The 57,671-nt window shown below is 71.6% G+C and carries 48 protein-coding genes and 2 tRNA genes (2 of these 50 running past the window's edge); 8 read left to right on the top strand and 42 right to left on the bottom strand.

Going from position 1 to position 57,671, the window contains the following annotated elements; genetic code table 11:
- Both leuS and AB0424_RS16810 read right to left on the bottom strand, forming a co-directional pair.
- Positions 1–1,478, bottom strand: the 5' portion of a protein-coding gene (gene leuS, locus AB0424_RS16815; protein ID WP_366306017.1) for a leucine--tRNA ligase. Its footprint begins 1,399 nt before the window's first position; 1,478 of the gene's 2,877 nt are visible here — the first part of the coding sequence; it begins with the start codon at positions 1,476–1,478; its stop codon lies beyond the left edge, outside the window.
- Positions 1,479–1,753: 275 nt separating this feature from the next.
- Positions 1,754–1,826: transfer RNA gene (locus AB0424_RS16810), tRNA-Ala, on the bottom strand.
- Positions 1,827–1,950: 124 nt separating this feature from the next.
- On the opposite strand from AB0424_RS16810, the gene AB0424_RS16805 reads away from it, so the two are divergent.
- Positions 1,951–3,171, top strand: coding sequence for a glycosyltransferase 87 family protein (locus AB0424_RS16805; protein WP_366306015.1), 1,221 nt, complete (start codon positions 1,951–1,953; stop codon positions 3,169–3,171).
- On the opposite strand, the gene AB0424_RS16800 is transcribed toward AB0424_RS16805, so the two are convergent.
- Both AB0424_RS16800 and AB0424_RS16795 read right to left on the bottom strand, forming a co-directional pair.
- Positions 3,150–3,383, bottom strand: coding sequence for a hypothetical protein (locus tag AB0424_RS16800; RefSeq protein WP_017239283.1), 234 nt, complete (start codon positions 3,381–3,383; stop codon positions 3,150–3,152). The genes AB0424_RS16805 and AB0424_RS16800 overlap by 22 nt on opposite strands.
- 141 nt (positions 3,384–3,524) lie before the next feature.
- Entirely contained in the window at positions 3,525–4,961 is a 1,437-nt protein-coding gene (locus AB0424_RS16795) for an MFS transporter (RefSeq protein ID WP_366306013.1), read from the bottom strand.
- A gap of 107 nt (positions 4,962–5,068) precedes the next feature.
- Here AB0424_RS16795 and AB0424_RS16790 point away from each other — a divergent pair, with 107 nt between their 5' ends.
- Complete coding sequence (locus AB0424_RS16790; RefSeq protein ID WP_366306240.1) at positions 5,069–5,929, top strand: helix-turn-helix transcriptional regulator; 861 nt, start codon at positions 5,069–5,071, stop codon at positions 5,927–5,929.
- A gap of 42 nt (positions 5,930–5,971) precedes the next feature.
- Here AB0424_RS16790 and AB0424_RS16785 read toward each other — a convergent pair.
- The 7 genes from AB0424_RS16785 to AB0424_RS16755 form a co-directional block, all read right to left on the bottom strand.
- Positions 5,972–6,044: transfer RNA gene (locus AB0424_RS16785), tRNA-Ala, on the bottom strand.
- A gap of 103 nt (positions 6,045–6,147) precedes the next feature.
- On the bottom strand, positions 6,148–6,801 hold the full coding sequence (locus tag AB0424_RS16780; RefSeq protein ID WP_366306238.1) for a histidine phosphatase family protein: 654 nt from the start codon (positions 6,799–6,801) through the stop codon (positions 6,148–6,150).
- Positions 6,798–7,265: a ribosome silencing factor gene (rsfS, locus tag AB0424_RS16775; protein WP_366306011.1), complete on the bottom strand. Its 468-nt coding sequence runs from the start codon at positions 7,263–7,265 to the stop codon at positions 6,798–6,800. Before rsfS ends, AB0424_RS16780 begins: the two co-directional genes overlap by 4 nt.
- 83 nt (positions 7,266–7,348) lie before the next feature.
- Positions 7,349–9,061 carry an LCP family protein gene (locus tag AB0424_RS16770; RefSeq protein WP_366306009.1) on the bottom strand — a complete coding sequence of 571 codons (1,713 nt, stop codon included), beginning with the start codon at positions 9,059–9,061 and terminating at the stop codon, positions 7,349–7,351.
- A gap of 19 nt (positions 9,062–9,080) precedes the next feature.
- Positions 9,081–9,701, bottom strand: a complete 621-nt coding sequence (gene nadD / locus AB0424_RS16765) for a nicotinate-nucleotide adenylyltransferase (RefSeq protein ID WP_366306007.1) — start codon at positions 9,699–9,701, stop codon at positions 9,081–9,083.
- Positions 9,702–9,753: 52 nt separating this feature from the next.
- Positions 9,754–9,915: a hypothetical protein gene (locus AB0424_RS16760; protein WP_015033566.1), complete on the bottom strand. Its 162-nt coding sequence runs from the start codon at positions 9,913–9,915 to the stop codon at positions 9,754–9,756.
- Positions 9,916–9,998: 83 nt separating this feature from the next.
- Positions 9,999–10,205 carry a hypothetical protein gene (locus AB0424_RS16755; protein ID WP_366306252.1) on the bottom strand — a complete coding sequence of 69 codons (207 nt, stop codon included), beginning with the start codon at positions 10,203–10,205 and terminating at the stop codon, positions 9,999–10,001.
- Between the two features lie 128 nt (positions 10,206–10,333).
- Between AB0424_RS16755 and AB0424_RS16750 the strand changes: the two genes are divergently transcribed.
- Entirely contained in the window at positions 10,334–11,464 is a 1,131-nt protein-coding gene (locus tag AB0424_RS16750) for a M48 family metallopeptidase (RefSeq protein ID WP_366306004.1), read from the top strand.
- Here the strand turns inward: AB0424_RS16750 and AB0424_RS16745 are convergent.
- From AB0424_RS16745 to AB0424_RS16715, 7 genes are all read right to left on the bottom strand, one after another.
- A complete protein-coding gene (locus tag AB0424_RS16745; protein WP_366306002.1) occupies positions 11,449–12,537 on the bottom strand; it encodes a hypothetical protein in 1,089 nt (362 codons plus the stop codon). The genes AB0424_RS16750 and AB0424_RS16745 overlap by 16 nt on opposite strands.
- Before the next feature lie 118 nt (positions 12,538–12,655).
- Positions 12,656–13,216: a hypothetical protein gene (locus AB0424_RS16740; RefSeq protein WP_366306000.1), complete on the bottom strand. Its 561-nt coding sequence runs from the start codon at positions 13,214–13,216 to the stop codon at positions 12,656–12,658.
- 76 nt (positions 13,217–13,292) lie between these two features.
- Positions 13,293–14,576, bottom strand: coding sequence for a glutamate-5-semialdehyde dehydrogenase (locus AB0424_RS16735; RefSeq protein ID WP_366305998.1), 1,284 nt, complete (start codon positions 14,574–14,576; stop codon positions 13,293–13,295).
- A 106-nt stretch (positions 14,577–14,682) separates the two neighbouring features.
- Positions 14,683–15,204 (bottom strand): hypothetical protein, encoded by a 522-nt coding sequence (locus AB0424_RS16730; RefSeq protein WP_366305996.1) that lies wholly within the window; start codon positions 15,202–15,204, stop codon positions 14,683–14,685.
- A gap of 168 nt (positions 15,205–15,372) precedes the next feature.
- A complete protein-coding gene (proB, locus tag AB0424_RS16725) occupies positions 15,373–16,476 on the bottom strand; it encodes a glutamate 5-kinase (protein WP_366306237.1) in 1,104 nt (367 codons plus the stop codon).
- A 125-nt stretch (positions 16,477–16,601) separates the two neighbouring features.
- On the bottom strand, positions 16,602–17,024 hold the full coding sequence (locus AB0424_RS16720; RefSeq protein WP_366306235.1) for a GtrA family protein: 423 nt from the start codon (positions 17,022–17,024) through the stop codon (positions 16,602–16,604).
- A gap of 218 nt (positions 17,025–17,242) precedes the next feature.
- A complete protein-coding gene (locus AB0424_RS16715) occupies positions 17,243–18,238 on the bottom strand; it encodes a glycosyltransferase family 2 protein (protein ID WP_366305994.1) in 996 nt (331 codons plus the stop codon).
- A gap of 251 nt (positions 18,239–18,489) precedes the next feature.
- Between AB0424_RS16715 and AB0424_RS16710 the strand changes: the two genes are divergently transcribed.
- The 3 genes from AB0424_RS16710 to AB0424_RS16700 all read left to right on the top strand — a co-directional run bounded on the left by AB0424_RS16710 (position 18,490) and on the right by AB0424_RS16700 (position 24,398).
- Positions 18,490–20,055, top strand: a complete 1,566-nt coding sequence (locus AB0424_RS16710) for a DUF6056 family protein (protein WP_366305992.1) — start codon at positions 18,490–18,492, stop codon at positions 20,053–20,055.
- Between the two features lie 285 nt (positions 20,056–20,340).
- Positions 20,341–23,193, top strand: a complete 2,853-nt coding sequence (locus AB0424_RS16705) for a CDP-glycerol glycerophosphotransferase family protein (RefSeq protein ID WP_366305990.1) — start codon at positions 20,341–20,343, stop codon at positions 23,191–23,193.
- Positions 23,193–24,398, top strand: a complete 1,206-nt coding sequence (locus AB0424_RS16700; RefSeq protein WP_366305988.1) for a glycosyltransferase — start codon at positions 23,193–23,195, stop codon at positions 24,396–24,398. The genes AB0424_RS16705 and AB0424_RS16700 overlap by 1 nt, the downstream gene beginning before the upstream one ends.
- Positions 24,399–24,480: 82 nt before the next feature.
- Here AB0424_RS16700 and galE read toward each other — a convergent pair whose 3' ends face one another.
- The 18 genes from galE to AB0424_RS16610 all read right to left on the bottom strand — a co-directional run bounded on the left by galE (position 24,481) and on the right by AB0424_RS16610 (position 47,726).
- On the bottom strand, positions 24,481–25,473 hold the full coding sequence (galE, locus tag AB0424_RS16695; protein WP_366305987.1) for a UDP-glucose 4-epimerase GalE: 993 nt from the start codon (positions 25,471–25,473) through the stop codon (positions 24,481–24,483).
- Between the two features lie 16 nt (positions 25,474–25,489).
- On the bottom strand, positions 25,490–27,133 hold the full coding sequence (locus AB0424_RS16690) for a glycosyltransferase family 2 protein (RefSeq protein ID WP_366305986.1): 1,644 nt from the start codon (positions 27,131–27,133) through the stop codon (positions 25,490–25,492).
- A 61-nt stretch (positions 27,134–27,194) separates the two neighbouring features.
- Positions 27,195–28,634, bottom strand: coding sequence for a GTPase ObgE (obgE, locus tag AB0424_RS16685; protein ID WP_366305984.1), 1,440 nt, complete (start codon positions 28,632–28,634; stop codon positions 27,195–27,197).
- A 112-nt stretch (positions 28,635–28,746) separates the two neighbouring features.
- Positions 28,747–29,001 carry a 50S ribosomal protein L27 gene (gene rpmA, locus AB0424_RS16680; protein WP_003976205.1) on the bottom strand — a complete coding sequence of 85 codons (255 nt, stop codon included), beginning with the start codon at positions 28,999–29,001 and terminating at the stop codon, positions 28,747–28,749.
- 13 nt (positions 29,002–29,014) lie between these two features.
- Positions 29,015–29,335: a 50S ribosomal protein L21 gene (gene rplU, locus AB0424_RS16675; protein ID WP_015033583.1), complete on the bottom strand. Its 321-nt coding sequence runs from the start codon at positions 29,333–29,335 to the stop codon at positions 29,015–29,017.
- A gap of 244 nt (positions 29,336–29,579) precedes the next feature.
- Positions 29,580–33,380 (bottom strand): Rne/Rng family ribonuclease, encoded by a 3,801-nt coding sequence (locus AB0424_RS16670; RefSeq protein WP_366305982.1) that lies wholly within the window; start codon positions 33,378–33,380, stop codon positions 29,580–29,582.
- 234 nt (positions 33,381–33,614) lie between these two features.
- On the bottom strand, positions 33,615–34,406 hold the full coding sequence (locus AB0424_RS16665) for a TIGR03936 family radical SAM-associated protein (protein WP_366305980.1): 792 nt from the start codon (positions 34,404–34,406) through the stop codon (positions 33,615–33,617).
- A gap of 229 nt (positions 34,407–34,635) precedes the next feature.
- A complete protein-coding gene (locus AB0424_RS16660; RefSeq protein ID WP_366305978.1) occupies positions 34,636–35,298 on the bottom strand; it encodes a hypothetical protein in 663 nt (220 codons plus the stop codon).
- Positions 35,299–35,359: 61 nt separating this feature from the next.
- Positions 35,360–37,291 carry a TIGR03960 family B12-binding radical SAM protein gene (locus AB0424_RS16655; protein ID WP_366305976.1) on the bottom strand — a complete coding sequence of 644 codons (1,932 nt, stop codon included), beginning with the start codon at positions 37,289–37,291 and terminating at the stop codon, positions 35,360–35,362.
- A gap of 52 nt (positions 37,292–37,343) precedes the next feature.
- Entirely contained in the window at positions 37,344–38,861 is a 1,518-nt protein-coding gene (locus AB0424_RS16650) for a CYTH and CHAD domain-containing protein (RefSeq protein WP_366305974.1), read from the bottom strand.
- A gap of 19 nt (positions 38,862–38,880) precedes the next feature.
- Positions 38,881–40,080 carry a rod shape-determining protein RodA gene (gene rodA, locus AB0424_RS16645; RefSeq protein ID WP_366305973.1) on the bottom strand — a complete coding sequence of 400 codons (1,200 nt, stop codon included), beginning with the start codon at positions 40,078–40,080 and terminating at the stop codon, positions 38,881–38,883.
- 4 nt (positions 40,081–40,084) lie between these two features.
- Positions 40,085–42,310 (bottom strand): penicillin-binding protein 2, encoded by a 2,226-nt coding sequence (gene mrdA / locus AB0424_RS16640; RefSeq protein WP_366305971.1) that lies wholly within the window; start codon positions 42,308–42,310, stop codon positions 40,085–40,087.
- Positions 42,311–42,329: 19 nt separating this feature from the next.
- Positions 42,330–42,998, bottom strand: coding sequence for a rod shape-determining protein MreD (gene mreD / locus AB0424_RS16635; protein ID WP_366305970.1), 669 nt, complete (start codon positions 42,996–42,998; stop codon positions 42,330–42,332).
- Entirely contained in the window at positions 42,995–43,993 is a 999-nt protein-coding gene (mreC, locus tag AB0424_RS16630; RefSeq protein ID WP_366305968.1) for a rod shape-determining protein MreC, read from the bottom strand. Before mreC ends, mreD begins: the two co-directional genes overlap by 4 nt.
- Before the next feature lie 95 nt (positions 43,994–44,088).
- Complete coding sequence (locus tag AB0424_RS16625; RefSeq protein ID WP_125753625.1) at positions 44,089–45,108, bottom strand: rod shape-determining protein; 1,020 nt, start codon at positions 45,106–45,108, stop codon at positions 44,089–44,091.
- Positions 45,109–45,339: 231 nt separating this feature from the next.
- A complete protein-coding gene (gene ndk, locus AB0424_RS16620; protein WP_121830245.1) occupies positions 45,340–45,753 on the bottom strand; it encodes a nucleoside-diphosphate kinase in 414 nt (137 codons plus the stop codon).
- A 66-nt stretch (positions 45,754–45,819) separates the two neighbouring features.
- Positions 45,820–46,185, bottom strand: coding sequence for a DUF4233 domain-containing protein (locus AB0424_RS16615; protein WP_366305966.1), 366 nt, complete (start codon positions 46,183–46,185; stop codon positions 45,820–45,822).
- Positions 46,186–46,190: 5 nt separating this feature from the next.
- Positions 46,191–47,726, bottom strand: a complete 1,536-nt coding sequence (locus AB0424_RS16610; protein WP_366305964.1) for a folylpolyglutamate synthase/dihydrofolate synthase family protein — start codon at positions 47,724–47,726, stop codon at positions 46,191–46,193.
- A 65-nt stretch (positions 47,727–47,791) separates the two neighbouring features.
- On the opposite strand from AB0424_RS16610, the gene AB0424_RS16605 reads away from it, so the two are divergent.
- Complete coding sequence (locus AB0424_RS16605) at positions 47,792–48,814, top strand: rod shape-determining protein (protein ID WP_366305963.1); 1,023 nt, start codon at positions 47,792–47,794, stop codon at positions 48,812–48,814.
- 29 nt (positions 48,815–48,843) lie between these two features.
- On the opposite strand, the gene AB0424_RS16600 is transcribed toward AB0424_RS16605, so the two are convergent.
- Together AB0424_RS16600 and AB0424_RS16595 are read right to left on the bottom strand one after the other, a co-directional pair.
- On the bottom strand, positions 48,844–49,983 hold the full coding sequence (locus AB0424_RS16600) for an ATP-binding protein (protein WP_366305961.1): 1,140 nt from the start codon (positions 49,981–49,983) through the stop codon (positions 48,844–48,846).
- 154 nt (positions 49,984–50,137) lie between these two features.
- Complete coding sequence (locus AB0424_RS16595; RefSeq protein WP_366305959.1) at positions 50,138–52,759, bottom strand: valine--tRNA ligase; 2,622 nt, start codon at positions 52,757–52,759, stop codon at positions 50,138–50,140.
- Between the two features lie 138 nt (positions 52,760–52,897).
- On the opposite strand from AB0424_RS16595, the gene AB0424_RS16590 reads away from it, so the two are divergent.
- Positions 52,898–53,851, top strand: coding sequence for a hypothetical protein (locus AB0424_RS16590; protein WP_366305957.1), 954 nt, complete (start codon positions 52,898–52,900; stop codon positions 53,849–53,851).
- Between the two features lie 67 nt (positions 53,852–53,918).
- Here AB0424_RS16590 and clpX read toward each other — a convergent pair whose 3' ends face one another.
- The 4 genes from clpX to tig all read right to left on the bottom strand — a co-directional run.
- On the bottom strand, positions 53,919–55,202 hold the full coding sequence (gene clpX, locus AB0424_RS16585; protein ID WP_015033605.1) for an ATP-dependent Clp protease ATP-binding subunit ClpX: 1,284 nt from the start codon (positions 55,200–55,202) through the stop codon (positions 53,919–53,921).
- A gap of 156 nt (positions 55,203–55,358) precedes the next feature.
- Complete coding sequence (locus AB0424_RS16580) at positions 55,359–56,021, bottom strand: ATP-dependent Clp protease proteolytic subunit (RefSeq protein WP_366305954.1); 663 nt, start codon at positions 56,019–56,021, stop codon at positions 55,359–55,361.
- Between the two features lie 65 nt (positions 56,022–56,086).
- The gene (locus AB0424_RS16575; RefSeq protein WP_366305952.1) at positions 56,087–56,704 is read right to left on the bottom strand and encodes an ATP-dependent Clp protease proteolytic subunit; all 618 of its coding nucleotides are present in this window, start codon (positions 56,702–56,704) and stop codon (positions 56,087–56,089) included.
- A gap of 238 nt (positions 56,705–56,942) precedes the next feature.
- A protein-coding gene (tig, locus tag AB0424_RS16570; protein WP_366305950.1) for a trigger factor crosses the window boundary here: on the bottom strand, positions 56,943–57,671 show its 3' portion. 657 nt of this gene lie beyond the right edge of the window; the window shows 729 of its 1,386 coding nt (coding positions 658–1,386); its start codon lies off the right edge, out of view; its stop codon occupies positions 56,943–56,945.

The following is a 57,671-nucleotide window of genomic DNA, read 5'->3' as shown; positions in this document are numbered from 1 at the left end:
GCCTTGGCGTCGACGACGCCCAGGCCGTCCAGGGAGATCTCGTCGTTGGCGGAGTTGACCAGCTTCGCCTCGTAGGAGGCGAAGGCGTCGTCCCACGCGGCCGGGTCGGTGCCGCGGTCGTCGGAGGGCTCCACGACGCAGCGCATCGGCAGCTCGAAGGCGCGCGCGAAGGCGAAGTCGCGGGTGTCGTGCGCCGGGACGGCCATGATGGCCCCGGTGCCGTAGCCCATCAGGACGTAGTCGGCGATGAAGACGGGGACCTGCTCGCCGCTGACCGGGTTGGTCGCGTAGGCGCCGGTGAAGACGCCGGTCTTGTCCTTGGCCTCGGCCTGGCGCTCGACGTCGGACTTGGAGGCGGCCTGCTTGCGGTAGGCGTCGACGGCCTCGGACGGGGTGGCGTGTCCGCCGGTCCACACGTCGTGGGTGCCCTCGGGCCAGGCGGCCGGGACGATCTTCTCGACCAGGTCGTGCTCGGGGGCCAGGACCATGTAGGTGGCGCCGAACAGGGTGTCCTGGCGGGTGGTGAAGACGGTGATCGCACCGGTCTCGCCGACCTGGAAGTCGACGCGGGCGCCCTCGGAGCGGCCGATCCAGTTCCGCTGCTGCAGCTTGATGGCCTCGGGCCAGTCCAGCCCGTCCAGGTCGTCCAGCAGGCGGTCCGCGTAGGCGGTGATCCGCATGTTCCACTGGCGCAGCTTGGACTTGAAGACGGGGAAGTTGCCGCGCTCGGAGCGTCCGTCGGCGGTGACCTCCTCGTTGGCCAGGACCGTGCCCAGGCCGGGGCACCAGTTGACGGGCGCCTCGGAGGCGTACGCCAGGCGGTACTCGCCCAGGATGTCGGAGCGCTCGGAGGCGGTCAGCTCGCTCCACGCGCGCGTGGAGCCGGGGATCTCACGCGTGCCGTTCTCGAACTGCTCGATCAGCTCGGCGATCGGACGGGCCTTGCGGGCCTCGTCGTCGTACCAGGAGTTGAAGATCTGCAGGAAGATCCACTGGGTCCACTTGTAGTACTCGGGGTCGATCGTGGCGAACGACCGGCGCTTGTCGTGGCCCAGGCCCAGCCGGCGCAGCTGGACCTTCATGTTCTCCATGTTGGCCTCGGTGGACACGCGCGGGTGCGTGCCCGTCTGCACGGCGTACTGCTCGGCCGGCAGGCCGAAGGCGTCGAAGCCCAGGGTGTGCAGCACGTTGTGGCCGGTCATGCGCGCGTGGCGGGCGAAGACGTCCGTCGCGATGTAGCCCAGCGGGTGGCCGACGTGCAGGCCCGCACCCGAGGGGTACGGGAACATGTCCATGATGAACTTCTTGGGCTGCGCGGCGACCGCGGCGTCGCCCGCCAGGTCACCGGTGGGGTTCGGCGCCTCGTAGGTGCCCTCGGCGTCCCAGAAGTCCTGCCAGCGTGCCTCGATGTCGGCGGCCATGGCTGCCGTGTAGCGATGCGGGGCCGCCGTCTCGGCGGCCGTATTGATCTCGGTCATGGTCCTTGAAGCTCCATCGATCGTCTCTGCCCACGGCCACTTACTGGCGAAATGAAAAATCCCCTCGCACAGGAGGGGATGCCGCGCCGACTCCGACAGGATGTCCGTCACCCGTCGGGACTGGTCAGCGCGGCTCGATAAGCAGGAGGCGTACGGCACGCATGGCGCCAGGGTACCGCAGGGGCCGCGGGGGCCGCACCGGCGTTCCAAGGGCGGACGCGGGAGGGTAACGAAGAAGCGGGCCACCCGATTCGGGTGGCCCGCTTTCTTTTCTGTGGAGCTAAGGAGAATTGAACTCCTGACCTCCTGCATGCCATGCAGGCGCTCTACCAACTGAGCTATAGCCCCTTGCTGTTTTCCGTCTCCGTTTCGGTTTCCCTCGCGGCGACAGACAGAACATTAACCGGCTCCCGGCCAGATCTCCAAATCCATTCATCGGACCCCTCCGACCTGCCGGGTAGGGTCGCCGACTGTGTCCGTCTCCGTGCTCTCCCGAACCCGCGCCCGGCCCTGGCCCCTGGTCACCGCCGCGGCGGTCTGTCTCCTCTCGTTCGCCGCCTTCTGGGTGGCGCAACGCCTCGCCCACGTGAACATGCTCGACGTGATGGTCTACCGGGCCGAGGGCGAGACCGTGCGGGCGGGCGGCGACCTGTACGCGATGCGCGCCACGTCCGCCAACCTGGGCATGACCTATCCGCCCTTCGCGGCGCTGGTCTTCGTGCCGCTGACCCTGGTGAGCGTCCCGCTGATGCGCACGCTGAGCACCGCGGGCAACCTTCTCCTGGTCGTCGCCCTGGTCCAGCTGTCGCTCCAGCTGGTGCGGCCGTCGCTGTCCCGTGCGGACCTGTGGCGCACGACCCTGTGGGTCGCGGCGGCCGTGGTCTGGTGCGAGCCGGTGTGGACGACGCTGCGCTACGGCCAGATCAACCTGCTGATAGCGGTGGCGGTGCTCTGGGACCTCACCCGCCGGGAGGGGAGCCGCTGGGCGGGTCTGGGCATCGGTCTGGCGACCGCGGTGAAGCTCACACCGGGTCTCTTCGTGGTCCTGCTGCTCGCCGCCGGCCTGCTGCTGTGGCGCCGGGACCGGAGCTGGAACCGGTGGCTGCGCACGGCGGTGACGGCGACCGGGGTCTTCCTGGGCACCACACTGGCCGTGGCGGTGGCCCTGCCGGCGGACTCGAAGCGGTTCTGGACGGAGACGCTGTTCGAGACGGGGCGGGTCGGCTTCGCCGAGGAGACCGCCAACCAGTCCATCCGCGGCGTCCTGGCCCGGCTGATGCACACCGACGACCCGGGTATGTGGTGGGCCGTGACGGCGGCCGTCCTGGGCGGCGCAGCCATGGTCCTCGCGGTGCGGGCCGCGGTGCGGGGCGACAAGGCGGTGGCCGTGCTCGTCTGCGCGTTCACGGCCCTGATGATCAGCCCGATCTCGTGGTCCCACCACTGGGTCTGGTGCGTGCCGTTGCTGATCCTCCTGGCGGACCGCGCCACGCGCGTGTGGCAGGTGACCGGAGGGGTCGCCCTGGTCTTCGTCTCGTTCGCGCTGTGGTGGGTCCCGCACGACCCGGGCCGTCCCGAACTGGACCAGAACGCGGGCCAGATGCTGCTCTCCGCCGTCTACCCGCTGACGGCGACGGCGCTGCTGGTGGGTTACGCGCTGACGCTGCGGCGTCAGGCGGTGGCGAAGGAGTAGAACCGCTTGAGGGTGCAGTGCTCGTCCAGGAGCCGGCCGTAGATCGGCTCGCCCTCCAGCTCGCGGTAGGTCTCGATCGGGTCGCCTTTTATGATCAGCGCCCGCGCGCACTCCTCGCACCAGTACTGGAACCCGGTGTTGACGGGGTCCATGTCCCGCACGATGGGCGTGCCGCTGCCGCACCAGTCGCACTTCCGCCTGTGTGCACCCACTCGATCAGCTCCAGACGTGGCCGCAGGCCGTGCACCCATAGGACACCCCGCCGTTGCCGCCGAGCATTTGGGTCACACCCTCCCGTCCGGAGCCTCGTCCCCCTCCGGCCGTCCCGATTCTGCCATGGCCCCGCAAGAGGGTCAGCGTGCTCGGCGAGGCAGCCCCGCGGAGGCCGCGCCGAGCACCGAGGCGGCGGCCAGGGCGAGGACGGTCACCCACAGCGCGTCGGCGGAACTCCGTGCTCCGGGACCGTCGAGCCGCCCCAGGAAGAGGGTGCCGAACGTGGCGACGCCGATGAGCTGGCCGAGCTGGGTGACGGTGGCCAGCAGTCCGCTGGCGTCGGCCGCGTCCTCGGCCCGTACGGTGGCCAGCGCGCCCGTCAGGGCCGGGCTGAAGGCCAGCGAGATCCCCGCACCGAGGGCGCCCAGGGCCGGGTAGAGGCCCCAGCCGCCCGCGGTTCCGTCGTGGAGCAGCCCGCCGACGGCGAGCGCGGACACGGCCGCGAGGAGGAATCCGCCCGGGACGAGCGCCCGCCGCAGCCGGGGCGGGCAGCGCCGCCAGGTCAGTCCGACGGCGCCGAAGACCACGGCGGCGGGCCCGAAGGTGAGTCCCGCGCGCAGGGCGCTGTGGCCGAGCCCGCCCTGCAGGTGCAGGGTGAGGGTGAACAGGAAGCCCGCGTTGACGCCCATGGCCACGGTGATCCACAGGACGGCCCGCCCCATGCCGGGGATGCGCAGGACCCGCGGGGCGATGAGCGGCGCGCCGCCCCGGCGGGCGAGGCCCGACTCGTACCCGCCGAAGACCGCGAGGAACACCAGGGACCCGCCCAGGGAGAGCCAGGACCACAGCGGCCAGTCCTGCTCCTGTCCGAGGACCAGGGGGACGGTCAGCAGGGACACGGCGGCCGCGAGCAGCAGCAGGCCCGGCAGGTCGAGGGCACGCGCCCGCGTGGGCGTGCCGTGGGCGTCGCGGGGCAGGACCCGGGCGCCGAGGACGAGCAGGACGAGCCCGATCGGGACGTTGACGAGGAAGACCGGCCGCCAGCCCGTGCCGAGGAGGTCGGCGCTCACCAGGACGCCGCCGACGACCTGGCCGGCGGCGGCGCCGGTGGCCAGGACCGCCGCGTAGGCGCTGAGGGCCCGCACCCGGCGCTCGCCGGTGAAGTTGCGCTGGATGAGGCTGAGCACCTGCGGGATCATCAGGGCGGATCCGGCGCCCTGCACGAGCCGGAAGGCGATCAACTGGCCCGTTCCGGCGGCGAGTCCGCAGGCGAGCGAGGCGGCGGTGAAGAGGGCGAGGCCGGCGAGGTACATCCGGCGGTGGCCGAGCCGGTCGCCGAGGCGGGCTCCCGTGATCAGCAACACCGCGTAGGCGATGGTGTATCCGGCGATGACCAGCTGGAGTTCGGCTCCGGAGGCGGCGAGTTCGGCGCGGATGGTGGGGGCGGCGACGTTGACGATGAAGACGTCGAGGAGTGCCATGAACTGGGCGGCGAGCACCACGCCGAGCAGTACTCCGGGGCGGTTGTCGGTGCCTCGGTCTTTACTGGGTGCGGGACGTGTCGTGGTCGAGGTCATGCGTCGAGCGTGGCGGCGATCCGATACGGGTAACGAGAGCCCGCTGATGCTGGTACTGACAGCACCTGGCAACGGCGGCAAGGGGACTCGACCATGGGGGTGTGACGATGGTGGCAGGAGTACCGACGCAGCGGCGCCGACGGCCGGAACTGGCCGCGTTCCTGCGCAGCCGCCGGGCCAGGGTGACGCCGGAGGACGTGGGCATGCCGCCGGGCCTCCGCCGCCGCACACCGGGGCTCCGCCGCGAGGAGGTCGCCCAGCTCTCCGGGGTCGGTGTCACCTGGTACACCTGGCTGGAACAGGGCCGCCCGATCAACGCCTCCGCGCAGGTGCTCGACGCGGTGGCCCGCACGCTCCGGCTCGACCGCCCCGAGCGCGAGCACCTCTACCACCTCGCCGAGGTGCCCTACGCGCCGGACCGGGCCGCCGCGGACGCCGAGGTGGTCAGCCCGGAGATCCAGGGGATCCTCGACGCCCTGGACCCCCATCCCGCGGTGCTCTACAACGCGCGGTACGACGTGCTCGCGACCAACACCATGTACGAGCGGCTGCTGATGCAGGACGGACAGGGCCTGGACACCGGCCCGTTCGGCATACGCAACGTCCTGTGGGCCCTCTTCACCGTGCCCGGCCCCAAGTGCCCCGTGGTCGACCGCAAGCGGGAGCTGCCGCTGATGGTGGCCCAGCTGCGGGGCGCGTACGGGCGCCATGTGGGCGAGCCCGCCTGGGAGGAGTTCGTACGGCGCCTCGCGGAGGCCAGCGGCGAGTTCGCCCGGCTCTGGCGGAGCGGCGACGTGGTCCCGCCGGGCACCCGGGTGAAGACCTTCCGTCACGAGCGGGTGGGCGAGGTCCGGTTGACCTCGGTCTCCCTCTCGGTCAACGGGATGCCGGAGTGCCGGATCGTGGCCTACACGCCGAACGACGAGGAGAGCCGTATCGGGATCCAGTCCCTGCGCGACGGCGCATGACGACGAATCCCGCCCTCTGATGAGGACGGGATCCTGTGATTGTGGAGCTAAGGAGAATTGAACTCCTGACCTCCTGCATGCCATGCAGGCGCTCTACCAACTGAGCTATAGCCCCTCGTGTTCTTCCGTTCCCTGCGCTCTGCGCTGCGAACAAGAAGAACTCTAGCCTGTGACCTGCCGGAAAGTGAAATCCGGGTCCGACAGGCAGGCCGTCGGCATCAGTCGTCGTCGCCGAGGACCGGCTCGGGCAGCGTGCCGGCGTTGTGCTCCATGAGACGCCAGCCGCGCGCGCCCTCGCCGAGGACCGACCAGCAGCAGTTGGAGAGGCCGCCCAGACTTTCCCAGTGCCGCGCCTCCAGACCGAGCAGCCGGCCGATGGTGGTGCGGATCGTGCCGCCGTGGCTCACCACGACGAGAGTGCCGTCCTCGGGCAGCTTGTCCGCGTGACCGAGGACCACCGGAGCGGCCCGGTCGGCCACCTCGGTCTCCAGCTCGCCGCCGCCGCGGCGCACGGGCTCGCCGCGCTTCCACGCGGCGTACTCCTCGCCGTACCGCGCGACGATCTCGTCGTGGGTCAGCCCCTGCCACTCCCCCGCGTACGTCTCGCGCAGCGCGGAGTCGTGGACGACGGTGTGGCCGGTGAGCTCGGCGAGCTCGGCGGCGGTGGCCGCCGCCCGCTTCAGGTCGGAGGCCACGATGGCGTCCGGCTTCAGCGCGGCGAGCAGCCGGGCGGCGCGGCGCGCCTGTCCGACGCCGGTCTCCGTCAGCTCGATGTCGGTCGAGCCCTGGAAGCGGCGCTCCAGGTTCCAGGAGGTCTGGCCGTGACGCCAGAGGACGATGCGGCGGCCGCTGCCGCCCTTGGTCGTGCTCAGCTCAGCTCACCGTCCACCTCGTCGGGCAGCCCGGCGGCGTGGTCGGACATGTCGACGCCGGTCAGGGCGGCGTGCTCGGCGCCCTTGCCGCGGGTCTTCTGCGCGTCCTCGGGCAGGGCCAGCTCGGGGCAGTCCTTCCAGAGGCGCTCCAGGGCGTAGAAGACGCGCTCCTCGCTGTGCTGGACGTGGACGACGATGTCGACGTAGTCCAGCAGGATCCAGCGCGCGTCGCGGTCGCCCTCACGGCGGACCGGCTTGGCGCCGAGCTCCTTGTTGAGACGCTCCTCGATCTCGTCGACGATCGACTTGACCTGGCGGTCGTTGGGCGCGGAGGCGAGCAGGAAGGCGTCGGTGATCGACAGCACGTCGCTGACGTCGTACGCGATGATGTCGTGCGCGAGCCGGTCTGCGGCCGCCTGGGCGGCAGTGTTGACGAGCTCGATGGAACGGTCCGTGGCGGTCACAAGCAGGCTTTCGTCGGCGGTCAGGTACCCCTCCAGGGTCTCACGGACCGCCGACGACCCCGCCAGCGAATTCCCGGGCGTCGCTACGAGGCTCCCGGCACCTTGTAGTCCCGGCCCAGGATCACGGTGACCGAGGCGCCTCCGACCAGCCGGCCCTTGGTGACCGAGCCGACGGGCAGGCCCAGCGTCTTGGCCACCTCGACCGCCGTGGGCTTCTGGGCGTCGTCACCGTAGACGACCTGCGACTTCTCCTGGGCGGGGGCCGTGGCGCCGCCCACGAAGGCGTAGCCGCCGTTGATCAGGACGACCCGGGCGGCCTCCGTGGCGTCCTTGCCGGAACCGTCCCGCACCGAGACCCGGGGGACGTCGCCCGCCTCGGGGGCGGTGACCTTTCCGCCGAGGATGTCCTTCACCACACTGGCGCTGGCGCTCTCGGAGAGCGATCCGTCCTGCCCGACGGGGAGCACGGCCGTCTTGTAGTCGCCGATCTTGGCGTGCTCGGCGAGCTTGGCCAGGGAGGCGGCGAGGTCCTTCTCCGGGAGGGAGGGGTCGAGGATCTGCTGGAGCGTCTCGACCGTGACCGTGGCGACCTCCGGGTCGGAGGAGATCTTGCGCAGGACCCCGTACATGACCTGGCCGAAGCGCTGGAGCTGCTTGGCCTCGGCCTCGCCGGGCGCCCGGTAGGTGGCGTAGGCGACGGCGGCGCGGCCGTTCAGGGTCTGCTTCTCGCCCTTCCTGACGAGCGGCTCGGCACCCTTCCTGGTGTCGGGCACGTCCGTGTCGGTGTCCGCCTCGATGCTGCTGACGGCCTCGACGAGGTTCTCCAGGAACGGAGTGTCCAGCCGCCAGGTGCCGGTGATCTTCGTGCCGAGGAGGTTGTCGATCGCCTCCCTGGTACCGCCGGAGCCGTCCTCCTCGACCGACTTGGCGAGGGTGGTCGCGGCTCCTTCGTCGTCGGCGACCACGAGCGCGTTGGGGATCAGGATCGTGGTGCCCTGGCGGGTGGTCGTGTTGTCCACCAGCAGCGCCGTGGAGGTGCCGCCGCTCTTGAGGTCGTGGAGGTGGACGACGATCGTGTCGCGCTTCTGCGGGCCGGTCGCGGTGCCGCCCTTCTGCTCCGGGGCGGAGGTGCCCGGCAGCTTGCCCGCGGACCAGAGGTAGCCGACTCCGCCGACGACGGCGAGCACGAGGACGACGACGAGCGCGACGATCCTGTTGCGGCCGCGGCGCCTGGCCTCCTCGCGCCGCTCCGAGCGGCTCTCGGTGAACTTGAGCCAGTCGATGACGTCCTCGGAGTCCTCGTCGGGCTCCTCGATGAACGAGAACTGCTCGGTGCGGTACTCCCGGTCACCGTCGCCCTGCCGCGGCATCGCGGGGCGCTCGGGGGCGGGGCGCTGGCCGGGGACGCCGGCCGGGGCGGCCACGGGAGCGGCAGGCGGCGCGGGGGCCGCGGGCGCGGCCTGGGCCGGCGCGGGTGCCGGGGCGGGTTCGGCCTGGGCGGCCCACTGCTGCCCGGTGTCGTAGGTCGGGTAGGCGTAGCCCTGCTGCCCGTACGGGTCGTGCTGCGGCTCGTACGGCGACTGCTGCGGCTGCTGCGCCGGTGGCTGCTGCGGCTGCCCCTGCTGGGCGTAGGGGTCGTAGCCGTACGCCTGCTGGGGCTGCTGGGGCTGCTGCCCGCCGGCGTAAGGGTCGTAGTGCTGCGCGGGCTGCTGGTACACCGGCTGCCCGTACTCGTCGTAGCCGATGATCTGCGGCTGCGGATAGTACGGGTCGTACGGGTGCTGCTGGTCGTTCACCGGTGCCCCTCCCCGAGGCTCACTCGCCGCGGTACAACTGGCGCTTGTCGATGTAGCGCACCACGCCGTCCGGCACCAGGTACCAGACGGGATCGCCCTGCGCGACCCTCGCCCGACAGTCAGTGGACGAGATGGCGAGCGCGGGAACCTCGACCAGCGAGACCCCGCCCTTGGGCAGTCCGTCGTCGGTGAGGTCGTGGCCCGGCCGGGTGACGCCGATGAAGTGGGCGAGCGAGAAGAGCTCCTCGGCGTCGCGCCAGGTGAGGATCTGTGCCAGCGCGTCGGCGCCGGTGATGAAGAAGAGGTCCGAGTCGCTGTTGAGGGAGCGCAGGTCCCGCAGGGTGTCGATGGTGTACGTCGCGCCGCCGCGGTCGATGTCGATGCGGCTGACCGAGAACTGCGGGTTGGACGCGGTGGCGATGACCGTCATCAGGTAGCGGTCCTCGGCGGCCGAGACGACCTTGTGGCTCTTCTGCCACGGCTCCCCGGTCGGCACGAACACCACCTCGTCCAGGTGGAACAGGGCGGCCACCTCGCTCGCCGCCACCAGGTGTCCGTGGTGGATCGGGTCGAAGGTTCCGCCCATCACGCCGACTCGGCGCTTCGCGCGCGTGCCAGTAGGCACTTCCTGCTCTCCCATGCGTGCAGAGCCTACTGGCACGTCGGCGGACGCCGGATCGGTGGTCGCCGGATCAGCGGTCGCGGTTGAAGCGGGTGGTGATCCACAGCAGCAGGAGCAGGGCACCGAAGGCGCCGAAGCCGGTGAGGTAGGGGCTGAGGCTGTCGTGGTTGCCGCCGTGCTCGGCGCCCTCGGCGAGAGTGACCAGGTTGGCGGCGGTGCTGTGGAGGCTCATCTTCAGCAGACCTATCGATCGGGGATGGGAGCGGAGACTTCGCGCACATCGTATGCGGGCCGTCCGGACCGTCTCACGCCGACTCAGGCGTTGGCGTCACGGTCCGTGTCGCCGCTCGTACCCCGACCGGCGCCGTCGGCGGTGTCGCCGTCGTCGGTGCGGTAGCCGCGCAGCAGGAACCAGGCGAGCAGCGCGCCGCCCACGATCGACACGAGCAGCACGATCCGGAGCGTGTCGCCCGGCCCTTCGGCGGCGGCTGCGGCGAGCAGGGCGTCTGCGGTGTCCGGCATGTCGGTCGTGCTCCTAGGTCGTCCTCGGTGCCCGAGTTATCCACAGGCCCCGGCACACGGTAACGCCAGCGCCTAGGGTGGGTGCGGTCAGGGGGACGAGCACCGACTCGTACGAACAGGGGGCATCCATGACCGAGAACGACCAGGGGAACGTGCCGAGCAGGCAGCGCAAGCGGTTCCCCGGCATCTCCTCGCGGGCCTACGAACATCCGGCGGACCGCTCGGCCCTGGTGGCCCTGCGGAAGCTCAGCGGTTTCGACACCGTCTTCAAGGCGCTCAGCGCGCTGCTGCCCGAGCGCAGTCTCAGGCTCCTCTTCCTCTCGGACTCCGTCCGGGTGAGCGACGCGCAGTTCAGCCACCTCAACGACATGCTGCGGGACGCCTGTTACGTCCTGGACCTGGAGAAGGTCCCGCCGATGTACGTGGCGCAGGACCCGAAGCCGAACGCGATGTGCATCGGCCTCGACGAGCCGATCATCGTGCTCACCACCGGCCTGGTGGAGCTCCTCGACGAGGAGGAGATGCGGGCGGTCATCGGCCACGAGGTCGGACACGCCCTCTCGGGGCACTCGGTGTACCGCACGATCCTGCTCTTCCTCACCGGGCTGGCGCTGAAGGTCGCCTGGATCCCGCTGGGCAACGTCGCGATCATGGCGATCGTGACGGCGCTGCGCGAGTGGTTCCGCAAGTCCGAGCTGTCCGCCGACCGGGCCGGCCTGCTCGCCGGGCAGGACGTGCAGGCGTCGATGCGCGGTCTGATGAAGATCGCCGGCGGCAACCACCTGCACGAGATGAACGTGGACGCGTTCCTCGCCCAGGCCGACGAGTACGAGAAGGCCGGGGACCTGCGGGACTCGGTCCTGAAGATCCTCAACGTGCTGCCGCGCACGCACCCCTTCACCACCGTCCGGGCGGCGGAGCTGAAGAAGTGGTCGGAGAGCCGCGACTTCCAGCGGATCATGGACGGCCACTACCCGAAGCGCTCGGAGGACAAGGACACCTCGGTCACGGACTCCTTCCGGGAGTCGGCCGGGCACTACGCCGAGACGGTGCGGACCAGCAAGGATCCGCTGATGAAGCTCGTCGGGGACATAGCCGGCGGCGCCGGGGACCTGGCGGGCGACCTGGGCGGCCGGCTGCGCAACCGCTTCGGGGCGGGCGGCCAGGGGGCGGGGAAGCCGGATGCGGGCCCGGACGCCGGACCGGACGCCGGTGACGGCGGCAAGCACGGCGCCGGGGGCGGTCAGAGCGAGGGCTGAGCGCTCGGCGCGAGCGCTCCGCAGAGCGCCGGAGCGGCGGGCCGGGCCGTGGCGTACGGGTCGGTGACCGCCGGCCCGCCGTCCGCGGCGGGGACCCGCGCCCCGGCCAGGAGCGGCCTCAGGGAGCCGGTGGTGTCGGCGCCGCATGCCTGCGGGCCGGCCTCCACCGTGCTGGTCAGCAGCTCGGTCCGGTGCATGCGCAGGTCGTCGCGGTCGAAGCGGAAGTGCACCTGTCGGTGGACGGTGAAGAGCGAGGCCGCGGCGACCGGTCCCGCGCCGTGGGCGGCCGGGCGCAGGGCGTAGGTGTACGTGTGGTCCGCGGTGACCTCCAGCGTGTCGGGGTCCGTCTCCTCGAAGCGGAGGGTGCCCTGCACGCGGGTGCCGGGGTCGGCGAGGACGACCTGCCGGGGATCGAAGCGGACGAGCCAGCCCGTGAGGGCGTGCCGGCCGTCGTCGGCGGGTGACTCGACGCTCCGGTCGAACTGCTCCAGCTGGTCCGGGTCGAGCAGCAGCCGCGCGGGCCGGACGGTCGCCCCGGCCAGCACGTCGGGCTCCAGCGAGGAGGCCACCAGGTACTCCTTGGCGATGCCGAGGGCGGTGACGACCTGGCTCTCGGCGAAGTGGGAGGTGCGCCCGGTGACGGGCAGGTTGATACCGGCGGCCCCGGTCCGGTACTGCGCGGCCGGGCTGTGGGCGAAGAGCCGGGCGGGCGTCCCGCCGGGGACGGTGCCACGGGGGGCGAGCGGGACCACCGTGGTCCGCAGCGGCTCGGCCCGCTGGTCGACGGGCGGCTGGTAGGGGTTGCGGACGCCCAGGTAGATGGCGGTTCCGAAGGCGAGGAGGATCAGCAGGACCAGCAGGACCGCCTGGCGGGAGCCGCCGCGGCTCTCCCAGGGCGAGGGGCGGCTCCGGACGGCACGGGCGTGCTCGCCCATCCGCTCCTGGGCCGAGAACTCCTGGAGGCGGGCAGCACGGATGAACGCCTCGTCGAAGACGACGGATCGGTACTCGTCCTCACCACCGCCGGGGAACCCCTCGGGCGTCCCCTCAGGCGGGTCGCCACGGCCTGCCATACCTTCAGGGTAGGTCCGCGGGACCTTCGGTAAACGCCCGGGGAAACGACAAGTTCGCAAGAATTCCGCCGTCGGGGCGTACGGGGCCGGCGGAGCGGTCCGCGGCGGGGCCTCGGCCCTATTCGGCGGCGGCCGAACGGGCCACGGGCGTGAGGGCCGCGGGAGGGGCCGGGAGGGGTTTCGGCGTGTCGACGCCGGTGGTGGCCGGCGGCGGGATCTGGTCGTCGCGGTTGGCCGCGGCGCCCCGGTAGACCGCGCTGAAGGCGAGGGCGACCATGCCGATGCCCATCACGAGGGCGAGGATCCAGGCCACCGGCCGGTGCCAGCGGGCGCTGCCCCGGTAGGGCCGCAGGGCGCCTCCGTGGCGCCCGTAGGGGCTGGCGTCGTCGCCGACGTCGTCGGGCTCGTAGGTGAGGCCGACGGGGTCGTGGCCGTCCTCGTAGGGGTCGTCGTCGCCCGCTCCGACACCGGCGCGTGCGCGGGCCGCCTCGGCCTCGGCACGGGCCTGCGCGGCGGCCAGGAGCCGCTCCACGGCCGTGGGCTCGTGGATGGTCGCGGCCCGCACGAAGTCCTCGTCGAACACCACGTCGGCGTAGACCTCGTCGGCGCCTCCGCGGTCGACACGGTCCTCGGGGTCCCCGCCGTCCTGGAACGGCTGGCCCCCCACGTCGTCCGGCACGGATTCAGAGTAGACCCGCGAGGGGGTTTTGGGCAGGGAGAGTGCGAAGCCTCCCCGCCCGTACCGAAAGGAGGTGTTAGCGCACGTGGCCGTCGCCGGTGACGATGTACTTCGTCGAGGTCAGCTCGGGAAGGCCCATGGGGCCACGGGCGTGGAGCTTCTGCGTGGAGATGCCGATCTCGGCGCCGAAGCCGAACTGTCCCCCGTCCGTGAAGCGGGTGGAGGCGTTCACGGCGACGGTGGTCGAGTCGACCAGCTGGGTGAAGCGGCGGGCCGCGGCCTGCGAGGTGGTGACGATCGCCTCGGTGTGGCCGGAGGACCACATGCGGATGTGCTCCACGGCCTTGTCGAGGGAGTCGACGACGGCGGCGGCGATGTCGTACGAGAGGTACTCGGTCTCCCAGTCCTCGGGGGTGGCCGGTACGACGGTGGCCTTGGAGCCCTCGGAGAGGGCGAGGACGCGCTCGTCGGCGTGGACGGTGACGCCGGCCTCGGCGAGGGCGGCGAGCGCCTTGGGCAGGAAGGCGGCGGCGACGTCCTGGTGGACCAGGAGGGTCTCGGCGGCGTTGCAGACGCTGACCCGGGACGCCTTGGAGTTGATCAGGATGTCGACGGCCATGTCGAGGTCGGTGTGGGCGTCGACGTAGACGTGGCAGTTGCCGGTGCCGGTCTCGATGACCGGGACGGTCGACTCCTCGACGACCGTCCGGATGAGGGAGGCGCCGCCGCGCGGGATGAGCACGTCGACGAGGCCGCGGGCGCGCATCAGCTCGCGGACCGATTCGCGGGACTCGCCGGGGACGAGCTGGATGGCGTCGGCGGGCAGGCCGGCGCCGCCGACGGCGTCGCGCAGGACGGTGACCAGGGCCGTGTTGGAGGCGTAGGCGGAGGAGGAGCCGCGGAGCAGGACGGCGTTGCCGGACTTGAGGCAGAGGGCGGCGGCGTCGACCGTGACGTTGGGGCGGGCCTCGTAGATGATGCCGACGACGCCCAGCGGCACGCGGACCTGGCGCAGGTCGATGCCGTTGGGGAGGGTCGAGCCGCGGACGACCTCGCCGACGGGGTCCGGCAGCGCCGCGACGTCGCGGACGTCGGCGGCGATGGCGCGGACGCGCTCGGGGGTGAGGGTGAGCCGGTCGACGATGGCCTCGCTGGTCCCGGCCGCGCGGGCCTTGGCGATGTCCTCGGCGTTGGCCTCGACGATCTCGGCGGTGCGGACTTCGAGGGCGTCCGCGATCGCCAGCAGGGCGTCGTCCTTGGCCGCGCGCGGGAGTGGCGCGATTTCGGCGGCGGCACCACGGGCACGGTAGGCCGCCCGGGCGACCGGCGAGAGGTTGTCGAGGGGCGTGAGCGAGGTCATGTCCGCAGGGTACTGGCACCCCTGCGGACATCCCTCACGTATCCCGCACTCCGAGACGTACCCCGCCGCGGTTCCACGCCGGCTCCCCGGGCTCTCCCGGCGTCGCTCAGTAGGGGTGGACGCCGACGGGGGCGGCCGGCGGCGGGCCGTAGCCCTCCGCGATCCGCTGGTGGTAGGTCTCGCGGTCGATGACCTCGAGTCCGACGATCTCCCAGGGCGGCAGCTTGGCGGTCTGCCGGTGCTCGCCCCAGAGGCGCAGGGCGACGGCCGCGGCGTCGTGCAGGTCGCGGGCCTCCTCCCAGTACCGGATCTCGGCGTGGTCGTTGGCGTAGCGGCTGGTCAGCAGGAAGGGGTGGTCGTGGGCCAGCTGTTCGAGCCCGCGCCGGACCTCCTTCAGCGGCGACTCCACCCCCGACACGCTGAGGGTGATGTGCCAGAGCTTGGACTCGGGCTGTTCCTTGCCGCGTGCCTCACGCGTCTCGCGTGCCTCACGTGTCTCGGCGGTGGTCTCGGTCTTCCTGTCCGTTGACCTGTCCTGTGCCTCGTCGAAGTCGGCTCCGGCCTCGACACTGGTCAGGGCGCGTTCGGCAGTCCCGCGGGGCGGTGCCCCTGGGCGCGCTCGTCTCACCGGCGGCCTCCTGTGTGATGCGTGTGGTGCTGTACCCCGCCCTGTCATAACCCCGAGACAAAGTTGACCAGTCCGAGGCCGTACATGGGGCGGTTTTGGTAAACGTCCCTTCCGGATGGCCAGACTTTCAGCCGTTTCGGCGGGGGCGGTCACCCGGTCGTGGAGCGGTCAGCCGATGACGACCAGATCGTCGCGGTGGACGACCTCGCGCTCGTACTCGGGTCCGAGCTCCCCGGCCAGTTCGTGGGTGGAGCGGCCGAGCATCCGGGGCAGTTCCTTGGCGTCGAAGTTGACGAGGCCGCGGGCGACGGCCCGGCCGGCGGTGTCGCGCAGCTCGACGGGGTCCCCGGCGACGAAGTCGCCCTCGACGCCGGCGACACCGGCGGCGAGCAGGGACTTCTTGCCCTCGACCACGGCGCGTACGGCTCCGTCGTCCAGGGTCAGGGAGCCCTGCGGGGTGGAGGCGTGGGCCAGCCAGAGGAGCCGGTCGGCCGAGCGGCGGCCGGTGCGGTGGAAGTAGGTGCCGGTGTCGCGGCCGGAGAGGGCGTCGGCGGCGCGGCTCGCGGAGGTGAGGACGACGGGGATGCCGGCGGCGGCGGCGATGCGGGCGGCCTCGACCTTGGTGACCATGCCGCCGGTCCCGACGCCCGCCTTGCCCGCCGAGCCGATCTCGACGTGGGCGATCGACTCGGGGCCGGTGACCTCGGCGATCCTCGACGTGCCGGGCTTGGACGGGTCCCCGTCGTAGAGCCCGTCGACGTCGGAGAGGAGGACGAGCAGGTCGGCGCGGACGAGGTGGGCGACGAGCGCGGCGAGCCGGTCGTTGTCGCCGAAGCGGATCTCGTCCGTGGCGACGGTGTCGTTCTCGTTGACGACGGGCAGCGCGCCCATCGCGAGGAGCTGGTCGAGGGTCCGGTAGGCGTTGCGGTAGTGGGCGCGGCGGCTGGTGTCGTCGGTGGTGAGGAGGACCTGGCCGACACGGACGCCGTAGCGGGCGAAGGAGGCGGTGTAGCGGGCGACGAGGAGACCCTGGCCGACGCTGGCGGCGGCCTGCTGGCGGGCGAGGTCCTTGGGGCGGCGGGTGAGGCCGAGGGGGGCGAGGCCCGCGGCGATGGCCCCGGAGGAGACGAGGACGATCTCCTTCTCACCGCCGCTGCGGACCTTGGCGAGCACGTCGACGAGGGCGTCGACGCGATCGGCGTCGAGTCCTCCGGAGGCGGTGGTGAGCGAGGAGGAGCCGACCTTGACGACGATCCTGCGGGCCTCCGTCACGTACTGCCTCGACACGTCCGTCTGTCCCGTCACCTGCGTCGCCACTGCGTCGTCCTCACTCGGCCTCGCGGCCTCACCCGGCTGTCCCTCCGCCGCGCGCTCCCCGCCCGCGGCTGCCAGGCAATCTACGCGAGCCGGGAGGGCTGCCGCTCGTCCGTTTCGCTCCCTGGACCGGCCGCCGAGGGGCCCTGTCCGGCGCCGCGGGGCACCAGGATCCGCCGGGAGACGAGGTAGGTGAAGGGGATCGCGACGACGGCGGCGACGAGTGGCGCGATCCGGTCGTCCATCCCGGCCCAGCTGACGAGCGCGTAGAGCCCGACGCTCTGCACCAGGTAGTTGGTGACGTTGGTGAGGGGGAAGAGGGCGAACTTCTTCCAGGTGGGGCGGGTGCGGTAGGTGAAGTAGGTGTTGAGGAAGAAGGAGCCGACCATGCTGAGGAGGAAGGCCAGGGAGTACGCGGCGAAGTACGGCATCCACGGGTGGAGCAGGAGGTAGCACCCGAAGAACGTGCCGGTGTTGACGCCGCCGACCAGGGCGAAGCGGAGTATCTGCGCGAGCCGGTCCCGCCGCGAGGGCCCGGAGCCGGGCCCGTCGACCCCGGAGCCGGGCCCGTCTGCCGCCGTCGGGGGCGCTCCCGCGGCGGACGCGTCGGAGGCCGCCGGGTGGGCCCCGGAGCCGCCCGCGGCGGCCGGTGCCGGGCGTGGCCCTCCGCCGTCGCCCCCGGTCCCCGCCGGGTGGGATCCCGCGCCGCCCCCCTCGCGCGCCATCAGCGCTCCCGGTCGGCGGTGACGACGCGGATGCGCTCGGCGGCGGCGCGCTCGGCGGCCGCCCGGCCGAAGGAGCGGTGGGTCTCCTTGACGAGGAAGTGCGGCCGGCGCTTGGTCTCGTAGTAGATGCGGCCGATGTACTCGCCGATCAGACCCAGCATCACCATCTGCACGCCGCCGAGGCCGACGATGATCGCGACCAGGGTGACGTAGCCGGGCGCGGTGACGCCCTGGGTGAGGGCGGCCGCGGTCACCCAGACCGCGTAGAGGACGGCGAGGCCGCTGAGCGTCATCCCGAGCCAGAGGGCGATGCGCAGGGGGCGGTTGTTGAAGGAGATCAGCCCGTCCATGCCGTAGTTGAGCAGGGAGCTGAACTTCCACTTCGTCTCGCCGCCCTCGCGTGCGGCGTTCTGGTAGTCGAAGGTGACGGTGTCGAAGCCGATCCAGGAGAAGAGACCCTTGGAGAAGCGGTTGTACTCGGGCAGCGAGAGCAGCGCGTCGACGGCGGGGCGGGAGAGCAGCCGGAAGTCGCCGACGCCGTCGGTGAGCTCCACGTCGACCCAGCGGTTGACCGCCCGGTAGTACACGCGGCTGAGCGCCGATCGAAGCTTCTTGTCGCCCTCGCGGGTGCGCCGTGCCATGACCTGGTCGTGGCCCTGGTGGTAGAGGTCGAGCATGCGGGCGAGCAGCTCGGGCGGGTGCTGGAGGTCGGCGTCCATGATGACCACCGCGTCGCCGGTGGACTTGCGGAGGCCCGCGAGCATGGCCGCCTCCTTGCCGAAGTTGCGGCTGAAGGAGGCGTACTGGGTGCGGTTGGGGTGCCGCGCGGCGATCTCGCGCAGCTTGCCGAGCGTTCCGTCGGAGCTGCCGTCGTCCACGTAACAGATCTCGTAGCCGACCGGGAGGCCGTCGAGGACCTGACGCATGCGCGCGTCGAAGCGCTCGACGACGTCCTCCTCGTTGAAGCAGGGGACGACGACGGAAAGCCTGGTCATGGAACGGTCACTCCAGAGGGATGGTCGAGAGTACGTCCTGAAGGACCGCCACCGGACTCTCCTCCGGGCGGCTCGGCCACGGTACGGAGCGGTGGTGGCCGCCGGGCGTCGCCCGAGTGACCGGGCCCGGTCGGCATGTCGTCCATGCAGCAAAGCATGCGGGGAGGGTAGTGATATACGTGGCATTTTTACCCATTCGTCACCCATTGGGACGACATGCCACGGACCCTGGCCAGCTGGAGCGATGACCGGTGAGTAGGACGACCATCTCGGAGCACGGTGACGCACGGATGCGGGACGGCGGAGAGGGCGGCGACCCCGGCGGAGGCAGGAGCGCGGACGGCCGCCGCGACGGGACGGGCGCGCTCCGGCGGGCCCTGTCGTGGACGGGGCTCGCCGTCGGCGCGGGCGCCGCGGCCCTGCTCTCCGTCGGCGCCTTCCTCGGCGTCTACGTCCGCCCCACGTCGGACGACTGGTGCGCCCTGTGGAAGACGCGGGACATGGGGGCCCTGGGGATCGCCTCGGACTTCTACCGGACGCAGAACGGGCGGGTCACCAACGCCCTGGCGACCGGCGTCCTCTATACGGACGACATGCGGGGCCCGAAGCTGCTGCCGGCCGCCCTGGTGGTCGCGCTCGGCGCCGCGCTCTTCCTGCTCGGCCGCGCGGCCCTGCGCGCGCTGCGGCTGCCCCGGCCACCGGTCGCCCTGCTCGGGGCGGTGGCCGCGGTCCTGGCCGCGCTGCTGTTCTTCGCGGGCACCCGCCCCTATCAGGTACTGCTCTGGGCGCCGGCGACCATCTCGCACACGCTGCCGAGCCTGATCGGGCTCTGGGTGGTGCTCGGCGCCGTCCGGGCCGCGCGCAGCACGCGGCGGTGGGCCAGGACGGCCGCGTTGGCGGGCGCGCTCCTGGCCGGCGTGGCGCTCGGCATGCTCAGCGAACCCTTCACCCTGGTCGCCGGCGTGTTCGCGGTCGCCGTCGGCCTCCTCTGCCTCCCCCGGTTCGGCTGGGCGAGGGACCGGTTCGTGTCGACGTGGTGCGCGGCGGCCTGCCTGGGGCTCGCCGTCGGCCTCACCCTGCTGTACACGTCGCCCGGCGCCCGGTGGCGGCGCGCCCAGCACCCGCAGGCCCCGCTGACGGCGGACGAGGTCGGCGAGACGTTCCACGACTGGTGGCGCGTCTGGCAGACCGTCGGCGGCCAGTGGGCGTACGCGGGTGCCCTCGCCGTCGGCGTCCTGCTGGGGCTCGGCCTGGCGGCCGCCCGCACCCGGACGCCCGTCCGCGGCCCCGGACCGCTCCCCCGCCCCCGCTCCCGGACGGCCGTGGTCGCGGCCTGCCTGCCGGTGCCGCTGATCGCCCTCGCGAGCCTGGCCGTGGTCTACGGCCTGCGCAGCGGGTACGGCGTGACCGGCTGGACCTACGCCCGCACCTGGATGAGCTTCCTCGTCCCGCTGCTGGCGGCGCTCTGCGCGTACGGCACCTGGCTCGGCCTGCTGGCCGGCCGCCGCCTCGCCGGTCCGACCGCCGCCCGGATCGGGGCGGTGGCCGTCGCGGGCGCGGTGGCCGTCGCCGCCACCGCCGCCCTGGTGCCCGCCGTGCGCTCCCTGACGACCACGACCGTGGCGCGGAGCCTCGCCTGGGACGCGCAGAACGCCCGCATCCGCTCCGAGGTCGCGGCCGGCGGCCGGAAGGTGACGTACGAGCCCCTGCACATCGGCTACCTGGCCGAGCCGTTCTTCACCCCCGCGTACTCCCGGGACTGGGTGGCCCAGTGCGTCTCCCGTTACTACGACGTGGAGCGGATCGAACGTCCGTAGGCCGCGTCCGGAGGAGTCCCCCGCTCGGGTGTGTTCCTGATCACCCCGCACGAAGGAGTTTGTGAGGGTCTGCGGTAAATTCTGGGCGGATGTCCCGCCATCCGTGCCATCACGCCCGCATGGGCGACTTCTCACCCGCACCGTGGGTTGCAGGGAATTCCCTTCCGAACCAGTAACGATAGGGAAACAGGGCCCTCCGGGGCGGCCGGAGGCTCGGCCGAACGAGTTGCGAACACCAGGTAGCTTGGGTGTGTCTGAAGGAATGAAAAGTGGATCGAGGTGCCAGTGCCTGACGTCTCAGTGATCGTCATCGCCTACAACGACGCGGAGCGTCTTCCGGCGGCAGTCCAGTCCGTACTGGACCAAACCCTGAAGAGCGTCGAAGTGGTGATCGTCGACGACTGCAGCAGCGACGACACCTTCGCGGTCGCACAGGCTCTGGCAGCTGCGCAGCCCGACCTGATCCGTGCGTACCAGCTGCCCGAGAACAGCGGCGCGGGCGGCGAGCCCCGCAACGTCGGCATCGGCCACGCGCGGGGCCGCTACGTCATGTTCCTCGACAGCGACGACGTCCTGGAGCTCAACGCCTGCCTCAACATGGTCTCGGCCGCGGACGAGACCCAGGCCGACATGGTCTCCGGGCTCTGCGTGCGCCTCCACAAGGACACCGCCAACCAGAAGCGCGACGAGTGGTACTCCTGGATCTACCGCCAGACGCGCACCCTCGACTCGGTCGCCGAGCTGCCCGACCTCTTCGTCTGGGACACGCTCTCGACCAACAAGTGCTACCGGCGTGAGTTCCTCGTCGAGAACGACCTCCGCTTCCCGAAGGGCATGTTCTACGAGGACCTGATGTTCATCGCCGAGGCGTACCTCGCGGCGAAGAAGATCACCCTCATCCCGAACCAGGTGTACTTCTGGCACGTCCACCAGAACGCCCAGGTCAAGTCGGTGACCAACCGCCGGCACGAGATGACGAACTACATCCACCGGCTGGAGATCCACCGCCGGATCGACGCCCTGCTCGACGAGCACGGCCTGACCGAGCTCCGGCAGGCGAAGGACGTCAAGTTCCTCAAGCACGACCTCGTCCTCCACCTGCGCGACCTGCCCTTCCGCGACCAGTCCTTCCGTGAGGAGTTCGCCGAGCTCTCCCGCGACTACCTCCAGGGCCTGGACCGCGACGCGTACGCGAAGGCGCAGAAGATCCAGTCGATCTGCGCCTACCTGCTGGAGAAGGGCGACTGGGACAACCTGCTGCCCGCCGTCGACACCCTGCTCCACCGCGACAAGGTCTCCACGCCGCTCTTCGAGCGCGACGGCCGGGTCTACTGGTGCGAGGAGCACCTCGACGACGAGTTCGGCCGCGAGGTCCTCGACGTCACGGACCTCGGCTACCAGGACAAGCCGATCAACAAGCTCTTCCTGCGCAACGAGCTGACCGCGTACGAGGAGTCCGGCGGCACCGTCCGGCTCGCCGGCCGGATCACCAACCCGCTCGGCGTGATCACGCCCGGGGCGAAGCTCGGCGCCAAGCTGGAGTTCCGCGCCCGCCGGCGCAGCCTGCAGACCTTCGTCTTCCCCGTCCAGACGGTCCGCCACGACGGGGACACCGTCCACTGGGAGGCCCAGGTCGACCTGAGCGCCAAGCTGCGCCCCCTCGGCATCATCGACTCCGTCTGGGACGTCCGGCTCGACCTCGACGTCGACGGCAAGCGCACCCGGACCCGGCTGACCACCGGGGAGCCCGACCTCGAGGGCGGGGCCTTCCCGATCAAGCCGCGGCTGACCCGGCTGGTGGCCGACCGCATAGAGCCCCACGCCACCGCCAAGGGCCACCTGGCGTTCCGTCTGCTGTCCACCCGGCAGAACAGCGAGCGCATCGAGGAGCTGATCCAGCGCGGTGTGCGCGGCACGCCCGGCAAGCTGGCCAAGTCCGGCTACCGCAAGGCCAAGGCGCTGCGCAAGACGCTCAAGTCCGACGACACCAAGCTGCGCCTGTACCACGAGGTGTACAGCCGGCTGCCCGTGAAGAAGCGCACCGTCGTCTTCGAGAGCCACCTGGGCAAGCAGTACAGCGACAGCCCCCGCGCGATCTACGAGGAGATGGTCCGCCAGGGCCTCGACTTCGAGGCGATCTGGTCGTACACGGGCACGCCGACCGGCTTCCCCAAGGGTGTCGAGCTGGTCCGCCGCTGGTCGCTGCCGTACCTGAAGGCGCTGGCCCGGGCCGAGTTCTGGGTGGACAACCAGAGCTACCCGCTCCGTCTCGACAAGCGTGCCGAGACGACGTACATCCAGACCTGGCACGGCTCCGCGCTGAAGAAGATGGGCTTCGACCAGCCCTCCCTGAAGGCCAAGACCCGCCAGCAGCAGGCGGCGGACCAGAAGTACCTGGACCGCTTCGACCACTTCCTGGTCCGCACCGAGCACGACGTGCGGACGCTGGCCAAGGCGTTCAACCTGCAGGACCGGGTGCTGCTGCGCTCCGGCTACCCGCGCAACGACTCGCTCGTCCAGGCGCGCCTGCGCGAGGAGGAGACCGGCGAGCGCGCACGCGGCCCGCTCGCCGCGGAGCTGGGCATCCCCGCGGACAAGAAGGTCCTGCTGTACGCCCCCACGTTCCGCACGTCGGGCGCCAAGGCGAGCCACTTCGAGCTGCCGTTCGACGTGGAGGCGTTCGCCGAGGAGTTCGGCGACCGCTACGTCCTCCTGGTGCGCGCGCACTACCTCAACCACGTGGTGCTGCCGCCGAGCGTCGAGGGCAAGGTCATCGACGTCTCCAAGCACCACGACGTCATGCCGTTCATGGAGCTCGCCGACGCCCTCGTCACGGACTACTCCTCCGTGATGTTCGACTACGCGCTGCTCGACAGGCCGATGCTGTTCTTCACGTACGACTACGAGAACTACGTCCACGAGGGCCGCGGCACCTACTTCGACCTGCTGGAGAAGGCCCCCGGCCCCGTCTTCCGCACGGAGGACGAGTTCCGCGAGGAGCTGCGGAACCTGGACGCGCAGGACCGGCAGTACGCCGACGTCCGCAAGTGCTTCGTCGCCGAGTTCGGCGAGTACGACCAGGGCACCGCCGCCAAGAGCATCGTCGATCAGTTCTTCTCGTCCCGGTGGAGCCGTTGATGACCAAGCCGACCAGCACCCTGACGACCGAGCCCGGGACCGAACGGAACACCACCGTCGCGCGGGACGTCTTCCTCGTCTCCAACAGCGTCGACGAACTGGGCGGCATCACCAGCTGGTCCCACCAGGTCGCCCGGCTGTTCGCGGAGCGCGGTCACACCGTGCACGTCGTCGGTGTCGTCCCGGCCCCCGAGGGCCGGCGCGCCGACCTCGGCGACGACCTGCCGTACACGACGACCACGCTGTACGACGTCCACCCGCCGAGCCTGAAGGCGCTGCGCGGCCTCAAGGGCAAGCTCGACCTGGCCGAGCGCCGGCGCCGGGCCGCCCGTGAGTCCGGCATGGCCGAGCAGGCGGCGAAGCTCACCCGGATGTTCCGGGCCGCCCGGCCCGGCGCCGTCGTCATCGTGACGCAGGTCTGGGCCATGGAGTGGGTCGCGCTCGCGGACACCTCCGGGCTGCGGGTCGTCGGCATGAGCCACGAGTCCTTCCAGACCTGCCGCGCGTCCTCGCGCTTCCAGCGGGTCAAGAAGTACTACAAGGACGTCGACCGGATGCTCGCGCTGACCCGCGAGGACGCCGACCTGTGGATCCGGCAGCGCTTCGACAACGTGGCGTCCATGCCGAACCCGCTCCCCTTCTTCCCCGAGGAGCCGTCGCGCCGGACCGCCAAGCAGGTGGTCAGCATCGGACGACTGCACGAGGAGAAGGGCGTCGACATGCTGCTCGACGCCTGGTCCGAGGTCGCCCCCCGGCACCCCGACTGGACGCTGCGCGTCTACGGCTCCGGCGAGGAGGAGCAGGCGCTCAAGCGGCAGGCCGAGGAGCTGGGCCTCAGCGGCTCGGTCGAGTGGATGGGCCGCACCAACGACGTGCCCGGAGTGCTGCGGGAGAGCTCGCTCTTCGCGCTCTCCTCGCGCGGCGAGGGCTTCCCGCTCGCGCTCATGGAGGCCATGGCCACGGCCGTGCCGTGTGTCGCCTTCGACGTCGCTCCCGGTGTCCGCGAGATCATCACGGACGGCGAGAACGGCATGGTCGTGGCCCCGGGCAACACCACCGAGTTCGCCCGCCGGCTCGACGAGCTCATCTCCGACAAGGAGCTGCGCGACCGCATGGGCGAGCGCGCCCGCGTCGACATCCAGCGCTACTCGACCGACGAGATCATGAACCGCTGGGAGAACCTCTTCACCCTGCTCAACCGCTGACCCGGGGTCAGCGGAAGCACGGACGCGAACGCTCGGCCGGGAGGACCCGGCCGAGCGTTCGCGTCCGTGTGTGCGGTGCCGGTCAGCGGCCGGCGGCGACGCCCCGGTGGGCGACCCAGCCCTCCCAGGCCGAGGAGATCATCGAGCGGACGTCGTGGCGGGCCTTCCAGCCCAGCTCCGACTCGATGCGGTCGGCCGCGGCGACGACCCGGGCGGGGTCGCCGGGGCGGCGCGGGGTGACCAGGGGTTCGGCGGAGTGGCCGGTGATCTCGTTGATCAGCCCGACCATCTCCGTCACGGAGACGCCCTCGCCGCGGCCGATGTTGACCGTCAGATCACGCGGCTCGCCCGCCTCGGCCCACTCCGCGAGCTTCCGGGCCGCGACGAGGTGCGCCTCGGCGAGGTCCTCGACGTGGATGTAGTCGCGGATGCAGGTGCCGTCGGGCGTGTCGTAGTCGTCGCCGAAGATGCGCGGGGACTCGCCCGCGTCGAGGCGCTCGAAGACCATCGGGACCAGGTTGTAGACACCGGTGTCGGCGAGCTCGGGGGTCGCCGCGCCCGCCACGTTGAAGTAGCGCAGGCAGGCCGTCGAGATGCCGTGCGCCCGGCCGGCGGCGCGCACCAGCCACTCGCCCGCGAGCTTCGTCTCGCCGTACGGGCTGAGGGGCAGGCACGGGGTCTCCTCGGTGACGAGGACGACGTCCGGCATGCCGTAGACGGCGGCCGAGGAGGAGAAGAGGAAGTTGCGCACGCCCGCGGCGGCGACCGCCTCCAGGAGGACCGTGAGGCCGGTGACGTTCTCGCGGTAGTAGTGCATCGGCAGCTCGACGGACTCGCCGACCTGCTTCTTCGCGGCGAGGTGGACGACACCGGTCACGCCGTGCTCGGCGATCGTCCGGTCCAGTACCTCGCGGTCGAGGGTGGAGCCGACCACCAGGGGCACGCCTTCGGGCACCCGCTTCACGTCACCCGTGGACAGGTCGTCGAGGACGACGACCCGCTCGCCGGCCTGCGTCATCGCGCGGACCACGTGAGAGCCGATGTATCCGGCGCCGCCGGTGATCAGATAAGTCATAGTGCCCCAAACCCTTTCACTGAGAACTGCGGGCAAGCCGACGGAGCCGGGCTCCGACCGCCCGGAACCCGTCGCGGGCACCGGGTGCGATCCGCACCGCGAGCGAGCCGTTCGCCGTGGCGTACTGCTGCACCAGGAGTACACCGTACCGGCTGCTCGGAAGCACCGAGCGCCGCTGGGAGCCGTCCGGCGGGCGCAGCGAGGTGGTGAACGACTCACCGTCCGCGCACGTGACCGTGGCGACGACGTCCCACAGCTGGACGCCCTGACGGCCGCGCCGGCGGCCGGTGTCGGCGAGTCCGGTGAACCGGACGGGGGCCCGGCCCGACCAGCCGGCGACGGCCCCGTCGGTGTCCGTCTCGGCCCGCAGTTCGACCCGTTCGGTACGGGCCGGCTCGTCGTCGCCGCGCGGCAGGAACGACAGTTCGGCGCTGCGGGGGGCCGCGTCGGCGAGCCGTCCGTACAGGTCGCGGACCGTGAGGTGCAGCTCGCCGCCACCGGTGCGCAGGACGGCGTCCACGACGAGCGGGAGCTCGTCGAGCGGCAGCGTGTCCATTCCGTCGAGACGCGCCTGCGGCAGGTCGTCGGCCCAGACGGCGGCGGTACGGGTGCCCGCGTACGGCGGCAGCAGCCGCGCCGGGTTGGCGGCGAGCCGGGACAGCCTCAGCAGGTCGCGCGGCTCCTCGGCGGCCAGCAGGAACCGGGCGATCCAGCGGGCCGGGGCGACCGCCGCGGCGATCTCCGCCTCCCCGAAGCCGGCCAGGTGGTCGCGGGTGGCCGCCCACCAGTCGGCACGGTGGCCGGCGTCGCGCAGCCGCACGTCACGGGCGTACATCCGCAGGTCGTGTTCGAGGAACTTGGTGCGGCAGGCGGCGGCGAGCTCCGCGCGTCCCGCCTCCGCGAAGGTCTCGACGGCCGCGCGGTGGGCGGCGATCCGGGCCTGCCAGTTGGAGACGCCACCGCGGTCGAGCGAGATCGACAGCTGGGCGGCGGCCCGGCGCACGTGCCACACGTAGACGGTGTCCGGGATCACCGCGATGCGGGGGGCGGCGGCGTACACCCGGGCGGTGAAGAGGAAGTCCTCGTAGACGAACCGGCCGTCGGGGAAGCGGATGCCGTGCTCGTCGAGGAAGGCGCGGGCGTAGACCTTGTTGACGCAGAGCGTGTCGTGGAGCAGCGGACGCAGCTCCTCCGGAGTCTCCAGCAGGGCCGGCTCGCGGTAGAGCCCGGGCTGCCAGCGGACGTCCCTGCCCTCGGGCAGCTCGCGTCGTACGCAGACGCCGACCGCGACCGGTGTGCGGTGCCGCTCCGCGGCGGCCACCAGGGCCTCGGCGGCGCCCTCGGGCAGCACGTCGTCGCTGTCCAGGAACATCACGTACGGGGCGGTGGCGGCCTCGATGCCGTCGTTGCGGGGAGTGCCGCAGCCGCCGCTGTTCTCGGTGCGGTGCACCACGCGCACCCGGGGGTGCCGGGCCGCCAGCTCGTCGAGTACCCGCGCCGTGCCGTCGCTCGAGCGGTCGTCGACCGCGACGACCTCCGCCACCACGGGGCCCTGGTCGAGCGCCGACCTGATGGCCTCACCCACCAACGCCTCGTCGTTGTAGGCGATGACGACGACACTGAGCTTGCCGACGGTCTTCGGCAGCGAAACGGTACTCACCCCAGGATCCTACGGGAGCTCCCCGACCCCCCTGACGAGGGCCGAGGAGCTCCCGGACCCGCTAGAACGCGTCGAACTCGTCGAACTCGCGCTGGGCGTCGTCGCGCTCCGCGTCGCGGTCGCGACGACGCTGGGCGGCGGGACGCGGGGCCTCCAGGCGGTGGTCCTCACCGCGGCGGCCGAGCATCTCGGCGCCGGCCATCATGGTCGGCTCCCAGTCGAAGACGACGGCGTTGTCCTCGGCGCCGATGGCGACACCGTCGCCGGCGCGGGCACCGGCCTTCATCAGCCGGTCCTCGACGCCGAGGCGGTTGAGGCGGTCGGCGAGGTAGCCGACGGCCTCGTCGTTGTTGAAGTCGGTCTGGCGGACCCAGCGCTCGGGCTTCTCGCCGCGCACCCGGTAGACGTCCTCGGCCTCGTCGTAGGTGACGGTGAAGCCCGCGTCGTCGACGGCCTTCGGGCGGATGACGATCCGGGTCGCCTCCTCCACGGGCTTGGCCGCGCGCGCCTCGCCGACGATGCCGGCGAGGGCGAAGGAGAGCTCCTTGAGGCCCGTACGGGCGACGGCGGAGACCTCGTACACCTGGTAGCCGCGCTCTTCGAGCTCCGGGCGGATCATGTCCGCCAGGTCCTGGCCGTCCGGGATGTCGATCTTGTTGAGGACGACGATCCGGGGACGGTCCTCGAGGCCGCCGTACTGCTTCAGCTCCTCCTCGATGATGTCGAGGTCGGAGACCGGGTCGCGGTCCGACTCCAGCGTCGCCGTGTCCAGGACGTGCACGAGGACCGAGCAGCGCTCCACGTGACGCAGGAACTCCAGGCCCAGGCCGCGGCCCTGGCTGGCGCCGGGGATGAGGCCGGGGACGTCGGCGATCGTGTAGACGGTCGAGCCGGCGGTGACCACGCCCAGGTTGGGGACGAGGGTCGTGAAGGGGTAGTCGGCGATCTTCGGCTTGGCGGCCGAGAGGACCGAGATGAGCGAGGACTTGCCCGCGCTCGGGTAGCCGACGAGCGCCACGTCGGCGACGGTCTTGAGCTCCAGGACGACGTCGCCGGCCTCGCCGGGCTCGCCGAGGAGCGCGAAGCCGGGGGCCTTGCGGCGGGCCGACGCGAGCGCGGCGTTGCCGAGGCCGCCGCGGCCGCCCTGGCCCGCGACGAAGGTGGTGCCCTGTCCGACGAGGTCGGCCAGGACGTTGCCCTGCTTGTCGAGGACGACGGTGCCGTCCGGCACGGGCAGGACGAGGTCCTGGCCGTCCTTGCCGGAGCGGTTGTCGCCGGCGCCGGGCTGGCCGTTGGTGGCCTTGCGGTGCGGCGAGTGGTGGTACTCGAGCAGGGTGGTGACCGCCTGGTCGACGACCAGGATCACGTCGCCGCCACGGCCGCCGTTGCCGCCGTCGGGGCCGCCGAGGGGCTTGAACTTCTCCCGGTGGACGGAGGCACAGCCGTGGCCTCCGTTACCCGCGGCGACGTGCAGCTCGACGCGGTCCACGAAGGTGGTCATGGTTGGTGCCTCCAGAGAGTTACTTACGTGCGGAATGTCTATCTAGTAACACGCGAAAGGCGGACCCGCTTCCCGATCCGGGAAGTGAGGTCCGCCTCCGCAAATGAACCGATCAGGCGACCGGAACGATGTTCACGACCTTGCGGCCACGGTGGGTGCCGAACTGCACCGCGCCGGCCTGCAGGGCGAACAGCGTGTCGTCGCCGCCACGGCCGACGCCCGCGCCCGGGTGGAAGTGGGTGCCGCGCTGGCGGACCAGGATCTCACCCGCGTTGACGGCCTGACCGCCGAAGCGCTTCACGCCGAGCCGCTGGGCATTCGAGTCGCGCCCGTTCCGGGTGGACGATGCGCCCTTCTTGTGTGCCATGTCTCAGTCCCTCTTACTTCGCAGCCGCGGGGATACCGGTGACCTTGATCGCCGTGTACTGCTGGCGGTGACCCTGGCGACGGCGGTAGCCGGTCTTGTTCTTGTAGCGCAGGATGTCGATCTTGGCGCCCTTGTGGTGGTCCACGACCTCGGCCGTGACCTTGATGCCGGCCAGGACCCACGGGTCGCTGGTCACGGCGTCGCCGTCGACCACGAGCAGGGTCGAGAGCTCGACCGTGTCGCCGACCTTGGCAGTGGAAATCTTGTCAACCTCAACGATGTCGCCGACAGCAACCTTGTGCTGGCGACCACCGCTGCGCACGATGGCGTACACGCGGATCTCTCTCTCACTCGGGATGGAACCTCTGAAGCCAGCCGCTCACACGGGCCCGGGGGCCCGCGGCGTTCCGGAATCGGACGAGCGGCCTCTCCCGGCGAGCGGGAGGGAGGTGCTCAGAGGCGCGACGTGCCGATTAGACACGCCGACGGTCTAGGTTACGGGCGGCTGCCACAAGGGGTCAAATTCGCCCGAGCGGGTGCGGGCCGCCCCGTGGAGGGACGGCCCGCACCCGGTGGAGTCAGTCCTGGGCCGGAGCCGCGGTCTTCTCCGCCGCCTTCTTGGCCGGGGCCTTCTTGGCGGTGGTCTTCTTCGCCACGGTCTTCTTGGTCGCCGCCGTCTTCTTGGTGGCGGCCTTCTTGGCCGTGGCCTTCTTCGCGGTCTTGCGCGCCGCCGTCTTCTTGGCCGGCGCGGCCTCCGCCCCGGCCTCGGCCGGGGCGTCCTCGGCGGGAGCCGCGGCGACCACGACCACGGCCGCCTCCTCGGCGCCCGCGGGGGCGCCGGCCGGAGCGGTGGCCTTGCGGACCACCCGGCGGCGGGCGCGCGGCGCGGCGGCCACGGGGGCCTCCTCGACGACGGGCTCGGCCACCGGCTCGGCGACGGGCTCCGGAGTCGACTCGACGACCGGCTCGGCGACGACGACCGGCTCGACGACCTCGGCGACCGTCTCCGTGGTGGAGACGACCGGGGAGGTCACCCGGCGGGTCGCACGGCGACGGGCGCGCGGGGCCGGGGCGGCCTCCTCGGCCGGCGGCTCGACGACGGGAGCGGGCTCGACGACGGCCGGCGCCTCGGCGACGGGCGCGGGCTCCGCGACCGGCTCCGGCGCGGCGGCGGGCGCCGGCTCGTACACGACGGTGTCGGTCTCCACGACCGGCGCCGGGGCGGTCGGGGCGGAGACCCGGCGGGTCGCCCGACGACGACCGCGACCGCGCGTGGCGGCGGCCTCGGCCTCGGCGGCGGAGCCGTACAGCTCCTCGTCCGCGGCGATCGGCTCCGGCAGCGCGACCGGTGCGGCGAGCTCCGCCGCGACCTCGGCCTCGGTCTCGGTCTCGGCCTCCGCGGTCTCCACCTGGTCGTGGTCGTGCTCGTGGACGTGCTCGGCGCCGCCGCGGCCGCGCTTCTTCGAGCGCTTGCCGCCGCCACCGCCGCCGGCGGTCGCCGGCTGCTCCATGTGCACGATGACACCGCGGCCGTTGCAGTGGACGCAGGTCTCGGAGAAGGACTCCAGGAGGCCCTGGCCGACCCGCTTGCGGGTCATCTGCACCAGGCCGAGCGAGGTGACCTCGGCCACCTGGTGCTTGGTCCGGTCCCGGCCCAGGCACTCCAGGAGGCGCCGCAGCACCAGGTCGCGGTTGGACTCCAGGACCATGTCGATGAAGTCGATGACGACGATGCCGCCGAGGTCGCGCAGGCGCAGCTGCCGGACGATCTCCTCGGCCGCTTCGAGGTTGTTCCTCGTCACGGTCTCCTCGAGGTTGCCGCCCTGACCGGTGAACTTGCCGGTGTTGACGTCGACGACGATCATCGCCTCGGTCTTGTCGATCACCAGCGAGCCGCCGGACGGCAGCCAGACCTTGCGGTCCAGCGCCTTCATGAGCTGCTCGTCGATCCGGTAGGTCGCGAAGACGTCGACCTCGCTCGTCCACTTGGACAGGCGGTCGGCCAGGTCGGGCGCGACGTGCGAGACGTAGCCGTGGATGGTCTCCCACGCGTCGTCGCCGCTGACGATGACCTTGGAGAAGTCCTCGTTGAAGATGTCGCGGACGACCCGGACGGTCATGTCCGGCTCGCCGTAGAGCAGGCTCGGCGCGGACGTCGAGATCTGGGCGGCCTTCTTCTGGATGTCGGCCCACTGCGCCTGCAGGCGCTCGACGTCGCGGCGCAGCTCGTCCTCGCTCGCGCCCTCGGCGGCGGTGCGCACGATGACGCCCGCGTCCTCGGGGACGATCTTCTTGAGGATGGTCTTCAGGCGGCTGCGCTCGGTGTCCGGGAGCTTGCGGCTGATGCCGGTCATCGAGCCCTCGGGCACGTACACGAGGTAGCGGCCGGGCAGGGAGACCTGGCTGGTCAGACGGGCGCCCTTGTGGCCGATCGGGTCCTTGGTGACCTGCACGAGGACCGACTGGCCGGACTTGAGGGCGGTCTCGATGCGGCGCGGGCCGTGGCCCATGCCGAGCGCCTCGAAGTTGACCTCACCGGCGTACAGGACGGCGTTGCGGCCCTTGCCGATGTCGACGAACGCGGCCTCCATGGACGGCAGCACGTTCTGGACCTTGCCCAGGTAGACGTTGCCGACGTACGAGGTGGCCTGCTCCTTGTTGACGTAGTGCTCGACGAGCACGTTGTCTTCCAGGACGCCGATCTGGGTGCGCTCGCCGTTCTGGCGGACGACCATGACGCGCTCGACGGCCTCGCGGCGGGCGAGGAACTCGGCCTCGGTGATGATCGGGACGCGGCGGCGGCCCTGCTCGCGGCCTTCGCGGCGGCGCTGCTTCTTGGCCTCCAGGCGGGTCGAGCCCTTGATGGACTGGACCTCGTCGCTGCCGGTGCCGGGCTCGGCCTTCTCACGGGCCGGACGGGGCTCGCGGACCTTGACGACCGTGCGGACGCCCTCGTCGTCGGCGCCCTCGGCGTCGGCGGAGGCGTCCCCGCTGCGGCGGCGACGGCGACGGCGGCGACGGGAGCTGCTGGAGCCGCCGGAGTAGCCCTCGGCCTCGTCCGACTCCTCCTCGCCGTCCTCGTCCTCGTCCTCGGCGTGCGGCTCCTCGCCCTCCTCGGTCTCCTCGACCTCGGTGAGCTCACCGCGGCGGCGGCGGCGGCCACCGCGACGACGACGGCGGGACGGGCGGTCCTCGTACTCGTCGCCGTCCTCGGACTCGTCGGCCTCGTCGGCGGCGGCCTCGACCTCGGGCTCGTCGGCGACGGTGGCCGGGACGGGCTCGACGGCGACGGGCTCGCCGCGGCGACGGCGGCGACGGCGGGAGCCGGCCTCGGCGCGCTCGGCGGGCTCGGCGGCCTCCACGGTCTCGGGCGCCTCGACGGTCTCGACCGTCTCTTCCTCCTCCTCGGGCTCCACCGCGACGGCGGCGGCGGCCGCGGCGGCGGACTCCGGGGTCTGGAACATCGGCTCGGTGAAGACCGGGGCCTGGAAGACGGCGACGGAGGGGCGCGCGGCGCGGCGCGACTCCCGGGTCGGGGCCGGCTCGGAGGTGAACTGCGGCGAGGTGGCGCGGCGGCGGCCGCGGCCGCGGGTGGCGGCGGTCTCGGCGGCGGTGACCTCGGCGTCGTCGGCGGTGATCTGCTCGACGGCGGCCTGGGGCAGCGACTCGCCGGTGACGGTCGGCTCGGCGGCGGCCTCGGGCGAGGTGGCCTTGCGGGTGGCGCGGCGGCGGGTACGGGCCGGCGGCGCGGCCTCCTCGACGGCCGGGGTGGCGGTCTCGACGGCCGGGGCGGTCTCCACGACCGGCTCGGTGGCGGACGCCTCGGCTGCGGGCTCCTCGGCGACGGCGGGAGCGCCGGCCGGGGCGGTGGCCTTGCGGGTCGCGCGGCGGCGGGTACGGGCCGGCGGCGCGGCCTCCTCGGCGACCGGGGCGGCCTCGACGGCGGGGGCCTCGGCGACCGGGGCGGTCTCGGCGGGCTCCTCGACGGCGGCCGTGGAGGTCACGGGCGAGGTGGCCTTGCGGGTGGCGCGGCGGCGCGCGGGGCGCGCCGGAGCGGCCTCGGGCGCCTCTTCGGCGGCCGGGGCGGGGGTCTCGGCGGGCGCCTCGACCACGGCTTCGACGGCCGGAGCGGCGGTCTCGGCCGCGGTGTCGGCGGCCGGGGCGGTGGCCTTGCGGGTCGCGCGGCGGCGGGTACGGGCCGGCGGCGCGGCCTCCTCGACGGCCGGGGCGGCCTCGACGGCCGGGGCCTCGGCGACCGGGGCGGTCTCGGCGGTCGCGCCCGTCACCGGCGGGCCGGCGGGGCGGGAAGCGGCGCGGCGCCTGCGGCGCGGCGGCAGCTTGTCACCGGGGGCGTTGGTGTCTTCGTTGGACTCGAGCATGCGGGGTTTCTCCCGTCACGCTCCCGGGCGCCGCGCCTTGTTCCGGTGCGGCGGCACGGTCGCGCCTGTGGCGCGGTGCCGCCGCCCGGGGCGCGGGCGCCGCACGGGAGCTCTGTGTCTGGCTCGCCGGTTCCGTACGCCCTGTGCGGACGGCCTGGCGAAAGTCTCCTGGTCAGTGCGCTGCCCGACCCAGGTGGCTCCCGAGTGCCAGGGCGGCGCTACGACGACCGCTCCCTACGCGGTACCTGCACCCGGCGCCGTCGCAGAGGCGGTCGCGGCGGCCGTGGTAGGAGCGGCCGTGACTGCCTCGCGGTCGGGCGCGAGCGGGTCGGTCACCGTGCCGGACTCCTCGTCGAAGAGCCCCTGCGCCAGCCTGGTCACCGCAGCGGGGACCGGCGGCGCCAGGTCGGCCACAGCTCGGAGACCGGACAGGACGTCGTCGGGTCGTACGGCAGGTGTCACGTGCCGAACAACCAGGCGCAGTATCGCACAGGCGCTGTCGAGCGGCCTATCACCCTGGGGATCACCCTGGGGGCGGGCCGCCGTCAGCTCGGTGACCGCGGAGCGTGCGTCGAAGGTGCGGACGCCGTTCTTGGTCTTGCGCTGTACTTCCACCGTCTCGGCCGCGAGAAACGCCGCGACGGCCTTCTCCGCGTCCTCGACCGTGACGCCTTCGAGCCGCAGCTCCCACACGGAGGCGGTGAGCCGGTCGGCGAGCCCGGAGGTCCGGGCCTCGACGGCGTCGGTGATGTCGAGTCCGGCCGGCAGGGACTCGTCGAGCAGCGCCCGCAGCGTCTCGGGGTCGCGCGTCCGGGTCAGCGCGATCTCCAGGTACTCGGCCTCGGAGCCGGTGCCCGTCGGCGCGGCGTTGGCGTACGAGACCTTGGGGTGCGGGGTGAAACCGGCCGAGTACGCCATCGGCACCTCGGCGCGGCGGAGCGCACGCTCGAAAGCGCGCTGGAAGTCACGGTGGCTGGTGAACCGGAGGCGGCCGCGCTTGGTGTAGCGCAGTCGGATGCGCTGCACCGCCGGTGCGGGCGGCGGGCCTTCGGGCTGTCGCTTGCCCAGTGGTTCTTCTCCTCGGTGCGGGGCGGCGCGGGTGGCGCCGTCCACGAGATGTACGGGTTGCCCCGGGGGTCCCGCCCGGTTCACCCCCGCTGTCGCGGGGAGATCTCGGGGGCGGGCGCCGCGCCGGGGACGTTCGTTGTACTACCCAGAGTACGCGCCCGGGCCACCTCCGGTTCCCCGGGCCGGGTCAGCGGGGTCCGCCGAAGAGCGCGACGCGCACCTCCCGGGCGGCGGCGCGGACGGCCCGGGTGACGGCGGCGACGGGGGCCCACACCCAGGTGCGGAGCCAGTGGCCGACGGGGGTGAGGATCACCCGGTACACCCAGGCGAGGGGGCGTCCGACCGTGTTCCACAGCAGCCAGGCGACGGCCCGCCCGAGCGCCCCGGAGATCAGGCCGCCGATGTGCCAGGCCCAGGCGACCGCGGCGCCGGCCGCCCGGCCGACGGGGGCGAGCACATGGCGCCAGAGCCAGGTCAGCGGAGTGACGAGCAGGAGGTCGACCAGCCACCAGACGGCCTTGGCCACGGGAAGGAGGACCCATCGCCCCAGCCACCTCAGGGGGGTGACGACCAGCAGGTCGACCAGCCACCAGAGGGCTCGGCCGACCGGGGCGATCACCCACTCCCAGAGGAACCGCAGGGGGATCACGAGCAGGTGGTGGATCAGCCAGGCGAGGACGCGTCCGATCGGGGCGAGGACCCAGCGCCACAGCTGCTTCAGGCAGTAGGCGAGGGCGTCCCAGACCAGCCGCACGGGCAGCACGATCACCAGCGCGATGGCCCGCGCCACCCCGGTGAGGCAGCCCGCGGGCTCGCTCGACGTCTGTGACCTGGCGTTCTCCGTGTTCATGCCGGGAATGACGCGACGGCCCGGCGAAGGGTTTCCCCTCCGCCGGGCCGTCATCCAAGCGTTACCGATTGACGACCGTCAGCGGCAGCAGCGTCTTGCCGGTGGGGCCGATCTGGATGTGGGTGTCCATCTGCGGACAGACGCCGCAGTCGAAGCACGGGGTCCAGCGGCAGTCCTCGACCTCGGTCTCGTCGAGGGAGTCCTGCCAGTCCTCCCACAGCCAGTCCTTGTCGAGACCCGAGTCGAGGTGGTCCCAGGGCAGGACCTCCTCGTAGGTGCGCTCGCGGGTCGTGTACCAGGCGACGTCCACGCCGACGTCGGGCAGCGTCTTCTCGGCGCAGGCCATCCAGCGGTCGTACGAGAAGTGCTCGCGCCAGCCGTCGAAGCGGCCGCCGTCCTCGTAGACCGCGCGGATGACGGCGCCGATGCGGCGGTCGCCGCGCGAGAGGAGGCCCTCGACGATGCCGGGCTTGCCGTCGTGGTAGCGGAAGCCGATGGAGCGGCCGTACTTCTTGTCGCCGCGGATCTTGTCGCGGAGCTTGCGCAGACGCTCGTCGGTCTCCTCGGCGGAGAGCTGCGGGGCCCACTGGAAGGGGGTGTGCGGCTTGGGGACGAAGCCGCCGATCGAGACGGTGCAGCGGATGTCGTTCTGGCCGGAGACCTTGCGGCCCTCGGCGATCACGTTCATCGCCATGTCGGCGATCTGGAGGACGTCCTCGTCGGTCTCCGTCGGCAGGCCGCACATGAAGTACAGCTTCACCTGGCGCCAGCCGTTGCCGTACGCGGTGGAGACGGTCCGGATGAGGTCCTCCTCCGAGACCATCTTGTTGATGACCTTGCGCATGCGCTCGGAGCCGCCCTCGGGGGCGAAGGTGAGACCGGAGCGGCGGCCGTTCCGGGTCAACTCGTTGGCGAGGTCGACGTTGAAGGCGTCCACGCGGGTCGACGGCAGGGAGAGGCCCACCTTGTCGTCCGTGTAGCGGTCGGCCAGGCCCTTGGCGATCTCGCCGATCTCGGTGTGGTCGGCGGAGGAGAGGGAGAGGAGGCCGACCTCCTCGAAGCCGGTCGCCTTGAGGCCCTTCTCGACCATCTCGCCGATGCCGGTGATGCTTCGCTCCCGCACGGGGCGCGTGATCATGCCGGCCTGGCAGAAGCGGCAGCCGCGGGTGCACCCGCGGAAGATCTCGACGGACATGCGCTCGTGGACGGTCTCCGCAAGCGGCACGAGGGGCTGCTTCGGGTACGGCCACTCGTCGAGGTCCATGACGGTGTGCTTGGAGACGCGCCACGGCACGCCGGACTTGTTCGGCACGACACGGCCGATGCGGCCGTCCGGCAGGTACTCGACGTCGTAGAAGCCCGGGATGTAGACCGAGCCCGTCTTCGCGAGGCGGAAGAGGACCTCCTCGCGGCCGCCCGGCCGGCCCTCCGCCTTCCACGCGCGGATGATCTCGGTCATGTCGAGGACGGCCTGCTCGCCGTCGCCGATGATCGCCGCGTCGATGAAGTCCGCGATCGGCTCGGGGTTGAAGGCGGCGTGGCCGCCGGCGAGCACGATCGGGTGGTCGACCGTCCGGTCCTTCGCCTCCAGCGGGATGCCGGCGAGGTCGAGGGCGGTGAGCATGTTCGTGTAGCCCAGCTCCGTGGAGAAGCTGAGGCCGAAGACGTCGAAGGCGCTCACGGGGCGGTGCGAGTCGACGGTGAACTGCGGGACCTTGTGCTCCCGCATCAGCTCCTCGAGGTCCGGCCACACGCTGTACGTGCGCTCGGCGAGGACGCCCTCGCGCTCGTTGAGCACCTCGTAGAGGATCATGACGCCCTGGTTGGGCAGGCCGACCTCGTACGCGTCCGGGTACATCAGCGCCCAGCGGACGTCGGCGGACTCCCACGGCTTGACCGTGGAGTTCAGCTCTCCACCGACGTACTGAATCGGCTTCTGCACGTGCGGGAGCAGAGCTTCGAGCTGCGGGAAGACAGACTCGGCAGCAGACATCTCGAACCTTCGTGAGCTGGCAGGGGGGCGACTCTCAAGCGTACCCCGGTGCTCAGCGCGTCAGCGCCGCCCTGAGATCCGGGGCGGACGCGCGGGCCCAGACCCGGGGCAGCTCCCGCTCGGCCGCGGCGGCCGCGGCTTCCTCGCGGCCGTAGAGAAGTCCCCAGGTGAAAGCCGATTCGCCGACCCCGTGGGCCATGATCCCGAACTCGCGGAGGGCGGCGCGGGCGACGACGGCGTCCTGGTGTTCGCCGAGGAGCGTCTGCACGGCCTTGACGCGCTTCGCGAGCCGCTTGGCGGGTCTGCCGAGCGCGGGGCGGGCCGCGTCGGCGGCGTAGCGGGCGCGCTTGGCGGCCTTGCGGGCCTCGTGGAGGGCGAGGTCGCGTTCGTGGCCCGGGGCGAGGGCGAGGGCGTGGCCGATCCGGCGGCCGAGGCGGTCGTGGTCCTCGCGGACGGCGCGGGCGAGGACCTTGCGGGCGTCGCGGCGGGCGTCCTTGCGCAGCGGCGGGTCGGCGAGGAGCACCGCGAGGCTGTCGAGGAGGGCGAGGTAGCGGTCGGAGTCGAGGGCGGTGAGGGCCTGCTGACGGGCGTTCCTGGCGAGGGCGGCGTCCCGCCGCCGCAGCCGGGCCTGGACGGGGCCGAGGGTGAGGGCGGGCGTCAGTTCCTCGACGCGGGCGCTCAGCCGCGCGTCGAGGACCTCCTGGTCGCGGGCGACGCCGAGTTCGCCGGCGAGCCACTTCAGCTCGACGCCGACGGGGTCGGTGGCCGCGCGGTCCAGGACCCGGCGGTAGGTCCTGAAGGCGCCGCGCAGCCGGCGGCAGGCGACCCGCATCCGGTGGACGGCGTCGGGCAGGTCGCGCCGGACGGCGGGGTCGAGCGCGACGATGGCGTCGGCCTGTTCGCGTACGTAGGCGAGGACGGCCGCCCCGGCGGTGCCGGGCTTCCCTGGAGCGGGGGCCGGTTCGGGTCCCGGGCCCGTCTCGGCGAGGGCGCGGGCGAGCTTGGACGGGGAGGCGGAGGGGCGGATGCCGGCCTTGCCGAGGCGCCTGCCGACGGCGTCGAGGAGGGCCGGGTCGTCGATGCCGTCGGCGAGTTCCACCTCGATCTCGGTCCAGGTGGCGACGGTGCCGCCGGGGAGCCGTTCGGCGTGGACGGTGTCGACGGAGAGTTCGGCGAGGAGGGTGCCGTCCGCGGTGCGCAGGTGGCGGACGTCGCGCGCGGAGCGGAGGCGGACGACGGGGACGACGGTGCCGCCGCGGACCCGGGAACGCAGGAGCCCCGCCAGCTCACCCGGAAGGGTGTCGGTCAGCGGGGCCCTGATCTCGTCGCGCACTCCCGCGGCGACGGGGAACTTCACGTGCCATCCGGCGTCGCTGCCGCCGGTGCGGCGGCGGAGGGTCAGCGCGTCGGCGGCCAGCCGGAGGTCGGGGGTGTCGTAGTAGACGGCGTCCAGTTCCATGACGCCCCGGTCCGCGACCTCGGCGACTCCGCGGACCTTGGTGAGGTCCGGCAGCGGAGTCTCCCCGGTGGCTTCGTACTTCCGCTCGATCTCGCGCTTCGTCTCGGCCATACCTCGAATCTAACCGCCGTCACGCCGTCATCGGGCGTTGTACGCGAATCGACTGGAGGAGGCCGATCGCGACCCACACGGCGAACATGGACGAGCCGCCGTAGGAGACGAACGGCAGCGGCAGGCCGGCGACGGGCATGATGCCGAGCGTCATGCCGATGTTCTCGAAGGACTGGAAGGCGAACCAGGCGATGATGCCGGCGGCGACGACCGTGCCGTAGAGCTCGGTGGTCTCGCGGGCGATCCGGCAGGCGCGCCAGAGGATGACGCCGAGGAGGACGAGGATCAGTCCGGCGCCGACGAAGCCGAGCTCCTCCCCCGCGACCGTGAAGACGAAGTCGGTCTGCTGTTCGGGGACGAACTGGCCGGTGGTCTGGGAGCCCTTGAAGAGTCCGGCGCCGAGCAGGCCGCCGGAGCCGATCGCGATGCGGGCCTGGTTGGTGTTGTAGCCGACGCCGGCCGGGTCGAGGTCGGGGTTGGCGAAGGCCGCGAAGCGGTTGATCTGGTACTCGTCGAGCATGCCGAGCGCGGTGACGAGGACCGCGCCGAGGACGCCCGCGCCGATGAGGCCGAGGACCCACCGGTTGGACGCGCCGGACGCGAGCAGGACGCCGAGCACGATGACGGCCATGACCATGACCGAGCCGAGGTCCGGCATCAGCATGACGATGCCCATGGGGAGGGCGGCCAGGGCGAGGGCCTTGGCGACGGTGCGGTGGTCGGGGTGGAGCTGGTCGCCGGCGTCGACCTTGGCGGCCAGCAGCATCGCCATGACCAGGATGATCGTGATCTTGACGAACTCGCTGGGCTGCAGCGAGAAGCCGCCGCCGACCACGATCCACGCGTGGGCGCCGTTGATGGTGGCGCCGAGCGGGGTGAGGACGGCGAGGATCAGGACGATCGAGAGGCCGTAGAGGATCGGCACCGCGCCGCGCAGGGTGCGGTGCCCGAGCCAGATCGTGCCGACCATCAGGGCGACGCCGATGCCGGTGTTGAGCAGGTGGCGCAGGAGGAAGTAGTACGGGTCGCCGTTGTTGAGCTCGGTGCGGCCTCGGGTGGCGGACCAGACGAGCAGGGCGCCGACGCCGGAGAGCGCGAGCGCCGACAGCAGGATCGGCCAGTCGAGCCGGCGGACCACGGAGTCGCGGGCGGCCAGTTTGGCGAGGGTGCCGCGTTCGGGGGCGTACCGGGAGACGGAGAAGCCGTGGGGTGCGGTCATGGGCTCAGTCCCTCGTCCGGCCGGCGGGCGGGCCCGCGAGTGCCTGGTCGTCGTCGTCCGGCTTGCCGGCCGGGGTGGCGCCGTCCTGCTTCGCGGGCGCGTCGGGGTCGACCTTCTGGGCCTCGGGGTCGTACGCCCCGATCTTCGGGGCGTCGATGGAGCCGTCGGCCTCGATCTTCGGCAGGGTCTTCTGCGGCTGCGGCAGCAGGGCCCTCTTGAGGTCCTGGTTGCCGGCGTCGTCGAGTCCGTAGAGCGCGTCGTAGATGTTGCGCACGGCGGGGCCGGAGGCGCCGGAGCCGGTACCACCCTGGGAGATCGTCATGACGATCGCGTATTCCTTGGTGTACGTGGCGAACCACGAGGTCGTCTGCTTGCCGTAGACCTCGGCCGTACCCGTCTTGGCGTGCATCGGGATCTTGTCCTGCGGCCAGCCGCCGAAGCGCCAGGCGGCGGTACCGCGGGTGGCGACACCCGCGAGCGCCTCCTCTATCAACGCCTGCGTCTTGGTGTCCATGGGCAGCTTGCCGTGGGACTTGGGCTTGATCTCGGTGACCTTCTTGCCGTCGGGGCTGACGACGGCCTTGCCGACGGTCGGGTTCCAGAGGGTGCCGCCGTTGGCGATGGCGGCGTAGATGGTGGCCATCTGGATGGGGGTGACGAGGGTGTCGCCCTGCCCGATGGAGTAGTTGACGGAGTCACCGGCGCGCATGAGGTTGCCTTCGAGGCAGTTCTCGTAGGAGAGCTGCTGCACGTAGGTTCCGCCGCGCTTGCCGATCTTGCACCAGTAGTCCTTGTTGGCCGCCCAGAAGTCCTGCTTCCACTTCCGGTCGGGGACGCGGCCGGTGACCTCGTTGGGGAGGTCGATGCCGGTCTCGGCGCCGAGGCCGAACTGGTGGGCGGTCTTGTAGAACCAGTCCTTGGCGTCCTTCTTCGGCTTCATGCCGCCGTCGTTCAGCCACTGCTGGTGGGAGAGCGCGTAGTAGACGGTGTCGCAGGAGACCTCGAGGGCCTGGCCGAGGGTGATGGAGCCGTGGCCCTGGGACTCGAAGTTCTTGAAGACCTGCCCGCCGATGGCGTACGAGGAGGGGCAGGGGTAGCGCCCGTTGAACTCGTACCCGGCGTTGACGGCGGCGGTCGTCGGGATGACCTTGAAGATCGAGCCGGGGGCCGCCTGTCCCTGGATGGCCCGGTTGAGCAGCGGGAAGTTGGAGTCCTTGCCGGTGAGGGCCGCGTAGTCCTTGGCGGAGATGCCGCCGACCCAGGCGTTGGGGTCGTAGTCGGGCTGCGAGGCCATGGCGACGATCCGGCCGGTCTTCGTCTCCATGACGACGACGGCTCCGGCGTCGGCCTTGTAGTTCTCGCTGGTGTTCTTGTCGTACGTCTTGCGGGCCTCGACCATCGCGTTGTGCAGCTCCCACTCGGCGACCGCCTGGACGCGGGCGTCGATGGAGGTGACGACGTTGGAGCCGGGGACCGCGGGGTCGCTCTTGGCCTGGCCGATGACGCGGCCGAGGTTGTCGACCTCGTAGCGGGTCACGCCGGCCTTGCCCCGGAGCTCCTTGTCGTAGGTGCGCTCCAGGCCGGAGCGGCCGACCTGGTCGGAGCGGAGGAACGGCGAGTCGCTGTCCTTGGCCTTCTCGATCTCGGCGTCGGTGACGGGCGAGAGGTAGCCGAGGACCTGCGAGGTGCGGGACTTGCCGGGGGCCGGGTAGCGCCGGACGGCGGTGGGCTCCGCGGTGATGCCGGGGAAGTCCTCGGCACGCTCGCGGATCTGCAGGGCCTGCTGGGTGGTGGCCTCGTCGGTGACCGGGATCGGCTGGTAGGGCGAACCGTTCCAGCAGGGCTTGGGGGTCTCGGAGTCGCAGAGCCGGATCTTGTTGATGACCTCGTCGGGCTTCATGTCGAGGACGCCGGCGAGCCGGGTCAGGACGGCCTTGCCCCGGTCCTTCATCTTCATCAGCTCGGTGCGGGACGCGGAGACCACGAGCCGGGTCTCGTTGTCGGCGAGCGGGACGCCGCGGGCGTCGAGGAGCGAGCCGCGGACGGCCGGCTGGACGACCTGCTGGACGTGGTTGTTCTTCGCCTCGTCGGTGTACTCCTTGCCGTTGCGGATCTGGAGGTACCAGAGACGGCCCCCCAGGGTCAGCAGCAGCGAGAAGACGAGGATCTGGATGACGACGAGCCGGATCTGGACCCGCGGGGTCCGCCCGGTCTCGGGGATGTTGCTCATACCGCCGGTGCCCCCTCGGTCACAGTCGCTTGACTCCCTTGATGCGTCCGGCCCGTGAGGCGCGGCTCCGGGCGGCCTTCACGCGCAGGCCGCCGCGCTGGTTGCCGATCCGCAGGCCGGTGCCGGAGGAGAGCCAGCCCGACGCGACGTCGGAGCCGCTGCCCCCGCCGGCGTCGGCCAGGGGATCGTTCTCGGCCCGCCGGGCCAGGGCCATGATGAGCGGCACGGTGAACGGTGCGAGGAGCAGGTCGTACACGGCCGCGGTGAACAGCAGGAAGCCGAGGCCGACATGGCGGGCGGCGGTGTCTCCGACGAGCGCGCCGACGCCCGCGTAGAGCAGGGTGGAGCCGACGGCCGCGGCGACGACGACGGCCATCGGGCCGGTCGCCGAGGTCAGCCGGCCGTTGTCGGGGCGGGCGAGGCCGACCAGGTAGCCGATGACGCAGAGCACCAGGGCGTAGCGGCCGGCGGCGTGGTCGGCGGGCGGCGCCAGGTCGGCGAGCAGGCCCGCGGTGAAGCCGATGAGGGAGCCGCTGACCGGGCCGTAGACCAGGGCGAGGCCGACGACGGTGAGCAGGACGAGGTCGGGGACCGCGCCGGGGAGTTGCAGGCGGGCCAGGACGGAGACCTGGACGACGAGGGCGACCACGATCAGGGTCGCGGAGAGGAGGATGCGGTTGAACTTCACGGTGTCGCGTCCCCCTGGTCCTGCGGTGCCTGCTGGTTCGTGTCCGGCTTGGTGCCCTGCCGGGTGCCGTCGGCGGCCTGCTGTCCGTCCGGTGGCGGCGGTGTGACCGTGACGGTGACGGTCGGCGCCGGCTTCGGCTTCTGCGGCAGGACCATGTCGCGCGGGTCCGAGCGGGGTGCCTGGACGACGACGCCGACGATGTCGAGCTTGGTGAAGCCGACGTACGGGCGGACGTAGATGTTGCGGGTCAGGCCGCCGCCGGCCGGGTCGACGCGGACGACCTCGCCCACCGGCACGCCGGGCACGAAGGGCTTGTCGGCGCGCGAGCCGAAGGTGACGAGCCGGTCGCCGGGCTTGACCTTGGCCTTGCCGTTGAGGAGCTGGACGAGAAGCGGGCTGTCGCCCTGGCCGGTGGCGAAGCCGAGTTCGTCGGACTTCTCCATGCGGGTGCCGACGGTGAAGTCGGGGTCGTTGGCGAGGAGGACCGTGGAGGTGGAGGGGCCGACGGTGGTGACGCGGCCGACGAGTCCGGAGCCGTTGAGCACGGTCATGTCGCGCGTGATGCCGTCGCGGGCGCCCACGTCGATGGTGACGGTCCAGGAGAATCCCTGGGCCGCTCCTATGGCGATGACCTGGGCGCCCTTGATGCCGTACTGGCCGGCGCCGGCGGTCTTGAGCATGGTGTCGAGCTCGCGCAGCCGGTTGCGGTTGCGGTCGTCGCTGCCGAGCTCCGCCTTGAGTTCGGCGTTCTCCTTCTCCAGGGCGGCGATCCGGGTGTGCCGCTCCCCGGAGTCCCGGACCGCGCCTATGGCGTTGCCGATCGGATCGACGGCGGCCGCCACGCCGTTCTCGACGGGCCCGAAGACCGCCGCTGCGGCCTGCCGGGCACCGTCGACGGGTGACTCCTGGCCGCCGCGGATGTCCACCGTGATCAGTGCGAACGCGATGGCGATCAGCAGCACCAGGAGCAGCCGGCTCTCTCGTGTGTCCCTCACGTGCGGCGGCCGTGCCTTTCCTCGTGGTTCGGTTGTTCGGCTGTGCGGTCGTGCTCTTGTGGGCGGGTACGGGTGCCCGGGGCGGCGCGTGGTGCCTAGCGGCGCGGCTGGGCGTCCAGGACCTGCTGGAGGGCCTCGAACTCCTCGACGCACTTGCCGGCACCGAGCGCCACCGAGTCCAGCGGGTCCTCGGCGATGTGGATCGGCATGCCGGTCTCGCGGCGGAGCCGCTCGTCGAGGCCGCGCAGGAGGGCGCCTCCACCGGTGAGAACGATGCCGCGGTCCATGACGTCACCGGAGAGCTCGGGCGGGCACTTGTCGAGGGTGGTCTTCACCGCGTCGACGATGGCGTTGACCGGCTCCTCGATGGCCTTGCGGACCTCGGCGGCGGAGATGACGACGGTCTTGGGCAGGCCGGAGACGAGGTCGCGGCCGCGGATCTCGGTGTGCTCGTCCTTGTCGAGGTCGTAGGCGGAACCGATGGTGATCTTGATCTGCTCGGCGGTCCGCTCACCGAGGAGGAGCGAGTACTCCTTCTTGATGTGCTGGATGATCGCGTTGTCCAGCTCGTCGCCGGCGACCCGGATCGACTGTGCCGTGACGATTCCGCCGAGGGAGATGACGGCCACCTCGGTGGTGCCGCCGCCGATGTCGACGACCATGTTGCCGGTGGCCTCGTGGACGGGGAGGCCGGAACCGATGGCGGCGGCCATGGGCTCCTCGATGATGTGCACCTGGCGGGCACCGGCCTGCGTCGACGCCTCGATGACGGCGCGGCGCTCCACTCCGGTGATGCCGGAGGGCACGCAGACCACGACGCGGGGGCGGGCCAGGTAGCGACGCTTGTGGATCTTGAGGATGAAGTAGCGGAGCATCCGCTCGGTGATCTCGAAGTCGGCGATCACGCCGTCCTTGAGCGGGCGGACCGCGACGATGTTGCCGGGCGTCCGCCCGATCATCTTCTTCGCCTCGGCGCCGACCGCGAGGATGCCGCCGGTGTTGGTGTTGATCGCGACGACGGACGGCTCGTTCAGAACGATGCCTCGACCCCTGACGTACACCAGCGTGTTGGCGGTCCCGAGGTCGACAGCCATGTCACGGCCGATGAACGACATTGAGTTCCCCTTGATTTCCCATGGCTGAGAGTGGTGCGGCGATGGAGTTTTCCATCGTAGTGCCGCCCGCGTGAATAGCGCGCGGTGGCCCATCTCTGTACAGGTGACGGCAGGACGCGGCGATCCGTTCCCGGGATTGGTGTTCATATGCCTGGGGGCGGCCGAATTCCTTCGGTCGCCCCACAGAGTTGTGCCGATCGGCTGACAGGCAGTCAGCGTCGGGCCGTCGGATCAGACGAGGCCCGGGAAGAAGATCTTCAGCTCGCGGAGGGCCGACTCCTCCGAGTCCGAGGCGTGGATCAGGTTCTCGCGGACGATCGTGCCGAAGTCGCCGCGGATGGAGCCGGGCGCGGCGGCGATCGGGTCGGTCGGGCCGGCGAGCTGCCGGACGCCCTCGATAACCCGCTCGCCCTCGACGACGAGCGCGACGACGGGGCCGGAGGACATGAAGCCCATCAGCGGCTCGTAGAAGGGCTTGCCCTTGTGCTCGCCGTAGTGCTGCTCCAGCGTCTCCTGGTCCAGCTCGCGCAGTTCCAGGGCCGCCAGGGTCCAGCCGGCCTTGCGCTCGATACGGCCGATGATCTCGCCGACCAGGCCACGGCGGACGGCGTCGGGCTTGAGCAGGACGAGCGTGCGCTGGCTCACGGGGGAACTCCTTCGGAAAAGCGGTGTGCGGGACCTCCGAGGCTACAGGTCCCGCACGTGCCCCGATTACGCAGCGTCAGGCCCTGCCGAGCCCTGGGCGGCCTCCGCGGCGGCCCAGCGGGCCTTCACCTCGTCGATCCGCCGTCCGTAGTGCACCGAGGCCCACCACAGGCCGGCGAAGACCGCGCCGAGGAAGAACATGGTCGGGACGACGAAGCCGCTGAGGACCAGGCCGATCTGCAGGGCCCAGCCGAGCTGCACCCCGCCGGGCCGGGTGACCATCCCGCACAGCAGCACGGAGAAGAGCATCGCGACGCCGCAGACCCACCACACGGTGGACAGGGCGAGGCTGTCGTCCTTCATCGCGACGAGACCGGCGAAGCCGATGACGAAGAACTCGCCGATGAGCGTCGAGGAACAGAGCGTGCGCATCGGACTCAGCCCCTCCGCAGCAGCAGCCGGGCGTCGCCGACCGTGAAGATCGAACCGGTGACGAGGACGCCCGCACCGCCGTACTCGGCCTCTTCCTCCGCCAGGGTGATGGCGGCCTCGATGGCGTCGTCGAGCCGCGGCTCGACGACCACCCGGTCCTCGCCGAAGACCTCGACGGCGACCGCGGCGAGCGCGTCCACGTCGGTGGCCCGCGGGGTGGAGTTGGCCGTGATCACGACCTCCGCGAAGATCGGCTCGAACGCCTCCAGGAGGCCCCTGGCGTCCTTGTCGCCGCTCGTGGAGACCACGCCGATGAGCCGCGAGAAGCCGAACGCCTCGCTGATGCCCTCCGCCGTCGCGCGGGCGCCGTGCGGGTTGTGCGCGGCGTCCAGGATCACCGTCGGGGAGGAGCGGACGATCTCCAGGCGACCGGGCGAGGACACCTGGGCGAAGGCGCGGCGGACGGTGTCCACGTCCAGCGTCCGGGCGTGCTCGGCGCCGATCCCGAAGAACGCCTCGACCGCGGCGAGCGCCACGGCGGCGTTGTGCGCCTGGTAGGCGCCGTGCAGCGGCAGGAAGAGGTTGTCGTACTCGCCGCCCAGGCCGCGCAGGGTGAGGAGCTGGCCGCCGACCGCGACCTCGCGGGAGACGATGCCGAACTCCATGCCCTCGCGGGCCACGGTGGCGTCGGCCTCGACGGCCTTCTTCAGCAGGACCTGGGCCGCGTCGACCGGCTGCTGGGCCAGGATCACGGTCGCGTCCTGCTTGATGATCCCGGACTTCTCCCCGGCGATCTCGCCGGTCGTCCCGCCGAGCCGGTCGGTGTGGTCCAGGTCGATCGGGGTGACGACGGCGACCGAGCCGTCCAGGACGTTCGTCGCGTCCCAGGTGCCGCCCATGCCGACCTCGACGACGGCCACGTCGACCGGGGCGTCCGCGAAGGCCGCGTACGCCATCGCGGTGAGGACCTCGAAGAAGGAGAGCCGGTACTCCTCGCGGGCGTCGACCAGCTCCACGTACGGCTTGATGTCCTGGTACGTCTCGATGAACCGCTCGGCGGAGATCGGGGCGCCGTCCAGGCTGATCCGCTCGGTGATGGTCTGCACGTGCGGCGAGGTGTACCGACCGGTGCGCAGCTCGAAGGCGCCGAGCAGGGCCTCGATCATGCGGGCCGTCGACGTCTTGCCGTTGGTGCCGGTGATGTGGATCGAGGGGTACGCGCGCTGCGGCTCGCCGAGGACGTCCATCAGGGCCGCGATCCGCTTGACCGAGGGCTCCAGCTTCGTCTCGCCCCAGCGGGTGGACAGCTCCGTCTCGACCTCGCGGAGCGCCTTGTCCAGCTCCGGGTCCTCGGGACGCGCGGGCACGGGGTCGCCCTGGGGCGGGCCTCCCTGCGTGCGCAGCGTACGGCTGCCGGCCTCGATCACCGCCAGGTCGGGGTCGCGGTCTGTCTCGTTGTCGACGATGTCGTCGAACCGGTCATTCGGGTCCCTCGGCTCACTCACGGGCCCCAGTCTACGGAGCGGTGCCGACAGGACCATGGACCCACCCCTTTCGGGACTTTCGGTCCGCCGTCCGCCGGGGCCGCGGGGCAAACTTGGCGATCATGGACATAGGGATCGACCTCGGCACGGCCAACACGCTCCTGTACGCACGCGGCCAGGGCATCGTGCTCGACGAGCCGTCCGTGGTGGCGGTCCGGGAGGGCTCCAGGACCGCCCTCGCGGTGGGCACGGAGGCGAAGGAGACCATCGGCCGCACACCCGGCTCGATCACCGCGATCCGGCCCCTGCGCTCGGGTGTGATCGGCGACTACGAGGCCGCCGAGGAGATGATCCGGCACTTCGTCCGCAAGGCGGTGCCGGGGCGCCGTCGGCCCCGGACCCGGATGGTGGTCTGCGTGCCCAGCGGCGTGACCCCGGTCGAGCGGCGGGCGATCGTGCACGCCTCGCTGTCGGCGGGTGCCCGCGCGGTGCACCTGATCGAGGAGCCGATGGCGGCGGCGATCGGCGCCGGGCTGCCGGTCGCCGACGCGCGCGGCTCGATGGTGGTCGACATCGGCGGCGGGACGACGGAGGTGGCGGTGATCTCGCTCGGCGGGATCGTCACCGCCCGCTCGCTGCGGGTGGGCGGCGACCGCCTGGACGCGGCGATCACCGACCATGTGCGCAAGGAGCACTCGCTGCTCATCGGCGAGCGGACCGCCGAGGACGTCAAGGTCGCGATCGGCTCGGCGTGGCCGGTGCCCGGGGGCGAGGAGCAGGAGCGGCGGACGTTCACCGCGCGCGGCAGGGAGCGAGTCGGCGGACTCCCCCGGACGGTGGAGCTGACGGTGCCCGAGGTGCGGGCGGCGCTGGACGAACCGGTCGAGGCCGTCATCGCGGCCGTGCGGGGAACCCTGGAGGAGTGCCCGCCGGAGCTGTCCGGCGACGTGATGGAGCACGGCATCGTCCTCACCGGAGGCGGGGCGCTGCTGCCGGGGCTCGACCTCCGGATGACCTCCGCGACCGGCATCCCGGTCTTCGTCGCCGACCGGCCGCTGCACTGCGTGGCACTGGGCTCGGGACGGTGCGTGGAGGACTTCGACGGCCTCCACAGGCTGCTGGGGAAGGCGGAGACGGTCCGCTGAGCGGGGGGGGTGGAGGCCCGGGGGCTCCGTCAGCGGTCCAGGCCGGTCGGGAGCAGGGCCGTCACCACGTAGGCCCCGCGTTCCCGGCGGGCGGTGAGCGTGCCGCCCATGCTGGTGACCCGCTCCTCCATGGAGAGCAGTCCGGTGCCGGTGGAGACGGGGGCGGGGTCGGGCGGGGTCGCGGGCAGCGTGTTGCGCACCTCGATGCGCAGGTCGCGGCCCTCGACCGTGATGGAGACGGTCACGGGCAGGCCGGGCGCGTGCTTGGCGGCGTTGGTCAGGCACTCCCGGACGACGCGGTGGACGGCCGCCTGGCGGAGCGGCGACAGCGCCTTGGCCTCCTCGGCGACCGTGAGGGTGACGGTACTGCCCATCCGTCCGCTCTCCACGGCGAGCGCGGAGAGCCCTTCGAGGCCGGGGGTGGCGGCGTCCCGGTCGGCGCGGCGCACGATCGTCTCGTTGAGCATGAGGTGGGCGCGCCGGGCGGTGTCCGCGAGCTCCTCGAAGTCCTTCCGGTACGCCTCGCCCCGGGAGCGCACGGAGAGGACCTCGGCCCGGACGGCGAGGACGGTGAGCTCGCGGCCGACGAGGTCGTGGACGTCCCGGCCGACGGAGATCCGCTCCTCCTGGACGGCCTGCCGGGCGGCGGCGTCGCGGCGCTGGACCTCCAGGGCGCGGACGAGGTCCTGCCGGTAGGCGGCGATGCCGACGCCGGCCGCGAGGACTCCGATGGGGACGACCAGGCTGAGGAAGTCGCTCAGGGTGTCGCCGTGCCGGGCGGGCCAGCCGGGGGTGAGGAAGAGGGCGTACGCCACGCCGACGTAGAGCAGGGTCGCGGCGGTCGCGGCGCGGCGGCCGCGGAAGCGGCCGATCGAGTACAGCGCGAACTGGATCATCGTCAGCTCGTGCAGCCATCCCATGAGGGCGAGCGCCACGACGTACGGCACCCAGGGCAGCCGCCGGCGGAGCACGAGCGTGGCCGCGCCTGCGGCGAGGACCAGGGTCGCGGTGACGCCGGTGAGGGAGTTGTCCTCGCGGGCCAGCCCCGGGACGTCCAGGACCATCAGGCCGAAGGCGCTGAGCGCGGCCACGACGTCGAGGGCGCGGGGCGAGACGGCCCACCGGTCCACGCAACGGCGCAAGGCGGGGACGGTGGGGAGGCGGAGCATGCCCTCCATCATCCAGGGTCTTTCGTCCCGGTGCCGCGGACCTGAAGTCCCGTCCGCTGTGAGTTCGGGCACTTCGCCCCTATCGGGGCAGTCCCGGCATACGGGGAGGGGCCCGGAACCGTCGACCGGTTCCGGGCCCCTCACGCCGTGCGGATCAGCCCTGCGGCAGGTTCGCCAGCTGGTTCTGGATCCGGGCGATGTCCTCGTCCGCCTTGGCGAGGCGGGTGCGGATCTTGTCGACCACGTTGTCCGGGGCCTTCGCCAGGAACGCCTCGTTGCCGAGCTTGCCGTTCGCCTGGGCCTTCTCCTTCTCGGCGGCGGCGAGGTCCTTCGCGAGGCGCTTGCGCTCCGCGGCGACGTCGATCGTGCCCGACAGGTCGAGCGCGACGGTCGCGCCGCCGATCGGCAGGGAGGCGGTGGCGGAGAAGCCCTCGCCCTCCGGCTGGAGGCGCAGCAGCTGACGGATCGCGGCCTCGTGCGCGGCGAGCGCGGTGTCGCCGAGCTCCAGACGGGCCGGGACCTTCTGGCCGGGCTGGAGGCCCTGGTCGGCGCGGAAGCGGCGGACCTCGGTGACGACCTGCTGGAGGTTCTCGATCTCCGCCTCGGCGGCCTGGTCCCGGAAGCCCGAGTCCTTCGGCCAGTCGGCGATGACGAGGGACTCGCGCCCGGTCAGCGTGGTCCACAGGGTCTCGGTGACGAACGGGACGATCGGGTGCAGCAGCCGCAGCATGACGTCCAGGACCTCGCCGAGGACCCGGCCGGAGACCTTGGCCTGCTCCCCGCCGGCGAAGAACGTCGTCTTCGACAGCTCGACGTACCAGTCGAAGACCTCGTCCCACGCGAAGTGGTAGAGCGCGTCGCTGAGCTTCGCGAACTGGTAGTCCTCGTAGTACGCGTCGACCTGGGCGACCGTCGCGTTGAGGCGGGAGAGGATCCAGCGGTCGGTGGCCGACAGCTGCTCGACCGGGGGCAGTTCGCCCTCGATGGTCGCGCCGTTCATGAGCGCGAAGCGGGTCGCGTTCCAGATCTTGTTGGCGAAGTTGCGGGACGCCTTGACCCAGTCCTCGCCGATCGGGACGTCGACGCCCGGGTTGGCGCCGTTGGCCAGGGTGAAGCGGACGGCGTCGGAGCCGTACTCGTCCATCCAGTCCAGCGGGTTGACCACGTTGCCGAAGGACTTCGACATCTTCTTGCCGTTCTGGTCACGGACCATGCCGTGCAGGGCGATGGTGTGGAACGGCGGGGTGCCGTCCATCGCGTACAGACCGAACATCATCATCCGGGCGACCCAGAAGAAGAGGATGTCGTAGCCGGTGACCAGGACGGAGTTCGGGTAGAACTTCGCGAGGCTGTCGGTCCGCTCGGGCCAGCCGAGGGTGGAGAAGGGCCACAGGCCGGAGGAGAACCAGGTGTCCAGGACGTCCGTGTCCTGGTGCCAGCCCTCGCCCGTCGGCGGCTGCTCGTCCGGTCCGACGCAGACGACCTCGCCGTTCGGGCCGTACCAGACGGGGATGCGGTGGCCCCACCACAGCTGGCGCGAGATGCACCAGTCGTGCAGGTTGTCGACCCAGTCGAAGTACCGCTTCTCCATCTCCTGCGGGTGGATCTTGACCTTGCCGTCGCGGACCGCGTCACCGGCGGCCTGCGCGAGCGGGCCGACCTTGACCCACCACTGCATCGACAGGCGCGGCTCGATGGTGGTCTTGCAGCGCGAGCAGTGGCCGACGGAGTGGACGTACGGACGCTTCTCGGCGACGATCCGGCCCTCGGCGCGCAGCGCGGCGACGATGGCGGAACGGGCCTCGAGGCGGTCCAGGCCCTGGAAGGGGCCGTGGACGGTGATGACCGCGCGCTCGTCCATGACGGCGAGGTTCGGCAGGTTGTGGCGCTGGCCGATCTCGAAGTCGTTCGGGTCGTGCGCCGGGGTCACCTTGACGGCGCCGGTGCCGAACTCGGGGTCGACGTGGGTGTCGGCGACGACCGGGATCGTGCGGTCGGTCAGCGGGAGCTTGATCTGCTTGCCGACCAGGTGCCTGTACCGCTCGTCGTCGGGGTGGACGGCGACGGCCGTGTCGCCGAGCATCGTCTCGGCGCGGGTGGTGGCGACGACCAGCGAGTCGTCCCCCTCGCCGTACCGGATGGAGACGAGCTCGCCCTCGTCGTCCTGGTACTCGACCTCGATGTCGGAGATGGCGGTCAGACAGCGCGGGCACCAGTTGATGATGCGCTCGGCGCGGTAGATCAGTTCGTCGTCGTAGAGCTTCTTGAAGATGGTCTGGACGGCCTGGGACAGGCCCTCGTCCATGGTGAAGCGCTCGCGGGACCAGGCGACGCCGTCGCCCAGGCGCTTCATCTGGCCCGAGATCTGGCCGCCGGACTCGGCCTTCCACTGCCAGACGCGCTCGACGAACGCCTCGCGGCCCAGGTCGTGGCGGGACTTGCCCTCCTTGGCGAGCTCGCGCTCGACGACGTTCTGGGTGGCGATGCCGGCGTGGTCCATGCCGGGCTGCCACAGCGTCTCGAAGCCCTGCATGCGCTTGCGGCGGGTGAGGGCGTCGATCAGCGTGTGCTCGAAGGCGTGGCCCAGGTGGAGCGAACCGGTGACGTTCGGCGGCGGGATGACGATCGTGTACGGCGGCTTGTCGCTGTTCTCGTCCGCCTCGAAGTACCCACGCTCTACCCAGCGCTCGTACAGCGGCCCCTCTACCTCGGCCGGCGCGTACTGGGTCGGCAGTTCGGTCGTGGGCGCTGTCTGCTGCTGAGTGTTCTCGGTCACGGGCCCAGTTTAGGGGTGCGGCCGTCGTGTCCTGAAACTCGATTGTTCGGTAACGGTGTGGCCCCCGCCGCACTTCCCCCTCGCCGGTTCCGCCAGGATGTTCGGTAGGCATAAACATCCTGTGAGGGGAACCTGTCGATGAGCTACAACCAGCCGGGCCCGTACGGCGGCCAGCCGCCCCAGCAGCCCGGGCCCTACGGCCAGCCTGGCCCCTACGGCCAGCAGCCGCAGCAGCCCGGCCCGTACGGCCAGCCGCAGGCTCCCCAGCCGGGTTACGGGTACCCCCAGCAGGCCCCGCAGGGCGTCCCGCCGCAGCAGCCGCCGTACGGCTACCCGCAGCAGCCCGGCCCCTACGGCCAGCAGCCGCCCTACGGCGCCCCCCAGGGCCCCGGCGGCTACGTCCCCCACCCCCCGGCCCCCAAGAAGTCCAAGGCCGGCTGGATCATCGGCGCGGTCGCGGTCGTCGCGGCCATCGGCGTCGGCGTCTACTTCGTGATCGGCGGGGGCGGCGGCGCCTCGGTCGCCGACGACGGCCCGCACAAGCTGATCACGCCCGACACGGTGCTGACCGAGTACAAGAAGGCTCCGGACAAGGGCGGTTCCTCCGAGAAGGACTCCCTGAAGAAGGCCGAGGAGCAGGGCGTCAAGAACGCCAAGGAGGTCAAGGCCAGCTACCAGGTGGAGAACAAGGCCAACCCGCTGGCGAGCAAGATGATCTCGTTCAACGGCCTCTACGGCGAGATCGACGACCCGGAGAAGGTCGTCGACCTCATCTTCGCCACCGCCAAGACCGAGGCCGAGAAGGACGCCGGCTCGGGCGAGGAGCCGCAGCTCGTCGGCAGCCCGCAGGCGTACGAGCCGGCCGACCTCGACGGCGCCGTGCTGAAGTGCCAGCAGGCCAAGACGAAGGCCGACCCGTCCAACGGCGCGCCCGCGTTCACCATCAACATGTGCGTGTGGGCCGACCACAGCACGGTGGGCTTCGTGGTCCCGGCCGACATGGCCGCCCTGATGACGGGCAAGGCCGCCTCGGCCGAGGAGGCCGCCGCGCTGACCGCCAAGCTCCGCAAGGAGGTCCGCGTCAAGTCCTGATCCAGGGCCCGCACGCGGAAGGGGCGCCCCACCGGTCGGTGGGGCGCCCCTTCGTCGTCCGTACGGCTCAGGCGGACTTCTCGTGCCTGCCGTCGTTCTTCACGATCCGCGGGACCAGCGTCGGGTTGACGTTGTTGCGGACGACGTCGGCCGTGATGACCACACGGGCCACGTCCTTGCGGGACGGGACCTCGTACATCACCGACTGGAGGACCTCCTCCATGATGGCGCGCAGGCCGCGCGCGCCGGTGCCGCGGAGGATCGCCTGGTCGGCGATGGCCTCCAGGGCCGGACGGTCGAAGTCCAGCTCCACACCGTCGAGTTCGAAGAGGCGCTGGTACTGCTTGACCAGTGCGTTGCGCGGCTCGACGAGGATCTGCAGGAGCGCCTCGCGGTCCAGGTTGTGGACCGAGGTGAGGACGGGGAGACGGCCGATGAACTCCGGGATCATCCCGAACTTCACCAGGTCCTCCGGCATGACCTCCTGGAACTGGTCGCTCGCCTCGATCTCGCGCTTGGAGCGGATGGTCGCCCCGAAGCCGATGCCCTTGGCGCCCGCCCGCGACTCGATGATCTTCTCCAGGCCGGCGAAGGCGCCGCCCACGATGAAGAGCACGTTCGTCGTGTCGATCTGGATGAACTCCTGGTGCGGGTGCTTCCGGCCGCCCTGCGGCGGCACGGAGGCGGTGGTGCCCTCCAGGATCTTCAGCAGGGCCTGCTGCACGCCCTCGCCGGAGACGTCACGCGTGATCGACGGGTTTTCGCTCTTACGGGCGACCTTGTCGATCTCGTCGATGTAGATGATCCCGGTCTCGGCCTTCTTGACGTCGTAGTCCGCGGCCTGGATCAGCTTGAGCAGGATGTTCTCGACGTCCTCGCCGACGTAGCCGGCCTCCGTCAGCGCCGTCGCGTCGGCGATGGCGAACGGGACGTTGAGCATCCGGGCCAGGGTCTGCGCCAGCAGCGTCTTCCCGGAGCCCGTGGGGCCGAGCAGCAGAATGTTGGACTTCGCCAGCTCGATGGCGTCGTCCCGGCCCTGCGCGCCGCCGTTCTCGCCGGCCTGGACGCGCTTGTAGTGGTTGTACACCGCGACCGAGAGGGCCTTCTTCGCGGGCTCCTGCCCGACGACGTACCCCTCGAGGAACTCGTAGATCTCGCGGGGCTTGGGGAGTTCCTCCCACCGCACCTCGCTGGTCTCCGCGAGTTCTTCCTCGATGATCTCGTTGCAGAGGTCGATGCACTCGTCGCAGATGTACACACCGGGTCCCGCGATGAGCTTCTTCACCTGCTTCTGGCTCTTTCCGCAGAACGAGCACTTGAGCAGATCGCCGCCATCACCGATGCGTGCCACGAGGTGCTTCCCCTTCGCCTGGGAGTGCTTGGTTCAGCGACTCCTGGTGCCTCATATTCGACGGTACCTTGCCGGGCCCCTCGTTCGGGCCCCCCTTGGCACGGTTCACATGGTCGCGATTCGGCCACGTGCACCGTGCCAGGGGAAGGTCGGGCGTCAGTGTGCCGCGGAGGCGGTGCTCTTGCGGGTCGAGACGATCTGGTCCACCAGGCCGTACGCGAGGGCGTCCTCGGCGGTCAGGATCTTGTCACGCTCGATGTCGTCGCGGATCTTCTCGATCGGCGTCGAGGAGTGCTTGGCCAGCATCTCCTCCAGCTGGCTGCGCATGCGCAGGATCTCCTTGGCCGCGATCTCCAGGTCGGAGAGCTGCTCACGGCCGGTGCCGCCGGAGGGCTGGTGGATCAGCACACGGGCGTTCGGCAGGGCCATCCGCTTGCCGGGGGTGCCGGCGGCGAGCAGCACGGCCGCGGCGGAGGCCGCCTGGCCCATGCAGACCGTCTGGATGTCGGGCTTCACGAACTGCATCGTGTCGTAGATCGCCGTCAGCGCGGTGAAGGAGCCACCGGGGCTGTTGATGTAGATCGAGATGTCGCGGTCCGGGTCCATCGACTCCAGGCACAGCAGCTGCGCCATGACGTCGTTGGCGGAGGCGTCGTCGATCTGCACGCCGAGGAAGATCACGCGCTCCTCGAAGAGCTTCGCGTACGGGTCGTACTCGCGGATGCCCTGCGAGGTGCGCTCGACGAAGCGCGGCACGACGTAGCGGTTGTCCATGGGCGCGCCGGTGTGGAGGCCGCTCGCGGAGAGGTTGTTAAGCATCGGGGTGTTCACCGTCCTGGTGGCGTTCGGCGGGGGGCTGGGGCTCGTGGGCGGGCTGCCGGGGCTCAGGCGCCCGTGCCGCCGCCGCCCGGAACACCCGCGGCGTGCGTGATGATGTCGTCGATGAGGCCGTACTCCTTGGCCTCCTCCGCGGTGAACCAGCGGTCGCGGTCGCCGTCGCGGATGATCGCCTCGACGGTCTGGCCGGAGTGCTGCGCGGTGATCTCGGCCATGCGCTTCTTCGTGCGGAGAAGGTACTCGGCCTGGATCTTGATGTCGGAGGCCGTGCCGCCGATGCCGGCGGAGCCCTGGTGCATCAGGATGTCGGTGTTCGGCAGCGCGAAGCGCTTGCCCGGGGCACCGGCGGTGAGCAGGAACTGGCCCATGGAGGCCGCCATGCCCATACCGATGGTGACGACGTCGTTCGGGATGAACTGCATGGTGTCGTAGACGGCCATGCCGGCCGTCACCGAGCCGCCGGGGCTGTTGATGTACAGGAAGATGTCCTTCTCCGGCTCGGCGGCCAGGAGGAGCATCTGGGCGGTGATCTTGTTGGCGATCTCGTCGTCGACCTGCTGGCCGAGGAAGACGATGCGCTCACCGAGGAGCCGGTTGTAGACATGGTCGCCGAGGCCGCCACCGATGGACGGCTCACCCGCGGCGTAAGGCTTCAGATTCGTCACGTATCCACCTGCTCGTCTCCGACGGCCCGGGCCGTCTCAGCGTCTCGTTCAGAGGGCACTGCCCTCGTATTCATGGACCCTAACGCGCAGGTAGGACAACGCCATCCCGGTTCCCGAACTGTTCGCTGGGAGCGCAAGGTAGTTGGGGACGTGTAACGGCTCCGCGTACGTCCACGGGCCCGTACGCACAGAGGTGCGTACGGGCCCGTGGAGCAGGGTCCGCGTGAGGCGGGGGCCCTTACTTGTCCTCGGAGACCTCGGCCTCGCCGGTGACGGCCTCGACGGCCTCGGCGGCGGTCTCGACCTCGTCCTCGTCGTCGGAGAGGTCGACGACCTCGCCGTTGGTGTCGACGACCTTGGCGGCCTCGACGACGACCGCGAGGGCCTTGCCGCGGGCGACCTCGCCGACGAGCATCGGAACCTGGCCGCCCTCGGCCACGGCCTGGGCGAACTGGTCGGGGCTCATGCCGGAGGAGGCGGCACGGCGGAACAGGTGCTCGGTGAGCTCCTCGCGGGAGACGTCGAGCTTCTCCTTGTTGACGAGCTCGTCGAGGATGAACTGCGTCTTGATGCCCTTCTCGGCCTGCTCCTGGGTCTCGGCCAGGAACTCCTCCTCGGTCTTGCCCTGGATCTCCAGGTACTTCGCGAGGTCGAGGCCCATCTGGCCGAGCTGGTGGTGCTCCAGGTTGTGCTTGCGGGTGTTGATCTCGTCCTCGAGAAGCTTCTCGGGCATCGGGACCTCGACCAGCTTGAGGAGCTCGTCGAGGACGCGCTCCTGGGCCTGGGTGGCCTGGTCGAACTGCTTCATGTTCTCGAGGCGCTTGCGGCTGTCGGCCTTGAGCTCGTCGAGGGTGTCGAACTCCGACGCCAGCTGGGCGAACTCGTCGTCCAGCTCGGGGAGCTCGCGGGCGGCGACGGTGGTGACCTTGACGGTGACCTCCGCGTCCTTGCCCTCGGCGGAGCCGCC

Source organism: Streptomyces sp. NPDC051180, assembly GCF_040689545.1.
GTDB lineage: Bacteria > Actinomycetota > Actinomycetes > Streptomycetales > Streptomycetaceae > Streptomyces.
This window is presented reverse-complemented; position numbering and strand designations above follow the sequence as displayed.

Excerpts from the sequence above, each read along its gene's own strand:
- AB0424_RS16795 (WP_366306013.1), bottom strand. The coding sequence starts at position 4,961 with ATGACCTCGACCACGACACGTCCCGCACCCAGTAAAGACCGAGGCACC.
- AB0424_RS16790 (WP_366306240.1), top strand. The coding sequence starts at position 5,069 with ATGGTGGCAGGAGTACCGACGCAGCGGCGCCGACGGCCGGAACTGGCC.
- nadD (WP_366306007.1), bottom strand. The coding sequence starts at position 9,701 with ATGGGAGAGCAGGAAGTGCCTACTGGCACGCGCGCGAAGCGCCGAGTC.
- AB0424_RS16760 (WP_015033566.1), bottom strand. The coding sequence starts at position 9,915 with ATGAGCCTCCACAGCACCGCCGCCAACCTGGTCACTCTCGCCGAGGGC.
- AB0424_RS16755 (WP_366306252.1), bottom strand. The coding sequence starts at position 10,205 with ATGCCGGACACCGCAGACGCCCTGCTCGCCGCAGCCGCCGCCGAAGGG.
- AB0424_RS16750 (WP_366306004.1), top strand. The coding sequence starts at position 10,334 with ATGACCGAGAACGACCAGGGGAACGTGCCGAGCAGGCAGCGCAAGCGG.
- AB0424_RS16745 (WP_366306002.1), bottom strand. The coding sequence starts at position 12,537 with ATGGCAGGCCGTGGCGACCCGCCTGAGGGGACGCCCGAGGGGTTCCCC.
- AB0424_RS16735 (WP_366305998.1), bottom strand. The coding sequence starts at position 14,576 with ATGACCTCGCTCACGCCCCTCGACAACCTCTCGCCGGTCGCCCGGGCG.
- AB0424_RS16715 (WP_366305994.1), bottom strand. The coding sequence starts at position 18,238 with ATGACCAGGCTTTCCGTCGTCGTCCCCTGCTTCAACGAGGAGGACGTC.
- AB0424_RS16700 (WP_366305988.1), top strand. The coding sequence starts at position 23,193 with ATGACCAAGCCGACCAGCACCCTGACGACCGAGCCCGGGACCGAACGG.
- galE (WP_366305987.1), bottom strand. The coding sequence starts at position 25,473 with ATGACTTATCTGATCACCGGCGGCGCCGGATACATCGGCTCTCACGTG.
- obgE (WP_366305984.1), bottom strand. The coding sequence starts at position 28,634 with ATGACCACCTTCGTGGACCGCGTCGAGCTGCACGTCGCCGCGGGTAAC.
- rpmA (WP_003976205.1), bottom strand. The coding sequence starts at position 29,001 with ATGGCACACAAGAAGGGCGCATCGTCCACCCGGAACGGGCGCGACTCG.
- AB0424_RS16670 (WP_366305982.1), bottom strand. The coding sequence starts at position 33,380 with ATGCTCGAGTCCAACGAAGACACCAACGCCCCCGGTGACAAGCTGCCG.
- AB0424_RS16660 (WP_366305978.1), bottom strand. The coding sequence starts at position 35,298 with ATGAACACGGAGAACGCCAGGTCACAGACGTCGAGCGAGCCCGCGGGC.
- AB0424_RS16655 (WP_366305976.1), bottom strand. The coding sequence starts at position 37,291 with ATGTCTGCTGCCGAGTCTGTCTTCCCGCAGCTCGAAGCTCTGCTCCCG.
- AB0424_RS16650 (WP_366305974.1), bottom strand. The coding sequence starts at position 38,861 with ATGGCCGAGACGAAGCGCGAGATCGAGCGGAAGTACGAAGCCACCGGG.
- rodA (WP_366305973.1), bottom strand. The coding sequence starts at position 40,080 with ATGACCGCACCCCACGGCTTCTCCGTCTCCCGGTACGCCCCCGAACGC.
- mrdA (WP_366305971.1), bottom strand. The coding sequence starts at position 42,310 with ATGAGCAACATCCCCGAGACCGGGCGGACCCCGCGGGTCCAGATCCGG.
- AB0424_RS16625 (WP_125753625.1), bottom strand. The coding sequence starts at position 45,108 with ATGTCGTTCATCGGCCGTGACATGGCTGTCGACCTCGGGACCGCCAAC.
- AB0424_RS16615 (WP_366305966.1), bottom strand. The coding sequence starts at position 46,185 with ATGCGCACGCTCTGTTCCTCGACGCTCATCGGCGAGTTCTTCGTCATC.
- AB0424_RS16610 (WP_366305964.1), bottom strand. The coding sequence starts at position 47,726 with ATGGTCCTGTCGGCACCGCTCCGTAGACTGGGGCCCGTGAGTGAGCCG.
- AB0424_RS16605 (WP_366305963.1), top strand. The coding sequence starts at position 47,792 with ATGGACATAGGGATCGACCTCGGCACGGCCAACACGCTCCTGTACGCA.
- AB0424_RS16600 (WP_366305961.1), bottom strand. The coding sequence starts at position 49,983 with ATGCTCCGCCTCCCCACCGTCCCCGCCTTGCGCCGTTGCGTGGACCGG.
- AB0424_RS16590 (WP_366305957.1), top strand. The coding sequence starts at position 52,898 with ATGAGCTACAACCAGCCGGGCCCGTACGGCGGCCAGCCGCCCCAGCAG.
- AB0424_RS16580 (WP_366305954.1), bottom strand. The coding sequence starts at position 56,021 with ATGCTTAACAACCTCTCCGCGAGCGGCCTCCACACCGGCGCGCCCATG.